Source organism: Collinsella sp. AF20-14LB (genome assembly GCF_003459505.1).
In the GTDB taxonomy this organism is placed as follows: domain Bacteria; phylum Actinomycetota; class Coriobacteriia; order Coriobacteriales; family Coriobacteriaceae; genus Collinsella.
Genome location: NZ_QRWD01000005.1, coordinates 375 through 48,591, shown reverse-complemented (window position 1 = coordinate 48,591; position 48,217 = coordinate 375). Strand labels below are relative to the sequence as shown.

Here is a 48,217-nt window from a genome sequence, read left to right as displayed (position 1 = left end):
GCCCAGAGGCGATGCCTCTGAGCTGCGAACATTTGGTGGGCGTTAGAAGATTTGAACTTCTGACCTCTTCCGTGTCAGGGAAGCGCTCTCCCCCTGAGCTAAACGCCCAAATGGAGCGGACAACGGGGCTCGAACCCGCGACCCCAACCTTGGCAAGGTTGTGCTCTACCAACTGAGCCATGTCCGCCTGCGAGGATTTAATATACGGGATGATCCACCCAAATGCAAGAACTTTTTTTGAAAAGTTTTGCGACGCCCTCGCGAACCTCGCGAAGACATCAGCCGCCGCGGAAGGCGCAGGCAAACGCAAGCTCGCCGCAAGAGACCCCTACATCTCACCGAGCATGATCCAGGCAGAGCTGTCCTGCGCGAGCTTACCGTCTGCAAGCGGTGATGAGGCGAGCAGGACCCTGCCCGCAGGCAGCTCCACGAGCGCTGCACCGAAATTCGTCACACACGCCCAGCCGTTGTCGCGGCGATAGGCGATGACGCCGCCCTCAGCGCCCTCGGCACCATCCGCAAGGCCGGTGCGCCCGTCAAGATCGAGCCACGCGAGATCGTTGGCGCACCCGCGCAGCTTGCGCCGCAGCCAGAGGGCGTCACGATAGAGCGCAAGCATCGATGTCGGGTCCGCTTCTTCCCTATCGGCAGCGTAATCGGAAAACCATGCAGGCTGCGGCAGATGGGGCGCCGCATCGGCGTCCGCCGGTGAAAACCCAAACGATCCGCCCTGCGCGGGATCGTCCGCCGCCACCCACGGCAGGGGCACACGGCAGCCGTCGCGCCCCTTCTCGCGCTTCGGTCCGTGCGTATTGGTCGCAGTAGGATCTTCGAGTACAGCCCACGGAATGTCAGCCACCTCAAAAAGGCCGAGCTCCTCACCCTGATACACGTATGCCGAGCCCGGAAGCGCCAGCTCGAGCAAAAGGGCCGCCCGCGCGCGGCGCTCGCCGAGTTCACGTTCCTCGTCATAAGACGACCCGTCGCGTAAGAGCCAGTCGAGCGCAATCTGGTGGTAGCGCGTCGCCTTGATCTGCGGCAGGGCATAGCGCGTCGCCACGCGCGGCACGTCGTGGTTGGAGAGCACCCAGGTCGAGGCGGAATCGGATTCTATAGCTGCCTTCAAGCCCTCCTCGATTGCAGCGTGCATGTCATCATAGGTCCAAGTGGCCTTGGCAAACTCAAAGTTGAATGTCTGGCCAAGCTCGCTGGGACGCGCGTAGAGATACTGGCGCTCGGGCAGCACCCACGCCTCGGCAACGGCGCTGCGTGGCGGATCATAGCGGTCGAACACGCGGCGCCACTCGCGATAGATCTCGTGGACCTCGTTGCGGTCCCACAGCGGATGGGTGCCGTCCTCAACCATGTCATCGCCCTCGGCGAGATGCCACCGGTCGAGGTCATCGCGGTCGAGATCCTTGGCGAGACCGTGCGCCACATCAATGCGAAAGCCATCGACGCCTCGATCGCTCCAAAACGCCAGGACGTCACAAAAGAACGCGTGAACCTCGGGGCACGACCAGTCAAAGTCCGGCTGCTCGGGCGTAAACATGTGCAGATACCACTGACCGTCCGCGACGCGCGTCCAGGCGGGGCCGCCAAAGTTGGCATTCCAATTGGTGGGAGGCAGCTCGCCGTGCTCGCCGCGACCATCGCGGAAGATATAACGGGCGCGCTCGGGCGATCCGGGGCCGGCGGCAAGAGCGGCTTTGAACCAGGGGTGCTGGTTGGACGAATGGTTGGGCACGATGTCGACGATGACCTTGATGCCGTGCGCGTGAGCCGCAGCGATCATGTCATCGAAGTCGTCAAGCGAGCCGAGACGTGGGTCGACATCGCAGTAGTCCGCCACATCATAGCCGCCATCAACAAGAGGCGATGGGTAAAACGGGCTCAGCCAGATGGCCTCGATACCCAGCCGCTCAAGATAGTCCATCTGCTGGGTAATGCCCGCGATATCGCCCAGACCCGAACCAGTCGAATCCTTAAACGAGCGCGGGTAGATTTGATAAATCGCGGCATCGGACATCCATGGGCGCGAAGAGGACTTTTCTGTAGCCATGGGATGAGTCTCCCTTGCAACGAGGTTTTGCGAGATGCCCACGATGATACGCCCAAAGCGGACATTCGCGGCAAACAACGCCACAGCCACGCCCCAAACGCTCGCTCCCTCTCGGGTTCGAGCCCAAGCGATGGGTACGAAAAAGCCCGGCTACCGTAGTAGTCGGGCTGCTGCGTTTGGAGCGGACAACGGGGCTCGAACCCGCGACCCCAACCTTGGCAAGGTTGTGCTCTACCAACTGAGCCATGTCCGCATATGTAAAATAAAACGGGCGCCGGAGCGCCCGGATGTTGCTTGGAGGCGAAGCCCGGATTCGAACCGGGGGTAAAGGCTTTGCAGGCCTCTGCCTTACCACTTGGCCACTTCGCCGAAAAAGGACCGCCTAAACGGTCCGGAAATGCAATGGAGCGGACAACGGGGCTCGAACCCGCGACCCCAACCTTGGCAAGGTTGTGCTCTACCAACTGAGCCATGTCCGCTTGCGGGTTATTAATTTACGCGAGTTGTCCAAAAGACGCAAGTACTTTTTTCAAAAAAGTTATTCGCCACATGCTCTTGGCAGATAAACATGCCAAAACGATTTACTAGGCGCACGATTCCAACGTTCCGCTAAACAGCTTTACCATCCGAACGCGCGTACCGGCACCATCAGTACGACGGGCAACCTCCACGTTGTCGACCAACATGCGCATGAGCTTGATTCCACGCCCGCGTTCCTCAGTCGTAACCGGTTCACTCGACCCGTCGATCGAATAGCCCGCCCCACGGTCGACAACCTCAATCACGACACGATCGCCATAGGCCTGAACCGTCAGGATGCATCCGATACCACCCGCATGGTCATACGCGTTGCCCAGCGCCTCGCCCGATGCCAATGCGACGTCATAGCGCTCATCACGCCTCAGGGGAAGCGATTCGAGTAGCTCGGCAATACGATGACGATAGTATGGAAGGTTCTCGATACCCTGGCGCACCTCGACACTCTTGCTCCAGCGAGGCAATTCCCCCACCGGAATGGCAGGAATCGACTCCCGAGCGAAGCCCGCAACATGGAGGATGTCGACAAGTCGGGCAATCTCCAAAAAGCGAATGACCTCATCGGAGGCGTTAACGAGCGAAAGCAGGCCCTCTCGCCTCATGAGCTCTCTGGCGCGTGTAAGCAAAAACGCCAAACCCGTCGAATCGATAAAGCCCACGGCCTGGCAATTGATGACAACGCGGCGCACGCCCCGGTCGATCAAATTATCCAACCGTCGGCGCAGCGCGGGCACCGAGGCGATGTCGACATCACCCGGTGGCGTCAAAACCGCTATGTCATTCCACTCATTCATACGACCATGGTTCCCCAAAAGAGCTCGCTCGATGCACACATATCTACAACCGCGTAGGTTTCGCCCCTCAAGCGTCGCAGCCTACGATCGGCCCCGTAAAAACTCAAGGGAAACCAACGCGATATCATCGTCCAGCGCCGACTCGGTAAAGCGGTCAAGCTCGCTCAAGACCTTACCGCAGATTCCCGATACGCCCTCACCCGAAACAGAGAGCAAAAGATCGCGAAGGCGTTGCTCGCCAAAGAAAGCACCAGAGCGATCGCGCGCTTCGATCGTTCCGTCGGTATACATAAAGAGCATGTCACCAGGAGCGAACGTAAAGACGCCCGTCTCGTACACCATGCTCTCAAAGGCACCGATCACGCCCGATTGACACCCAAGGAGCTCCACTTCTCCCCCGCAGGTCTCGCCGCCACCAAGCGGCGTCGACGACGGCCGAATGACCATAGTGGGAGGATGTCCCGCAGAGCAATAGGTAGCGCGACCCGCCTTAAGATCGATCTTGGCGATAAACGCCGTCACAAACGTCTCGACTCTCGAAAAGCCCATGAGCATGCTATTGAGCGAGCGAGCCATGCGGGCAGGCCCCGCACCCTCCCAGGCATAGGCCGTCAGCGCCGTCTTGACGAGCGCCGACATCGACGCCGCCTCGATTCCCTTGCCGGACACATCTCCCAAAATCATAACGGCGCAATCGTCGGGAAGACGAACAAGCGTATAGAAGTCACCGCCGACCAGCGCCGAATTCGTTGCCGATAGGTACACCGAATCGGCGGCGATTCCCGGAACGTCACCAAGCGAATTTCTCATGCCGATCTGAAGCGTCTGAGCGATATGACGCTCCTCGCGCTTTTGAGACTCACCCTCATAGATCAGCTCAAAATCGTGAGCCAAATGCACCATGTAGTCGTATTCAAGGTCGTCGATTGGTTCCTGGCTGCCATCACGGAGCAGCAAGGCGCGCGTTGTCGGCCCCTTTGCGACATCAGCGTGAACGATCGCATCGTTGTTTCGCTTGTCATCCGCCTCCGAGCGATAGCGCCCCGCCTCGATACCGGAGTCGACATACAGTCCCTGACACGGCAGGCCGTGGGCTCTCAGCCATGCACCCATAGGCGTGGATTCATCCACGCGCGTTAGGCGCACGTGCTTGAGATCGTCAGCGCTCGTCCCGCCCAGCACCGACGTCTCGAACCCATCGGAAGCTGATCCCAGGCGCGCTGCCGGCGTCGTGACAGAAAAGAAGAGCGACTCCGGATCGCCCGGCAACGCTACGCGACTGCCGCCCTCAAAATCGATGACATAGGCTTCGAGGCCCGCATCATACTCCACGGGGCAAAAATGACAGTTGAGCACGGCGCAAATTTCCGACGATACCGCGCGCGAAGCGACGACGGGATCATCAAGATAGGTAAAAAGCTCATCGCGCAGCACGTTGAGCGAACGACCAAGTTCTGCCGTGCGGCGCGAACGTAAGCTCGACGCCATGCCGACCATCTGAATAGACAGGTAATCGCAGATGACCTCGAGCACGTTAAGGTCATAGGCAAGTGGCGCCTGTGGACGTTTCCAACCGACCTCCAACACACCGAGCACCTGCGTGCCGTAAAACACGGGAAGACAGATCTCACTGCGATACGGAGGCATATCCTGCACGCGCAGCAAGTGTTTGGAACGATTGTCCAAATCAATGAACATACCCGAAGCAACCCGGTCGCCCTCAAGGTCCTGCTGGATCGACAGACGACAGGCACGCGACTCACGAAGCACGTAGGTCGGAATGCCCGCGCCGTACGGCATAAATTCGGGAAGGTAGCTATCATGCAGCTCCTTGGAAACACCGCGGAGCTTAAAACCGCCGCTCTCAGAAAAATAAATCGCAGCTCCAGAGGCATCGAGCGTTCCGACGAGCTGATTCAAAACGGTATCGAGCAAGCTGGGGAGCTCATCGGAGCCCACGGTACTCATAATGACCGAAAGGGTGCCCGAAAGGCGTTTATTCGCCACCCTAAGCTCCGATAGCGCACGTTTGAGCTGACGATCGTGGGAATACTGCTCTTCGATGCTGTGAAGCGCCACCAGGACGCGCGGCGCGCGGCGTCCAAAGATACGCGGAGGCGTAACGGAACCTGCGCGAACCAAGACGGGAATAAAGGACCCGTCGCTCAGCTTGAGCATCAGCTCGCTCTCGCAGCCATCGGTCTCAAACGGCAGACGATGTTCGGTCGCGCGCTCAAAGGCAGACGAGTACAGAACGTCCTTGACATCACCGTTGATGACGTCAGCGCGCTCCTCGCACATCAGATCGAGCAAACGATTATTCACATGCAGGATGGTTCCATCGAGCTCACAAATGATGACAGCATCGCTCGTGATCTCGACCAGTTGGGCAACGTCTGCCCACTCGTTGCGCTCAAGCGTTTCCATCGTGGACCTCACCGTCTATCGGTAACAAAAAAGCCTCCGAAGAGGCTTCTCAAATGCGATGGTGTCGGAGGCGGGACTTGAACCCGCATGACCAAAAAGCGGTCACTAGCACCTCAAGCTAGCGCGTCTGCCAATTCCGCCACTCCGACATGCTATGTTGTTGATTCGCAGTTCGTTTTGTTGGACCCGCGCGTTCAACGAGGAAGATAATAACCTATGATTCGAGAACTGTGCAAGCACTTTTTTCAAAAAAGTTTACGAATTTGTAAATGCGCAGGTAGACTGACCTGTTCGGGCAGGAATGAGGTTGCTTTCCAACGCGTCCTCGGGCATGCGGCATTATTTTGATCCGCGCTTCGCGCTACAAAATAATGCCGCCCCCTGCGGAATGCGTTGGAAAGCAACCTCATTCCGGCCCTAGGGGCACATGCTTCATGCACAGTTCTCAAACATATTCTGGGGCTGATAAGAATTTAGTGGCTCGGCTTTGCCGAGCCCTTATATAAGGAGGCCGGAGCCAAAGCTCCGGCCTCGCTCAATTTCTTATTAGATTAAGTGAGCGATCAAGGAATCGCGCTCCCCTCTGCAACGGCAACGTAGGGCCCGTGCTGGACTTAGTTTTCAGAACATTCCGCAGACCAGGAAACCCCCTTATCCGCAGCTCCGAAGGAGCAGGATAAGGGGGTTTCCATGGTCGAGGACGTTCTGAAAACTAAGTCCAGCACGGGCCCGGACGAAAACAACCGACTACAGGTCGATGTGCGATTCCTTGATCGGGAACGGCTCGGCGAAGTGGCAGGCGCAGCAATGGCCCGGTGCGACTTCCTTAAACTCGGGAAGCTTCTCGGAGCAGATGCCCTGCGCGATCGGGCAGCGGGTGTGGAAACGGCAGCCGGTCGGCGGATCCAGCGGCGACGGCGGATCGCCGGCGAGGATGATACGCTTGCGGGTCTTCTGGATATCCGGATCGGGCACCGGCACGGCAGACAGCAGCGACTGCGTGTACGGGTGGTGAGGCTCGCTATAGAGCGTCTTCCAGTCCGAAACCTCGACCATCTTGCCCAGATACATAACGGCAACGCGATCGGAGATGTGTTGCACGACGGACAGGTCGTGGGCGATAAACAGATACGCCGTACCAAACTTGTCCTGAAGTTCCTTGAGCAGGTTCAGAACCTGGGCCTGAATGGAAACATCCAGAGCGGAAACGGGCTCGTCGCAGATGATCAGCTTGGGCTTCAAAGCGAAGGCGCGGGCGATGCCGACACGCTGACGCTGACCGCCCGAGAACTCGTGCGGATAGCGGTTGATGTGCTCGGGGTTCAGTCCAACGACGTCGAGAAGCTCGCGAACACGCTCGATACGCTCCTCCTTGGTGCCCACGCCGTGAATAGTCATGGGCTCGGAGACGATCTCGCCGATGGTCATACGGGGGTTCAGCGAAGCATAGGGGTCCTGGAAGATGAACTGCATCTCGCGACGCATGTCCTTGATCTCATGCTTGCTCATCTCGGCAACATCTTTGCCCTGGAAGAACACCTTGCCGGCAGTCGGCTGGGTCAGGCGCATAATCGTGCGGCCCGTGGTGGACTTACCGCAACCAGACTCGCCAACCAGACCAAAGGTCTCGCCAGGATAAATCTCAAACGAGATGTCGTTCACAGCAGAGACGACGCGCTTGGAAAAGCGCTTGGCGAACATGCCGGACTCGGCGGGGAATTCCTTAGAGAGGTGCTCGACCTTCAGCAGCGGAGTGCGCTCGTTCTTATCTGCCATTTACGCCTCGCCTCCCTTCTCGGAATCCTTGCGCGTACGGGACGTCGCAGGAGCATTCTTGAGGAACTCGGGGTCACCGGAGTAGTGGCACGCAGAGTAATGGCCAGACTCGGTAACAACGCGCTCGGGGCGCTGCTTGCGGCACTTGTCCGTCGCATAGGGGCAACGAGGAGAGAAGACGCAGCCCTCAGGCAAGTTCATGAGCGAAGGCGGGTTGCCGTGAATCGGCGTAAGAGGCTTCTTCTCCTCGATGGCCTGCTCCGGGATGGAGCGGATAAGGCCCCAGGTGTAGGGATGACGGCTCTCGTAGAAGATCTCTTCGGCAGTACCGAACTCGACGGGACGGCCGGCGTACATAACCATGATCTTATCGGCCATATCGGCGACAACGCCAAGGTCGTGGGTGATCATGATAATGGCGTTGCCGTTCTTCTCCTGCATTTCCTGCATCAGCTCAATAATCTGAGCCTGGATGGTAACGTCCAGAGCAGTCGTGGGCTCATCGGCAATCAGGATATCGGGATCGCAGGCAAGCGCCATGGCAATCATGACGCGCTGACGCATGCCACCAGAGAACTGGTGCGGATACTCGTTGACGCGCTTCTCGGGCTCGGGAATGCCAACGAGGTCCAAAAGCTCGGTGGCGCGCTTGAGCGCCTCCTGCTTGGAGTAGCCACGGTGCAGACGAAGTCCCTCGCCCACCTGCTTGCCGATCTTATAGACCGGGTTCAGGGAGGTCATAGGATCCTGGAAGATCATCGCGATATCGTTGCCGCGAATATGCTGCATTTCTTCCTCGGTCATCTCGAGGATCGAACGACCGCGGTAGCGAACGTCGCCGCCCTCAATCTTTCCCGGAGGCATCGAGATGAGGCCCATGATGGTCATGGCGGTCACGGACTTACCAGAGCCGGACTCACCGACGACGCCCAGGGTCTCACCGCGATCGAGCGTGTAGGACACACCGTCGACGGCGCGAACGACGCCATCCTCGGTGTGGAAATACATCTTAAGGTCATCGACCTCGAGCAGATGCTGGCCCTCGGGAACCGGCTGGTCCTTCAGGTCCACATAGTTCTTGTTCTTCTTCATCCTTATGCGTCCTTCATCTTGACGTCGAGGGCGTCGCGCAGACCGTCACCCAACAGGGTGAAGGCGAGCACCGTCGAGAGAATTGCCAGACCGGGCATGATCATCATCCAGGGAGCAGTCAGAAGATACTGCTGACCGTCCTGAATCATAGAGCCCCACGAAGGCGTAGGCGGAATAACACCCATACCGAGGAAGGACAGGGCAGACTCGGTCAGAATAGCGCCACCAATGTTCATGGTCGCATAGACCACGATAGAAGCAACGGAGTTCGGGAAGATATGGCGCATAACGATACGCGCATCGGATGCACCCATAGCGCGAGCGGCGTCAACATAGTCGTTCTCTTTGACCGTCAGGATCGCGGATCGGAAGACGCGCGCAATCGAAGGCCAGCCGAGAATGCCGATGGCGATAAAGACATTCTGAAGACCACGACCGATAACGGCAATCATGGCAACAACGAACAGCACGTACGGGAACGCCAGGAAGATGTCCGCACAGCGCATGATGATCGTATCCCAGATGCCGCCATAGAAACCGGCCAGGGCGCCCATGACCAGACCGATCACCGTGGAGATGGCGGTGGCCATAATACCGACGGAAAGCGAAACGCGCGCGCCGTAGATAACACGGACGAGAATGTCACGACCAAGAGAGTCGGTGCCAAACGGGTGCTCGGCACACGGAGCCAGCAGCGAAGTCTCGGCCATGGTGGTCGAGTCAGAAGCCGTAGGAGAGCCGAGCCAGGGCTTAGCCCACAGATCGGCGGTCAGGGCGACCACAACAACGATGATGATCCAGCAGACACCGATAACGGCGAGCTTGTTCTTACGAAGACGCTTAAAAGCGTCGCCCCACAGCGTGCGGGACTTGGCGGGAGCAGATGCGGCCTTGGTGGCGGTAGCCTGCTCCTGAGACTGAGAATCAGTTTCCTGCATGAGACGTACCTCCCTTAGGCCTTATCCGACGGACCGCCAAGGCGGATGCGCGGGTCGAGGAATGCATAGCTAATGTCGACGAGCAGGTTGATCACCATAACGACGACAACAATGAGCGTAACGCCGCCCATAACGATGGGCCAGTCGCGCATACTAATGGCGCGGTAGACCTCGAAGCCGATGCCGGGCCAGTTAAAGACCGTCTCGGTCAGGATGGCGCCCGAAAGCATGCCGCCGAAGTCGACACCAATATAGGTAACGACGGGGATGAGTGCATTCTTAAGCGCATGCTTGATAATGATCGCGCGATTGGAGAGACCCTTGGCCTTTGCCGTACGGATGTAATCCTGGTTCATGACGTCAAGCAGCTGCGAGCGCATAATGCGGGCGGCATAAGCGGTCGAAACCGAAGCCAGCGTAATGGTCGGAAGCACATAGTGCATCCAATCCTGATACTGAGAGCTGGAACCGCCGGCACCCGAGATCGGCATGGAGAATGCACCGCCCGTGGCGTCCTTGAGAATGACGCCAAAGAACAGCTGCAGCAACATACCGAGCCAGAAGGCCGGGACGGCAACGAGAATCGACGTGGTGAGCGTTACCAAAATATCCCAGAAGGAATAACGCTTAACCGCCGAAATGATACCCGCACCGATACCCATGATTGCCTCGAGCACGATGGCGCACGCGGCAAGTTTGACCGTATACGGATACTTCTGGGCAAAGATTTCCGTAACCGGCAGCTTGCGCTGGTACGAATTGCCCAGATCGCCATGAAGCAGGCCGTTCATGTAATACAAGTAACGGTCCACGAGCGACGTTTGAACGGGGTCGCCGTTCTCGTCAAGGATCGCGTTGCCGTCCTCGTCCGTCTGGACCAGGTGATAGCGCACGCGAAGCTGAAGCTCCACCTCGGGGGACAGAGCCTTGTCTCCACCGATCAGCTTGATCGGATCTCCCGGCACGATATTCTGGAGGGCGAACAGAATCAGCGTAACGCCCAAAAACACCGGGATGAACTGAAGCACACGTTTAACGATGTACTTACCCATACCACTCCCCTATCTAGGGATTAACCTAAATGGGATGCCGATCGCCAGACCGGCATCCCAAAATTACCATCAGCCAGTTTACCCCAGGTTAGGGAGAACTGTATGTTTCCCATGAGGTCTACGTAAATACTTGACCCTCACGGAAGCTGCAAAACCCTTAGGCGAGCTCGGCGGTACCCAGATCGGCGTGCTTCTGCGGATCAACATAGAGATGCTTGACGCGGTCAGAGCCAGCGATGGTGTGCGTGTAGAACATCACCGGGATAACCGGGCAGTCAGCAGCGACCATGGCGTCGGCCTCCCGCATCTTGGCGATGCGCTCCTCGTCATCAACCGTGGTGCGGGCCTCGTCGACCTTGGCATCGAACTCGGGGTTGCTGTAACCGGAGCGGTTGTCGCCACCGAGGGAGTCGGAGTGGAACAGCGGGTACAGGAAGTTGTCCATGATCGGGTAATCGGCGATCCAGCCCAGACGGCCGAACTGATAGTTGAAGTTCTGATACTGCTCGAGCAGGGCAGACCACTCAGGGGTATCGGAGACAGCGGTAACGCCAACCTTGGCGAGGTCGCCGATGATGGACTCCATGGTCTCCTTGTGACCACCGTCCTGGTTGTAGGAAAGGGTCACGCTAATGCCACGATCGCCGTTAGCGCCAGCGGGAGCGACCTTGTCGAGGTACTCGTTAGCCTTGTCGACGTCATAGGCGCAGAACTCCCATGCGCCCTCCTTGTAGCCGGCGATTCCCGGAGGAACAATACCGTCGGCGGGGGTACGGGTACCCTTGAAGATGGTCTTGCAGATGGCCTCACGGTTGATGGCCAGGGAGATGCCCTTGCGCAGGTCGGCGTTATTGAACGGCTCGGCCGTGGTGTTGCAGGTCAGATAGTACGTGGAAGGCTCGGCACCGAGCAGCATATGCTCGCCGTCACCCATGGTGTAGCCGTCCTTGGACTCGCCACGGTCCTTCTTGGCGGCGTCGATCTGAGCAACGGGAACGTCGCAGACATCGAGGTTACCGGCCTGGAACTCCTTGTAAGCGGTCTCCATGTCCTTGATGACCTGGAAGTGGATGCCATCGATCTTGGCCTTGTCGCCATAGTAATCGTCAAACTTCTTGAGGTTGATCTCCTGGCCATCCTCCCACTTACCGTCCATCATGAACGGGCCGTTACCGACCGGGGCAAGGTAGAAGCTCTTGACGTCGGACTCGGCGCACTCGGGAACCGGGGACAGAGCCGGGTGAGAGGCGACGAAGGGGAAGTCGGCGTAAGCGGAAGACAGCTTGACGACGAGGGTCTCATCGTCGGGGCAAGTAACACCGCTGAGCTCGGTAGCGTTGCCGGCAAGCAGATCGTCATAGCCCTCAACCATGGAAAGGTGATAGGAGACCTCGGAAGGACCATACTCGGTGGCGATGGCCGACTTGGTGTTGACTAGACGCTCCCAACCGAGCTTGAAGGACTTGGAGGTAACGTCGTCACCGTTGTGGAACTTAGCCTTCTTGATCTTGAAGGTGAACTCGGTGGCGTCGTCGTTAGCCTCAAAGGACTCGCAAGCCAGCGGAACGATCTCGCCCTTCTCGGGGTTGTACTCCGTCAGAGCGTCGAAGAGCTGGTACTCGACCTGAGTGCCCTGATCCTCCTGGACATTGTAGGGGTCGATGCAGACCGGGTTGTTGATGTAGAAGTTCAGCGTCGAACCGGAGTCAGATCCGGAAGCGTCGCCGCCCTTCTTGCCGCATGCGGCAAGAAAAGCCATGGAGCTCGCAGCGAGGGTGCCGCCAACAAAGGCGCGACGACCCATAACGGGCTGGTGGAACATAGAATCAGCCATGCCATCCTCCTTATGAGATAGGACAAAGTGAATTCGGCCGGGCAACGTCGAGACAGCCCAATCGAACCATTCAAACGCGGTCCGCCGTTATGGCTGGTTATGCAATGCGGGCCAACGTTTTGCAATACAGTAGCGCATTTTATGCACAATTTGGCGCTGATTCCGGTTAACGGTCGAGAATTTCTTTAGTTAGGCGAAGTATGTGGGGATATTTTGACTCTGTTACAGATATGTAAACAAAAAGGGTCCCGCACTTGCGAAACCCTTTTCAAGTCTTTATGCGGCTCGTGCTTAGTAGCCCACGATGCCCTGCGGGAAGAAGAACATGCACAGAACGACACACACAGCAAAAACGACGGCCATAATTACCGTCAGGCGATCGAGGTTCTGCTCCATGACGCCCGTGGCAGAGCTGGAGTTATACAGCGAGCTAGCGATCATATCCGAAACGCCGGTACCCTTACCGGAGTGCATCAGGACGAGAATCGTCAGCGCCACGGCAGAGATAGCCCAAACGATAAACAGAAGAATCTGGAACGGACCCATAGATAAGCTCCTTAATAGAACAATTTAAACTCCAGTACTGTACCACAATCCCTTGTCCTCCCCTACCTGCCACTCGGGGACGGGGTAGAAATGGCAGAAATATCAAAAAAAGGGGGTTGCCCGAATTTGGGCAACCCCCTCGCATGAAAACGCTTGGAGTTTTCACTTAGGCCTCGGTGGCGAGCACGCGGCCCGTCATCTCGGCGGAAGGCTCCAGACCAGCCATGGTGAGCATAGTCGGGGCGATATCTGAGAGACGACCGTCCTCGATACCGGTGAGCTGTGCCTTCTCATCAACGATGATAAACGGCACGCGGTTGGTGGTGTGAGCCGTAAACGGATGCTTGGAACCGTCGGAAGCAACGTCAAACATGTGATCGGCGTTGCCGTGGTCGGCGGTAATCAGCGCAAAGCCGCCCTTAGCGAGAATCGCCGGGACAACCTTGGACAGGGCATCGTCAACAGCCTCGACGGCCTTAACGGCGGCGTCGAAGACACCGGTGTGACCAACCATGTCGCAGTTCGCGAAGTTCACGATGTAGAAATCAGCGCGATCCTCGTTGATGGCGGCGACGAGCTTCTCGGTAACCTCGGGAGCGCTCATCTCGGGCTGCAGATCGTAGGTAGCAACCTTGGGGGAAGCGACGAGCACGCGCTCCTCACCCTCCTTGGGCTCCTCGATGCCGCCGTTGAGGAAGAACGTCACGTGGGCGTACTTCTCGGTCTCGGCGGTGTGCAGCTGCTTCAGGCCATTGGCGGCGATAACGTCGGCCAGGACGTTCTCGGGGAACGTCTTGGGGAAGGCGACCTCGACGTCAAACGTCGGATCGTACTCGGTTATCGTCACAAAGTGCGAAAGCTTGATCTGCTCGCGTTCAAAGCCGTCGAACTCCTTGTCCGTGAACGCGCGGGTCATCTGACGGGCGCGGTCGGGACGGAAGTTGAAGAAGATGGCCGCGTCGCCCTCGTGGATGCCCTCGTTGTGGGCAGCGAAGGGCTCGACGAACTCGTCGCCGCGCGGATCCTTCTCGTAGTAGGCCTTGATACCGGCCACGGGGTCTGTATCGGCATCGGACGCGTTGACCATGACGTCGTAGGCGCGCTGGATGCGCTCCCAACGGTTGTCGCGGTCCATGGCCCAATAACGACCCGAGACGGTGGCAACGCGAGCGTCGCAACCAGTCTCCTCAGAAATCTTGGCCAGGAAGGCGCAGAACTCGCTCATGTAGCCGGCACCGGACTGCGGGTCAACGTCGCGGCCATCCATGAAGGCGTGGACGCGAACGGTCTTGACGCCATGCTGGGCAGCCATCTTGACCAGAGCCTCGACGTGGTTCATGTGAGAGTGAACACCGCCAGGGCTCATAAGGCCCATAAGGTGAAGGGTCTTGCCCTCGACCTTGACATCGTCCATGGCCTTGACGAAAACCTCGTTCTTGGCGATGGAGCCGTCCTTGATAGCATTGTTGATGCGCGACAGCTCCTGGAACACAACGCGGCCGGCACCGATGTTAAGGTGACCCACCTCGGAATTGCCCATCTGGCCGTCGGGAAGGCCCACGTCCTCGCCCGAAGCGCCGAGCGTGGTGTGGGGATACTTCTCGTACAGGCTATCAAGGAAGGGCGTCTTGGCAGCGGCGACGGCGTTCTCGCCATCGGCCGGTGCCAGGCCGCAGCCATCCATGATGATCAGGAGTGCAGGAAGATGACGCTGTGCCATATGTCCTACTCGCCTGCCTTGACGACCATAGAGGCGAAGTCGGCAGCCTTGAGCGAAGCGCCGCCCACGAGGGCGCCGTCAACGTCGGGCTTGGCGACGAGCTCGGCGATGTTGCCGGGCTTAGCGGAACCGCCGTAGAGAACGCGGATGCCGTTGGCGAGCTCCTCGCCGAACATCTCCTTGAGGGTCTCACGGATAGCGCCGCAGACCTCCTGAGCGTCCTCGGCGGTAGCGGTCTTGCCGGTGCCGATGGCCCAGATGGGCTCGTAGGCGACGACGACCTGCTTGGGGCAGGTGATCTCAAGACCAGCAAGGCCAGCCTTGACCTGGTTCACGACGTGCTCGACATAGGTACCGGCCTCGCGGACCTCGAGGGACTCGCCGCAGCAGAAGACGGGGACAAGACCGGCGGCAACGAGGGCCTTGGCCTTCTTGTTCTGGTCCTCGTCGGTCTCGTGGAAGTAGTCGCGACGCTCGGAGTGACCGATGATGCAGTAGGTGCAGCCAGCGGACTTGAGCATGTCGCAAGAGGACTCACCGGTGAAGGCACCCTTGGCCTCCCAGTACACGTTCTGTGCACCGAGGGCGATGGGGGCAGCCTGAATACGGTCATGAACCGTGGTGATATCGATGGTCGGAGGGCACACGAGCACCTCGACGCCAGCCGGAACCTCGGGCAGAGCCTGAGCCAGCTCGTCGGCGAGCTTGGCGGCCTCGGCGACGTCGTTGTTCATCTTCCAGTTACCAGCGATAAGAAGGGTGCGATTAGGCATCGAGAAGCGCCTCCACTCCGGGCAGGGCCTTACCCTCGACGAGCTCCATGGAAGCGCCACCACCGGTGGAGATCCAGCTCATCTTGTCGGCCAGGTTGAACTTGTTGACAGCTGCGACGGAGTCGCCACCGCCGATGATCGAGGTGCAGTCGGCCTCGGCGACAGCCTCGGCGATAGCCTGGGTGCCGTGAGCGAAGTTGTCGAACTCGAAGACGCCCATGGGGCCGTTCCAGAACACGGTCTTGGCACCCTTGACGGCCTCGGCGTAAAGCTCCTCGGTCTTGGGGCCGATGTCCATGCCCTCACGATCGTCGGGGATAGCGTCGGAAGCGACAACCTCGGGGACAGCGTCCTCGCCAAAGTGATCGGCAACGCGGTTGTCGATGGGGAGCAGGATCTTGACGCCCTTCTCCTCGGCCTTCTTGAGCATCTCGCCGGCGCGCTCGACCCAGTCCTCTTCCTTGAGGGACTGACCGACGGTCAGACCCTGAGCCAGGAAGAAGGTGTAGGCCATGCCGCCACCGATGATCAGGGTATCAGCGGAGTCGATGAGGTGATCGAGAACGCCGATCTTGGAGGAAACCTTGGAACCGCCGACGATAGCGACGAAGGGGCGCTCGGGCTCGGCGAAGATGCCGGTCAGCGTGTCGACCTCCTTCTCGAGCAGGAAGCCGGCGACGGCAGGCAGGTAAGCGGCGGGGCCCACGACGGAACCCTGGGCGCGGTGAGCGGTGCCGAAGGCATCGAGAACGAAGACGTCACCATAGGAAGCGAGCTTCTTGGCGATCTCGGGATCGTTCTTCTTCTCACGCTTGTCAAAACGGACGTTCTCGAGAACGAGGACCTTGCCCGGCTCGACGGCGGCAACAGCCTCAGCAGCCTTCTCGCCGTAGGTGTCGGCGACAAAGGCAACATCGAGACCAGAGAGCTCAGCGAGCTTCTTGGCGACGGGCTCGAGGGACAGCTCGGACTGGAAGCCGGTGCCATCGGGACGGCCGAGGTGGCTCATGAGGATGACGCGAGCGTTGTGCTCAACGAGGTAGTTGATGGTGGGCAGGGCAGCCTTGATGCGGGTGGTATCGCCAACGACGCCATCCTTGATAGGCACGTTGAAGTCAACGCGGACGAGAACGCGCTTGCCGTCGACATCGATGTCGCGGACGGTCTTCTTGGTAAAGGCCATGTTTGCTTCTACCTTTCGTACGTGTCTGCCTCCCATTACGGCAGACGATTTCCTATAAAAAGGGCGCGACCCTAGGGTGTAAGCCCTATGAGGCCGCGCCCTTCTTTAGACGCTCAACGAGCTATTCGCTAAAAGCTAAATTAAGCAACGAACTTCTCGAAGTACTTGATGGTGCGGACCATCTGAGAGGTGTAGGAGTTCTCGTTGTCGTACCAAGAGGTGACCTGAACGAGGGTCTGGCCGTTGCCGAGGTCAGAGCACATGGTCTGAGTGGCGTCGAAGATGGAGCCGTGGGTCTCGCCGATGATGTCGGTGGAGACGATGTCGTCCTCGTTGTAACCGAAGGTCTCGGAGATGGTGGAAGCGTAGGCCTTCATAGCGGCGTTGACCTCGTCGACGGTGACCTTCTTGTCAACGACAGCGTAGAGGTTGGTGATGGAGCCGGTCGGCGTCGGGACGCGCTGGGCGGCACCGATGAGCTTACCGTTGAGCTCGGGGAGAACCAGGCCGATAGCCTTGGCAGCACCGGTGGTGTTGGGGACGATGTTGACGGCGCAGGCGCGGCTACGACGCTTGTTGCCCTTGCGCTGCGGGCCGTCGAGCGGCATCTGGTCGCCGGTCCAGGCGTGAATGGTGGTCATGATGCCGGACACGATGGGAGCGAAGTCGTTCAGACCCTTGGCCATCGGGGCGAGGCAGTTGGTGGTGCAGGAAGCAGCGGAGATGATGTTGTCCTCAGCGGTCAGCGTCTCGTGGTTGACGTTGTACACGATGGTGGGCAGATCGCTGCCGGCCGGAGCGGAGATGACGACCTTCTTGGCGCCAGCGTTGATGTGGGCCTGAGCCTTAGCCTTGCTGGTGTAGAAGCCGGTGCACTCGAGAACGACGTCGACGTCGAGGTCGCCCCAAGGCAGGTTGTTGGCGTCGGCCTCCTTGTAGATCTTGATCTCCTTGCCGTCAACGGTGATGGAATCCTCGCCAGCAACGACCTCGTGATCGCGAGCGTAGTTGCCCTGCGTGGAGTCGTACTTCAGCAGGTAAGCGAGCATATCGGGAGAGGTGAGGTCGTTGATAGCGACGATCTCGGAGCCCTCATGACCGAACATCTGACGGAAAGCCAGACGACCGATGCGACCGAAGCCGTTAATAGCAACCTTTACTGCCATTGTGTCTCCTTTCGTAAGGCCCCCGCAAGCTACAGCGCCCGCCGTTGAGGCCCACAAACTAACCACTCGCCTAATATACCTTTTTTTTGACTTGAATTTCACGAGAATGCTCGAAATTGAAAATCAAATTTACGTTAAAACGTTTTAAAGAATAAAATAGCAGCTAAATCCGTATATAAGTCGATACTTTAAACTACCCGTTTGCTTCAATGAGCTTTTCAAGCCTCAAAACTCGATGGTAGAGGGCCGACTTCGACAAGGGAGGGTCAGCCATCTCCCCTAAATCACGCAGCGACAGATCGGGATAGCGCTCGCGCAGGTCGCAAAAGACCGCCAAGGCATCCGGAAGCGCATCGCGAAGGCCGCGCTGCTCGAGCTCATCGATAAGCGCAAGCTGATGTTGGGCAGCACCGGCGCTTCTGGTCTGGTTGGCGAGCTCGGCGTTCACGCGACGGTTCACATCGTTCTTAACCAACTTGACCGCGCGCGCCTCCTCAATCTCGGCAACGCTGCGCTTGGCACCAATCAGCTTTAATAAATGCTCGATTTCCTCGGCGCTCTTAATGTACACGGCATATGACCCCCGCCGCGCATTAACACGAGCATGGACCCCAATCTGCCCCAACAGGTCGCAAAGCCCCTTGGCATATTGCTCGCCCTGCACCGCGATCTCCAAATGAAAATCGCCGCGTGGATCGGCCACGAAGCCGCCCGCGATGAGCGCGCCGCGGATGTAGGCAAGCCTGCAGCAGGGACGGGCAACGATGTGTCGGGGAACACCAGCAACGAGCCCTCCCCTGCGGTCTAGAATACCCAGCAGCACCAGAGCCTTGTCCAGGTCGGGTTGATCGGGCAGGGTAATGAGATAGTTACGGACCTTATGCAAGACCGATTTACGAACGGTGAATTCCGTTTTGAGCTTAAGGATGCGATGCGTCAGCGTGATCATCGTGCGCGCGACGGCTCCCGTCTCGGTCGCGACCGTCAAACGATACCGCCCGGAGCCGGCCAACGAAAGCGTACCGCTCACACGCGTCAGGGCGGCAAGCGTCGACAAATCGCAGTATTCACATTCGGGTTCGCAGCGCGCAAGCTCGTCGCGCACCTCAGCGGTAAACGACATGCAGGCCTATGCCTTCGTGTTGGCGCGCGACAGGTCGCGGTGGGAGATGCTCACGTGATACTGGGCGCCTTCCAGGTAACGGGCCGTGGCCTCGGCAATGGCGACGCTACGGTGCTGTCCGCCCGTGCAGCCGATGGCGATAGAAAGCTGCGGCTTACCCTCCGCGATATAGCCCGGCATCACCGTATCGAGCAGCTGCGTCCAGGCCTTCCAGAACTCCTGGGTCTTGGGATGGTCCAGAACAAAGTCGGAGACTTTCTTATCGAGACCGGTCATGGTACGCATCTCGGGATCGTAAAACGGATTGGGCAGGAAGCGAACGTCGATCATAATGTCCGCCTCGACGGGCATACCGTGCTTAAAGCCAAACGAGAACACGTGAACGTCCATGAGCTGCTGGTCGGACAACTCGGAGAACGCCATGCGCAATTTGTTGCGCAGGGCAGAGGTGCGCAGGCGGCTCGTGTCGATAATCATATCGGCTCGATCGCGCACGCCCCGCAGCTGAAGGCGCTCGCGCTGAATGGCATCGGCCGTAGTCTCCCCCGGCTTGGCAATGGGATGACGGCGGCGATTTTCGCTGTAGCGACGAATCAGCACCTCGTCAGAAGCCTCCAGGAACACGATGTCGCAGCTCATCTCGCGCTCTTCGAGCGCGGCGACCGCATCGAGCAACTCGTCAAACAGTCCCTGGCTACGCAAATCGCAGGTGACGGCGAGATGCCTGCCCACGCCCGTATTGATGCCGACGAGCTCGGCAAGCTGGGCGATGAGACGCGGAGGTAGGTTATCAATGCAAAAATAGCCCATGTCCTCGAACACGTGCATGGCCTGTGTGCGGCCCGATCCGGACATTCCGGTGATGATGACGATATCGGGGATGCGCTCCGAGCGCTCCGCCGCATCCATGGCATCTCCCTTTTGCATGTGCTGCCTCCCAAAAACAAGCGCGGGACCCAGCAACCCGGATCCCGCGCGGTCAATTGCCTATATTGAGTATACCGCCCCGAGCGGATACGAGGCCTGTCTTACGCCTCAAGCGCAGCCTTGAACCAACTCGTAATACTCGTGGGGTGCGTGATGGCGGTGCCGACGACAACGGCCCAGGCGCCAGCATCGATCGCAGCGCGAGCCTCCTCGGGCGTGTGCACGCGGCCCTCGCAGATGATGGGAAGACCGGGGAATTCCTCGGTCGCCTGACGCAGGAGTGGCAGGTCGGGGCCATCGGCCATGGTGCAGTCGATGGCGGCGACGCCGTGAGAAAGCGTGGTGGATACCAGGTCAAAGCCCATATCAACCGCACGGCGAATGTCCTCGATGGTGGCACAATCCGCCATCAGGAGCACGCCCTCCTCGTGCAGCGGGCGGAAGGTATCCTCGACGGTCTTGCCATCGGGACGCGGACGATCGGTGGCGTCGATCGCCACGATATCGGCACCGGCAGCAACGCAGGCGCGAGCGTGACGCAGCGTCGGCGTGATGTAAACGCCCTCGTGTCCATCCTTCCACAGGCCGATGACGGGAACCTCACAGCGACCCTTAATAGCGGCAATGTCGGCAAGGCCCTGACAGCGAATGGCGGCGGCGCCGCCAAGCTCGCAAGCGCGAGACATTTGAGCCATGGTCTCGGGCGTACGAAGCGGCTCGCCCATATACGCCTGAACGCTCACGACGAGCTTGCCCTTCAGGGATTGAATCAAAGGATCGACGGTCATAAGGCTGCAACCTTTCTCAGAACAGCCTCCCGAGGCGTGTTGTCTCGGGAGGCTCCTACAGCAGATACGTTTACTTCAACGAGGCAAGAAGATGCTCAGCGGCACCGATGAGCGGAGCATCGCCCTCCAGAGAACCGATGAGGATCGGCGTGTCCTGAAGCGGATCGAGCGCCTGGCTGGCATAGCCCTCGTGCACCGAATCCTTCCACGTCTGCGAACGCCAATCGGGACCTTGGTGAATCACGCCGCCCGAAAGCACGATGACCTCAGGGTCCAGGATGTTAGCGAGCGAGCCCAAGCTGGCACCCAGCGCAAAGCCGGCATCATGGATGACCTCGGTCGCCTTTGCGTCGCCTGCACGGCACAGGTCGTTCACATCGCGACCGACCGAAGGACGGCTGGGGTCGACGCGGCCAAAGCGCTCATCGTACATACGACCAATGGAAGTGCCCGAAGCAACCGACTCCAGATGGCCGGAACGCCCGCAGGCGCAGGGAATGCCGGCGGCAGCCGAACACTCGATGTGGCCCATATGGCCAGCAGCACCATGGAAGCCCTGCATCACGCGGCCGTTCTCGACATATGCTCCGCCGATGCCCGTACCGATGCCAAGACACAAGACGGAGAACTTGCCCTTGCCGACGCCCCAGTGGGCCTCGCCCAGAGCATGAGCCTGCACGTCGCCTACAACGGCAACGGGAAGACCGAGGTCCTCGCGCAGACGCGGCCCCAACTGAACGCCGGACCAACCGGGCATAATCTCGTTGGCATACGCGATGGCGCCCGTCTTGGGATCGACGACGCCGGCGGCACCGATACCGACGCCAAGGACCTCGACATCGGGATTCGCCTCGAGAGCAGCCTTGATGGACGCCTCGATACGCTGGAAGACGGCCTCGCCGCCCTCCTGGGCCTCGGTAGGAACCTCGGCCTCAAAAACGGGATGGGGCACGCTGCCGTCAGCCGGGTACTCCATGATGGCAGTCGCGATCTTAGTTCCGCCGATATCGACAGAGCAGACGTACTTGTTCTCCATGTCGCTCTCCTTAGGAGATAAATAACAACTACAGGAAATGAAGGCGGTGTTATCGCCGCAACTTGGTAAAGGTTTCCCAGGTGCCCGAGGTTGGGGTGAAAGTGGTCGGGCGTTGACCTAATGGGTCACGCCCGACCACTTGAGCCCCAAAATCGGGTGCCTGGGGAAGCTTTACAGGAGACCGTTGTCCTGAAGGACCTTGCGAATCGCCTCGACGTTCTCGCCAGTCATGGCCTTCACCGGGCGCGGCATGGTCGGGCTGTCAAAGATACCCATGAGGTTCATAGCGGTCTTGAAGGCGCCGACGCCACCGGCATAGCCCTGAACGCCCGAGGTGACATCCCAGACGTGCGAAATCTCATTGAGGCGATCCTGCTCGGCCTTGACGGTAGCCCAGTCACCAGCCTGGGCGGCCTTCCACTGACGCACGTAGCCCTCGGGCTCAACGTTGGCGAGACCCGGAACGGAACCGTCGGCGCCACCAAGGTAAGCGCCGTCGACAACAACCTCGTGACCGGTGAGGATGCTCATCGGATGGCCGTTCTTCTCGTTCTCCTGAACGAGGTAGCGGAACGAGATGTCATCACCCGAGGAATCCTTGACGCCGGCCAGAACGCCCTCGGCGCCGAGCTTGGCAAGGAGCTTCCAGGGGAGCTTGGTGTGGACGCACACGGGAATGTCATAGGCAAAGATGGGCAGGTCGAGCTCCTCGTGCAGGATGCGGAAGTGCTCCTCGACCTCGGTCATGCCCTGCAGGGCATAGAACGGGCAGGTGGCGACGAGGGCATCGGCGCCCAGCTCCTGGGCGACCTTGCCGTGCTCGATCATGCGCTCGGTCTCGGTATCGATGATGCCGACCAGAACGGGAACGCGGTGGTCGACGATACGAACGGCCTCGGCGATAATCTGGCGACGGCGCTCGTCGGTGGAGAAGACGACCTCGCCCGAGGATCCCAAGAAGAACAGGCCATCGACGCCGGCATCGATCATGCGGTTGATGCTGCGCTCAAAGGAGGCAACGTCGAGCTGGTGATCTTCGGTATCGGGAACAACGACGGGAGGGATAACGCCGGTGAATTTCTGAGTTGCCACAAGAATCTCCTTAGCTGTCTGGCGGGCGGCCCTATGCCACCCACTCTTGTTGGCAGTGTCCAGGCCGTCTAGGCCAAAGAACACGGGTAGAACGTTTGGTTAAAAAAGTCGACGACTTCGTTTTCGAACGCATTGATGCGCTCGTGAGCGTATTTTGCATAGATGATATGCCTCCGGTCACACTCAAGACCGTTGAATACGGCAAACTGATCCTTGGGATCGCTCACGGTATCCATAAGCGATGTGCCCATGAGCACCGATTCGCGCACCCGAGACGACAGCGCCTCGAGGCCGCCAGGAAGCGGATTGGCAACCGCCGTGCAGACGAGGCCCCGCTCGTCCAGAGCAGAAACCGCCAGCGCGACTCCGCCGCCAAGACCCTCGCCCCATGCAAAGATGCGGTCGGGGTCCATGCCATCAAGATTGCGCGCCACCTTCGCCAGCGCGCAACCCCAACGGACGCGCTCGACAAAAGCGGGCGAAGAAATCCCCCGCCGCAGGTCGTCCGCACCAGCAACATCGTCATCCAGCGCGAGGACGGCATACCCCATGGCGGCAAATCTCGTCATGTGATGCCAGCCGCGCACAGGCCGATCGATGTCGTGGAACATCAGGCACAGCGGCACGCGCTCAGATACTCGGGCACGACCGACAGGCTCGATCAAACGAGCGTGAATCGCATCGTCACCGAGCTCAAAGGAGGCCTCCGAGTAACGGGCGCAGGGGTTAACAAAGTCAATCGCCGTAATGGCCAGGCCTTGAATCTCAAGATTCGAAGCGCATGTCTCTAAATCAGAAACATCTGCTTGGACATCACCGCGCCAGTCCCGATATTCTGCGAGCCTTGACGAAACCGTCCCAGAAATCCCCGCAAGCTCGGGGACAATCAGCTCATCGATATTGCTCTCGCACTTAGACATGAGCCTCCCCTCCCTTGCAGAAAAACGGAATGATCAGATCGTCAAAATCCTGAATCTCCTCGTGGCCAAAGCCTTCAAAGAACTCATGACGCTTTTCACAGGTCAGGTTGTTGTAGACTGCAAACTGCGTCGCCGGAGGACAGACGATATCGGCTGTGCCCGTGCCAAACAGCACGGGGCATTTGACCATGGGGGCAAAGTTCTTGGAATCGAAGTACGCCAGCTTGGCATAGGCTTCGTCGATACGAGTCGAGTCCTCGTCAAACCAGCGAGACCAATAGCGCAGGCCCTCGTAGGCAATGTCGTCGGCATCCAGATCCCAAACAAGGCGGAAATCCGACAGGAAGGGATAGAGGATGGCGGTACGATTGATAAGCTCGCTATTAAGCGCGCAGGTCGCAATGCCCAAACCGCCGCCCTGTGATGCGCCGTTCACAAATACGCGGGAAAAATCGATGCCCTCGAGCTCGCGAACAATACGGCACAGAATGCGGATATCCTGGTGCAAGCGGACATAGTAGAGGTTGGCCGGGTCGCCATCGATACCGGCGACGATATGGCCCGCGACCGTTGTGCCTTCAAATCCACCAATATCCTCGGAGGGGCCACCCTGGCCGGGGCAGTCGAGGGCAATGAGCGCCATGCCCATGCCCGCAAACGACGCCTGCTCGAACCAGCTGCGGCTTGCACCCGGATAGCCGTGGAACTGTAACACCAGCGGCACGGGCTCGTCCGAGACGGGTTTAAGGTACTTGGCATGCAGGCGAGCGCCACACATGCCGGTATACCAGAGGTCGAAAAACTGGCAGGTCACGGCATCTGTGACCGATGACGTCTCGATCGCATAGTCAAGCCCGACCGCGTCGGCCTCGGCCATGCGATCCTTCCAAAAGAGATCGAAATCTGATGGACGGGGCATGGCGCCTCGATATTCACCAAATTGATGTTGTAGCTCCTGAGCACTTGGCATGGCTCGTGAACCCAACCTTTCGAAATCGCAACGGAGGTGCGCCCGGCAAGGGAACCGGGCGCACGGGAGGGAAAGCGAACCTACTCGCCGAGCTTGGGATGAAGCAGCGACGGCGCAGCGCCGAGCAGCATCTTGGTGTAGGGGTCCTGAGGGTGCTGGAAGACCTGCTTGGCCTCGCCCTGCTCGACGATCTTGCCGCCATTCATAACGATGATGTCGTCAGAGATATAGCGGACCGTCTGGATGTCATGGCTGATGAACACCATGGCCAGGCCGAGCTCCTTCTTAAGGTCGGTCAGCAGGTTCAGAATCTGCGCGCGGACAGAAACGTCCAGAGCCGAGGTGGGCTCGTCGGCGATGATGGCATCGGGGTTCAGCGACAGAGCACGGGCAATTGCGACGCGCTGGCGCTGGCCGCCCGAAAGCTGGCCGGGAAGAACCTCGGCGGCGGAGCTGGGCAGACCGGTGAGCTCCAAGAGCTCCTTGACGCGCTTCTCCTGCTCGGCCTCGGTACCCAGGTTGTGGACGCGCATGGGGTCGAGCAGCTGCTCGCGAACGACCATGCGGGGGTTGAGCGCCGTGGCCGGGTTCTGGAACACGACCGAGATGACGCGACCCATGTGGCGACGGTCCTCGGCGGTACGCTTGGTTACGTCCTTGCCCTTAAAGTAGACCTTGCCGCTCGTGGGGGCCTGCAGGCCGCACATGACGTTGGCGGTGGTGGACTTACCGCAACCGGACTCGCCGACGATGCCGATCGTCTGACCGGGCATGAGCCTAATCGTTACACCCTGGACGGCGTGAACCAGGTTGGGGTGCAGAATCGAGCCGGTACGGGTCCTAAAGGTGACGTGGACGTCATCAAGGAAGATGATCGGCTCGACGCCGTTGACTGCGGTCTCGCTCATCTACATCACCTCCGCGTGAGGGGTCAAACCATTTGCCTTGAGCACCTCGTCGGGGAGCTCGGAATAGAAGTGCTCGGTGCCGGGCACGCGCTTGAAGACCGGACGGGTGTCCAGGCCAATGCGCGGATGGCTCGAGCGGGGCGCGAAGCGATCGCCCTTGGGGAAATCGCGCGGGCTCGGAACGGCGCCGGGCACCTGGTGCAGACGGCCCGAACCGCTCTCGATGGACAGAACGGAGCCCAGAAGACCGCGGGTGTACTCGTGGATCGGGTTAGTGAGCAGCTCCTTGGTGGGCGCCTGCTCGATAACCTGACCGGCGTACATAACCGTGATGTTATGGGCGACCTCGGCGACCAGCGCCAAGTCATGCGAGACGAAGATCATGGCAAAGCCGAGCTTGGCCTGAAGGTCGTTGAGCAGCTTGATGACCTGCTTCTGGACGGTAACGTCCAGAGCGGTCGTGGGCTCGTCGCAGATGACCAGCTTGGGGTCGCGGGTAAGGGCCATGGCGATCAGGACACGCTGACGCTGGCCACCGGAAAGCTCATGCGGGTAGCTCTCGAGCGTACGCTTGGGGTCGAGGCCCACGAGCTCCAGGAGTTCCTCGGCGCTGCGGGTGCCGCCGCGCTTGGTGAGCTGCTTCATCTGGGCAGAGATGAGCATGGAGGGGTTGAGCGAGGACAGGGCGTCCTGATAGACCATAGCGATATCGGTACCGCGCAGGCCGAACCACTCCTTCTTGCTCATCTTGAGCAGGTCGCGGCCCTCCCAGAGGACCTGGCCGGAAAGGTGCTCGTCATCGTCGGTCAGGCCCATGATGGCCAGCGTGGTGATGGACTTACCGCAACCGGACTCGCCCACCAGGCCCATGGTCTGACCAGGACGGACGTCAAAGTTGACATGGTCGACGACGTTGATATCGCCGTGATGCTCAAACTGAATGCAGAAGTCACGGACCGAGAGAATCGGTTCGACAGACTCGTCGGGCACATGGCGATCGTCACGCTTGAGCTCGACATCGCGCAGGGCGCCAAGGCGAGCGGAGAGGGACTGGGCCTGCTCCTTGTAGGCGCGAACGGGGTCGGAGACCAGCAGGTCGGCCTCGCGACGCTTGGAGGAATCGGTCGGATCCAGGGCGGCGGAGGGAGCAGCGGCCATGGCGTCGGTAATGCCCTCGGAGAGGATGTTGAGCGCCAGGCAGGTGATCATGATGGCCAGGCCCGGGAACAGCGCCTGCCACCAACGGCCGGCGAGCACGCCGCCGCGGGCGTCGGCGAGGATGTTGCCCCAGGTAGCGGTGGGCTCCTGGATACCAGCGCCGATGAAGGTCAGCGAGGCCTCGAAGATGATGGCGTCGGCGACCAGGGTAACGGTGAAGACCATGATCGGGGCGATGCAGTTACGCAGAACATGCTTGATCAAAATCCACGGAGCCTTGGCGCCGGAAACGATGACCGCGCGGACATAGTCCTCGCCGTACTCGGACACGATGTTGGCGCGCACGATACGGGCAATCTGCGGAGTGTACATAAAGCCGATGGCGAAGATGATCGACGGCACGGAGTTGCCCAGGATGGAGACGAAGACGGCCGCGAGGGCGATGCCCGGGATGGACATGATGATGTCCAGGATACGCATGATCGTCTCGGAAACGGCCTTGCGCGAAACCGCCGCAAGGGCGCCCACGACCGAGCCGCAGACCAGAGCCATGGCAGTGGCGCCAAAGCCGATAATCAGCGAGTAACGACCACCGTAGAGCATGCGCGACAGAATGTCGCGACCCTTATCGTCGGTACCGAAGATAAATCCGTTGCCGGGAGCCTGGCGAGCCGTAAAAATCTCGACCGGGCTATAGGGGGCAAGAAGGGGCGCCAGAATCGCAGTCAGGGCGACCAGCACCAACACGACGGCGGCAATCTTAGAAGACAGCGTCATCTTCTTCCAGCCACCGAGCTTGAGCCCCTTGGAGGCAGCCTTCTCGAGCTGCTCGGTTTGCTTCTCTCGAATCTTTACCATAATCTACACCGTCCTGATGCGCGGGTTGATGAGCAGGTAGAGCATGTCAACCACGATGTTGATGATGATGAAGGCAAGAGCAACGACGATAACGACGCCCTGAACCAGGTTCGCCTCGTTGCCCTGAACGCCCTGCAGAATCGCGGTGCCCATGCCGGGGAGGTTGAAGATAACCTCGATGACGACGGCGCCGCCCATGAGGTAACCGATCTTAAGACCGAGGGTGGTGACCGGGGTGATCAGCGCATTGCGAAGAACGTTGATGCCGACGACGACCTTCTCGGGAACGCCGGCGCCGCGAGCCATACGGACATAATCCTTATCGAGCTCCTCGACCATGGCGGTACGCACGATACGAGTCATCTGGCCCGTCAGCGGAAATGCCAAGGCGATAGCGGGCATGATCATACGTCCCAGATAGCCAGCCGGATTCGTGGTGAAGTGAGGCAGAGCACCCGATGCCGGAAGCACCTTAAGGTAGGAAGAGAACAGCAGGATCAACAGAACGGCAAGCCAGAACGACGGGGTTGCCAAGCCGGCGATGGAAAAGACGCGGATCACTTGGTCCGGCCATTTGTCGCGATACAGCGCCGCGATGACGCCGAGTAAAAACGAAACGACCGCACCGATGGCAAGGCCGATGAAGGTCAGCTGCATCGTGACGGGCAGGGCCGTGGAGATGCGCTTGGCAACGGAGTTGCGAGCAGCACCATAGGTGCCCATGTCGCCATGGATCAAATCGCCCATATAGCGCACGTAGCGCACGGGCCAGGGGTCGTCCAGACCATACTTCTCATGGTACTCGGCAACCGCCTCGGGCGAGGCACCGTCACCCAACGCCGTGTAGGCGGGGTCGGTCTTGGAGAACGACATAAGGAAGAACACCAGGACGGTGACGCCCAATGCCATGATCGGCAGCGCCACAAGACGCCTTCCAATCAAACGTAGCAAGTTGTTCACGTTCTCTCCCCTTTCTTTTGTCGGTAGGACCAACTGGTATATGAGTACGGATACTCATTACAAGACCCGAGCGACATCGTTGCCGCCCGGGTCTTTGTTTCAACTATGAGGATACGGTCCCAACGACCGACATCCTGCATACAGACTCAAGCGAGTCTTACGCCTTGACGGTCGCAACGCCCCTGAAGGACATGCTCGTCGTACCAATGCCCTTGAAGCCATCGAGGGCCTCTCCGTTGGGCGCAGTGGACGGATCGTCCCAGGAAGCGGAGACGGTCTTGACGTGGACAACAGGGTACAGAACGGCATTGTCGGCTATGATGTCGAAGCACTCGTTCCACTTCTTCTGCTGCTCGTCGCCCTCGGCGGCAAGAGCCTCGTCCATGAGACCGTGGAGCTTCTGCCACTCAGCGGACTCCTTCCACGGGCAACGGGTCTGCATCCAGACGTTGTCGCCGTACCACCAGTTGAGCAGCAGGTCGGGGTCGGCACCGAAGCAGGAAGGATCGCCAGGGGCAAGGAGGATATCGTAGGCCTCGCCGCCGTCGATGGCAGCGTAGGTGGCCGGCGAGGTATCGGTCTGGATGGTCACATCGAAGCCGAGGGCGTCGAGGTCGTTCTTGACCTGGGCGGCCATGCCCTTAATCTGCTCGTTGTCGGTGGTGCGCAGGGTGATGGCACCCGGGGTGATGCCAGACTCCTCGATGAGCTTCTTAGCCTTCTTGGCGTCGGTCTTGTACACCGTGGAAGCCTCATGATAGTTGGTGAAGCTCTTGGGCAGGTAGCAGCTGGCAGCGGTGGCAAGGCCGGCGAAGGTGTTGCTGACCATCTTCTCGGTGTCGAGCGCATACATGACAGCCTGACGGACCTTGACGTTGTTCCAAGGCTCCTTGGCGACGTTGAACATGATGAAGCGGGTGCCGAAACCCTGAACGTTATCGATCTTGCAGCCGGCGCTCTCGAGCTGGTCGACGGCGTCAGCGGTAACGAGCTCCATAACGAGCGTGGAGCCCTCCTGCTGAGCGGTAACGCGAGCGGTGGGGTCGGTCAGGATGCTGTACTGGATCTTCTTATCCTCGGCAGCATACTCACCGTTGTACTCGGGGTTGGGAACCAGGGTGATCTCGGTATCGGAGATAGAGTCGTACATCCAGGGGCCGGAGCCGATCGGCTGCTTGGCGCGATCCTCCTCGGTCTGGGTGGCCGGGGTAACGCGGACGATGGCCAGACGATCCTTGAGCAGGGAGAAGTTGGGGACCTTGGTCTTGACCGTCACGGTGCTGGCGTCCTTGGCCTCGATGGACTCGAAGGGCTGGAAGAACGGAGCATAGGTAGCGGAAGCGGCGCAAGCGGTGTAGGAGGCAACGACATCGTCAGCGGTGACCTCGGTGCCATCGGAAAACTTGGCGCCCTTGCGGATGGTGACCTCGAAAGTGGTGTCGTCCACAGACTTGGGATCGTCGGTGGCGAGCTCGTTGAAGGTGCTGTAGTCGTGGTAATCGATGCCGTAGAGGCCCTCGACGACGTGCCAGTTAGCACCCAGGCCCACAGCGGAGCCGGTGCTGGCGGGATCGAAGCTGGACGGAGCGTAAGCGGAACCAGCGGTGATCACGCCGCCGCCACGGTTGGCGGAATCGGTGGAACCGGAAGCGGAACCCTCGTCGTTGGAGCTGCCACCGCAGCCGGTGAGACCAAGCCCTGCGACAGCAGCGACGCTGCCGGTGAGGCCGAGGAACGAACGCCTGGACATACCCTTGTTGATGATGGCCATGTCTTCTCCTATCAATAGAGAATCTTACCCGGGAGCACCTAGACGTGCCCCCGCGCAACTTGCGGACGATATATACCTTACCTACCGACGAACCCAACTGAGGTGCCGCGCTCGGCGACCGATACATACATACGCTTGAACGGTATTTACTACCGTTCACCGAATTCATTGACAAACGATTCGCCAGACAGTATGTATCGACGAGGTGAGATATCAGTCTTCGTCAACCCGCAGGATAGCAGGGTTGTTCACCATGGCTAGTCAAACGTTTTAGCGTTAATTAAACCCGAAATCGGCTGGTAATCGCCGTGAAATACATGATTGAAAATCACGCAATCATGTATATCAGTTGTTTAGAGGCGTGTTTAGTTTTCGGATTGCTTTGCCGCCGCCTCGGCGCGCTCGGCATTCCATGCAACGAGCGCCTCGTGAACCGCTTTGGCGACATCGGCAGGAATGCCTCGAACTTCCGCGATCTCTTGCTCGCTCGCCGCGCGCAAACGCTTCATCGAGCCAAAATGGCGCATAAGGGCACGTTTTCTGGTGGGTCCCACGCCTGGAACGTCATCGAGTACCGAAACCGTCATGGCTTTATCGCGCAATTCGCGATGGAACGTGATGGCAAAACGGTGCGATTCATCGCGCACCTGTTTAATTAGATAGAGCGACGCGGACCCGGTCGGCAGCACGACTGGAGTCTCGTCCCAAGGCACGAAAACCTCCTCATCGGCCTTTGCCAAGCCACAAACTGGTATATCGAGCCCAAGAGCCTCAAGTTGCTTGATCGCAGCGGTCAATTGCGGCTTACCGCCATCGACAACGAGCAAATCGGGGCGCGAGCCAAAGCGCTCGTCGGCCATGCGCTCGGGAGCATAACGTCGTCCCAAAACCTCGGACATCGACACGAAGTCGTTTGCCTCGTCCAATTCGGCCTGAATTTTAAAACGACGATACTGACTCTTGTCGGCGCGCCCGTTGGTAAACACCACCATCGAGGCGACCGTAAAGGTGCCATGCAGCGTCGAGATATCGAAGCACTCGATACGCAACGGCGGCGATGGCAGCGCCAACGCGCTTTCGAGCTCCAGGAGCGCTTGATTGGTGCGGTCGTCAGCGTACCCCGTTCGCATCATGTAGCGCATGAGGGCATGGCGCGCATTTTTGGATGCCATATCGAGCAGACGGTGCTTTTCGCCACGCTGCGGCCTATGGAGATGGCAGGAACGCTCACGCTTGCCCGCAAGCCACTCCCCCAGCGCCTCCGCATCCTCAAGCTCGACGGAAAGGTTGACCTCAGCTGGAATATCAGCCGTCTCGTCGTAATAGCGCTTAAGAAAGCCCGACTGGAGCTCTTCCTCGTCAACATCAAGACCCTTGTCGAGAATGAACTCGCAGGTGCGAACTGTTCGGCCCTCGCGAACGACGAAGACGCAAGCGGCGGAGATGGTCTCCTCGCGATAGAAACCGATGACATCGATATCGACACTGGAGGGAAAAACGACTTGCTGACGATCGTCCAGACCCCTGATGACCTCCAAACGACGTTTGACGCGTGCCGCGCGCTCAAAGTCGAGCGCCTCAGCGGCATCCGTCATCTCGGAGGTCAGCTCATCGACGACATCCTTGCGATGGCCCGACAAAAAGCGCTCGACACGCTTGACGCTCTTGGCATAGTCTGCCGGGGAAATCGCGCCGACACACGCACCCGGGCCGCGCCCGACATGGTAGTCAAAGCAGGGGCGCCCGTTTTGCGCGCAAATCATATTGACGATGTCTTCCTCGCCCTTGTGGGACTCGACGATACGGCGACAACGACGCCACTCCGCACAGGATGCGGAGCAGATGGGGATAACCTTGCGCAGCGTATCTATCGTCTCACGTGCCGCGCGGCTATCGGTATAAGGTCCAAAATAGCGCGTTCCCGGCTTATGACGCTCACGCGTGTATTTGATAGCGGGATACAGGTCGCCCTTTGTAATGGCGATAAAGGGGTAGCTCTTGTCATCCTTGAGGTCGACGTTAAAGTACGGATGGTACTGACCAATCAAATTGCGCTCGAGCACCAACGCCTCGTGCTCGGTCTCCACCACGATATAGTCAAAGCTCGCCACCAGCTGCATCATCAGCGGGATCTTCTGGCGCTCGTCCTGCAGCGTCACGTACTGACGCATACGGGCGCGCAGGTTTTTCGCCTTGCCCACGTAGATGACATCGCCCTTGGCGTCTTTCCAAAGGTAGCAGCCGGGCTGCGTGGGAACGCGCGAAACCTGCTCGGCAAGCGTTGGAATGTTGTCGTGACCGGCCACGCGCACCTACTTGCGACGAATCAGCGCCGAGACCTCGGGCATCTTAAGGACGACGGCAAGGCCAAAGGTAACAGCAAGCGAGACGACACCCGCAACGCAAACGTAGCCAAGAGTAATCAGAATCGAGCCGCCAAGTGCCCCGACAAAGTGCTCAAGCGCCCACATGACGCCGGCGCCTGCGGCAGCACCCAGGCCACCGAGCAAAAGGCCAAAGAAACCGCCATGCAGGATAGATTTAACCTGAAGACCACGCAGACGACGACGCAGCCACCACAGCGAGCAACCGACCAAGATCACGTAGTCGACGACATACGAAAGCGCGATTGCCGGCATACCGAAGCCCAGCACAACGCCAAACAGCAGAACCGAGCCGGCCTGGCCGATGGCGGAATACAGACAATAGCGGCTATAGGGCTTCATGTCGAGCAAGGCAGAGAAGCTCTTCTGCATCAGCACGACCACGCCGTAGAGCGGCAGGGAAAGTGCCAGGTAGATAAGGAACTCCGACACCAGCGCCACACCGGACTCATCGAACTTGCCAGCGCAGTAGATCATGTTGAGCGGACGCGCGAAGACAATCAGGTACAGCGCGAATGGAATCAGGAAGAACAGCATCTGGGCGACGCCACGCGAAATGCCCGTGCGGACGCTGTCGTAATCCTTCTCCTGTGCGTCGTGAGAGAGCTCGGTATAGAGCGCCGTCGAAAGCGAGGCGGCAATCAGCGCGTAGGGCAGCGTGTACCACAGGCGCGCATAGGCGATGACGGAAGGACCAGTCTCGGGCTGGACCACCAGCGCAGCAGCGTTGGTGATAGAAGTCGAGACAAACATGCACACCGTGGCGAGCAGCGTCGGGATACCGAGCGCAATCGTCTGGCGCAGTGCGGGGTCCTTAAAGTCGATATGGATATGGGGATGCACGCCGTGCTTGCCAAGCGCGGGGATCTGACATGCCATCTGAACAAAGACACCGAGGGTCGTACCGGCCGCAATCAAGATGATGCCGGCACGTTCGCCAAACTGTGCGGACACGGGCGCAAAGCCCATAAAGCTCGCAATGACGATCACATTGTTGAGGACCGGGGCAAACGTCGACCAGAAGTAGTCGCGGTGTGCGTTGAGGACGCCCGAAAACACCGAGCCCAAACCATAAAACAGAATCTGGATGGCAAAGAAACGGAACATGAACGCAGCGGTATCCATGCTGCCGCCGTCACCCGAAAGGAACGATTGCGTCCAGATAAAGCCCGGGGCGAACACGGTCCCCAGCAACGAAATGCCACCCAGCACCAATAGCAGAATACCGAGCAGGTTGCCCACGTACTCGTTAGAGGCCTCGCGACCCTGCTCACGCCTCACGCCCATGTACACGGGCAAAAACGCCGTCACGAGCATGCCGCCCATCACGAGTTCGTAGAGCATATTGGGCAGGTTGTTGGCAACCTGATAGGAAGACGAGAGCAGCGACATGCCGATAGCGGCCGCCATTGCCCACGTGCGGATAAAACCGGTGACGCGAGACACGATGGTCAGGATGGTCATAAGCCCGGCGGAACGACCAACCGTGGAGTAGTCCGACGAGCCCATGTCGTCAGTGTCGTCTCGCGACGAAGAAGCTTCGGATGAGGGTGTCTGAGGCGCAGATTCTTTTGCAAAATGAGCTCCGCACTTCAATTCTTCCTGCGGCATCGCTCAGTCCTCTCTCGTAATCGGGGCGACCGTCGCCCCGCAAAATGCAATTAAATCATCGGGTGCAAGCTCAAGCTGATAACCACGCTTGCCTCCCGAAATAAAAATGGTATCCCAAAGGACACATGTCTCATCAATGAGCGTCCGGTAGCGTTTTTTCATACCGACCGGACTGCAGCCGCCGCGAACGTAGCCAGTCGCCGCAAGCAAATCCTTCACATGCATCATGGCCAAGGACTTCTCCCCCGCGGCACGCGCGGCGGACTTTAGATCGAGCTCGTCGGCAACAGGGATGCAGCACACGACGTGGTCGTTGGACGGCGTCACGCAGACCAAGGTCTTAAATCCTTGTCCGGGCTCCTCGCCAAGCTGCTCCGAAATCGCGACCCCCAGGCCCGCCGACTCATCACCATCGTCTTCGTACGTATGTAGAACATAGGAAATGCCGGCGCTTTCCAGCTCGCGCATCGCATTGGTTTTTGGCGTCTTTACAGCCTTTGCCATGGCATATCCTTTCCCTCGCATTCGGACGCAAGGATTAAGTATATGTCCAATTCGGCTGCATACGTCACTTCGACACAGCAAGCGCCATCGAATCACAAGGAGTCGATGGCGCCCATAAACTGAATCGCCTATTTATTGAGCATCAAGTTGAGCCTGACGCTCCCGGTCACGCCTGAGCAACGGCGCCAAAAACTTGCCCGTATAACTCTGCGGACAGTCCGCAACCTGCTCCGGTGTGCCCGAAACCACGACGGTTCCGCCGCCGTTACCGCCCTCGGGGCCCATATCGATCAGGCGGTCGGCAACCTTGATGACATCAAGGTTGTGTTCAATCACCAGCACCGTGTTGCCCGCATCGACCAAGCGCTGCAGCACATCGAGCAGCTGGCGGACGTCCTCAAAATGAAGGCCGGTCGTCGGCTCATCCAAAATATAGAACGTCTTGCCCGTCTGGCGTCGATGAAGCTCCTTGGCGAGCTTCACACGCTGCGCCTCGCCGCCCGAGAGCGTCGTAGCGGGCTGGCCCAGGCTCACGTAGCCCAAGCCTACATCGTACAGCGTCTGGAGCTTGCGCTTAATCTGCGGGATATTCCCAAAGAAGGCCAGTGCCTCGGTGACGCTCATGTCGAGCACGTCCGAGATGGTCTTACCACGGTAGGTGACCTCAAGCGTCTCGCGGTTATAGCGTTTGCCGCCGCAGACCTCACAGGGGACATAGATATCGGGAAGGAAGTGCATCTCGATCTTAATTTGTCCGTCGCCCTTGCACGCCTCACAGCGCCCGCCACTCACGTTGAAGGAGAAACGTCCCGGCGAGTAGCCGCGTGCCTTCGACTCCGGTGTGCTCGCAAACAGCGCGCGCAGATCATCCCACAGGCCAATGTACGTAGCGGGATTGGAACGCGGTGTACGGCCGATCGGCGACTGGTCAATGTCGATCACCTTATCGATGCACTCGATACCCTCGAGCTTTTTGTACGGACCCACAGGGCGCGTCGAACGGTGAATGGCATTCGTAAGGGCAGGTGCGATGGTGTCGGTAACCAGGGAGCTCTTACCCGATCCCGACACGCCGGTAACGACCGTAAGCGTACCAAACTCGATCTTGGCGGTAACGTTTTTGAGGTTGTTGGCGCGGGCGCCCGTGATCTTAAGGCAGCCGCGACCGGGCTTGCGGCGTTCATCGGGAACCCGAATCATTCGCTTGCCGGTCAGGTAGGCACCCGTCATCGAATCGGGGCACGCCATGATATCGGCAGGCGTTCCCGCGGCGACCACGTGTCCGCCGTTCACGCCCGCACCGGGGCCCATGTCGATCACATAGTCGGCAGCACGAATCGTATCCTCATCATGCTCGACGACGATGACGGTATTGCCGATATCGCGTAGGCGCTCAAGCGTCTTGATCAGGCGCTCGTTATCACGCTGATGGAGGCCAATCGATGGCTCGTCCAAAATGTACAGGACACCCATGAGGCCGGCGCCGATCTGCGTTGCCAGGCGAATGCGCTGGGCCTCGCCTCCGGAAAGCGTCGCCGAGGCACGATCGAGGGTCAGATAGTCGAGTCCGACATCGACCAGAAAACGCAAGCGCTCCAGGATTTCCTTGACGATGCGCCCGCCGATAAACTGTTGGCGCTCGGTGAGTTCCAAGCCCTCAAAAAACTCGAGCGACTCGCGGCACGATAGGCAACAGACCTCGTAAATGGACTTACCGCCTACGGTAACAGCGAGCATCTCGGGGCGCAAACGAGCGCCGTGGCAGCTCGAGCACGGCTCCTCGCGGATGTACTTCTCCAAGCGCGCCTTGGTGTTCTCGTTCGTCGTCTCGGTATAGCGCTCGTACAGGATATTGCGCACGCCCGAGAACTTGGTGTCCCACTGGCTGCGGCGCCCATCGAGCTTTTGATAGTCGACCGAAATCTTCTGGTCGCCCATGCCGTCTAAAAACGCGCGACGCACCCGCGGAGGCAGATCCTCCCACGGCGTATCGACGCTCACCTTAAAGTGTTTGCAGACCGCAGCGAAAATCTGCGGATAGTAGTTAGAGTTGCCAAACAGGCTGCCAAAGACCCCGTCGGCGATCGACTTCGAGGGGTCTTCGATTAGGGCCTCGGCATCGACCGTCTTCTTAAAGCCCAGGCCATCGCACTCTGGGCACGCGCCATAGGGCGCGTTGAACGAGAAATCACGCGGCTGCAGGTCATCGATGGAGTGCCCATGCTCCGGGCACGCTAACGCCAGCGAATACTCCAGCAACTCGCCTTCGGTCCCCTCGGGAGCGTCGCGGTCGGGCAGCAAGTATACGTTCACATTGCCGTGCGCCAGCGCGGTCGCCTGCTCAACAGACTCGGCGATACGGCCCAGAGAGTTCTCACGGATCACGATGCGGTCGACCACGACCTCGATATCGTGCTTGAACTTCTTGTCCAGATCGATCTGATCGTCGAGCGAGCGCACTTCACCGTCGACACGCACGCGGCTAAAGCCCTCGGCGCGAAGATCCTCAAACAGTTTGGTGTACTCGCCTTTTCGCCCGCGCACCACCGGTGCCAGCACAAACGCGCGGCGGCCCTCCCCCGCCGTCAAGACCTTGTCGGCAACCTGGTCGGTCGTCTGGCGCTCAATGACACGGCCGCATTCGGGACAGTGCGGGGTGCCCACACGGGCGAACAGCAGGCGCAGATAGTCATAAATCTCGGTTACGGTGCCAACCGTCGAGCGAGGGTTTTTAGACGTCGTCTTTTGGTCGATCGACACCGCCGGCGAAAGGCCGTCGATTGAATCCAAGTCGGGTTTGTCCATCTGTCCCAAGAACTGGCGCGCATAGCTCGAAAGACTCTCGACGTATCGACGCTGGCCCTCGGCATAGATAGTGTCAAATGCCAGCGAACTCTTGCCCGAGCCAGAAAGACCGGTAATGACCACGAGTTGGTCACGCGGAATGGAAACATCGATATCACGGAGGTTGTGCTCACGGGCGCCGCGAATAACGATAGAAGAATCAGACATGGAAGCTCCTTGCCTCCTATTGCATCGAATCATACTGCCGATGAGTTTAGCGCACTCGACGCGCACAGATGTTCGTAATACAAGATTCGCAGACCTTTAGCTTTGCGTATCGGGCGCTTTGTTTCTCGAAATGCCGTGGAAAGGTTACAGTAATCTAATACTGAACTTAATTTGTTGTACCAGAGGAACGTCCATGACCGAAGATATCCCCCTTGAAATCACTTCGAGCGACATGGCCAATCTGCCCATATTCATCGCCGTCCTTATCGTGGCCGCCGTCGTCGTGCGCGTGTATTTTTCAATCAAACGCAACGAAAAGCCACCCATTGCCCGCGTCTTTTGGTGCGCGACGCTCCTCATCCCGCTCGGCGTGGTAGCTGCATGGGTTACGAATCAATTGCTCGTAAATGAGGGCAGCTCCCTATGGGTCCTTTCTTATTCGGCGCTCGGTGCTGCCGCCGTCATGCTTCTTGTCGAGCCCTTGGTTTCGGGACTTATCGACCAAACCGACCTTGCGACGGGAACGGTTGCCTGTATTTGCCGTGACATCCTTGTCATCGCCGCTGTTTCAGCGCTCTCGTTCGTTTCACTCGAAATTGCCTGCAACGAAACGTTCTATCGCATTCCCGCCAACTCATTCGGGTTTTCCGTCGGGCTGCTCGCGACGGTTCTGCTCTCCCTTTATTTGCTGGGACAGCGTCATGGAGGCGTCATGGCTCTCGTGCCCGTCGTCTGCTGCTTCCTTGGCATTGCCGAGCACTTCGTCATAACGTTTAAAGGCGAAGCCATCCTGCCAAGCGATATCTTGGCCCTTGGCACCGCAATGGAAGTGAGCGAGGGATACGAGTTTACCTTTACCGCCGGAATCGTAACCTCTCTCGCCCTGCTGGAGATTTCCCTGGGGCTTCTTTCGCTCATCCGACCGCGAAAGCTCCGTACGCCCACCCATGTCTTCCCCGCTATCGCCACTAACCTCTGTGCTTTTCTGCTAGTGACCGTTGTGGGGCTCTCAGGCTTTTCCAACATCGACTTGGAGCAGGCGCTGGATTTTGGATTTGACCGTTGGCAGCCCATCACCACGTATGCGTCTCAGGGTTTTATCACTTCGTTCACCGAAATGGTCAACGAGTTGCCCATTGAGAAGCCCGAAGACTATACGCCCGATGAGGCGCAGAGCATCGAGCAGGAGCTCGCCGCCGCCTACGACAGCACATATGGCTCGAGCGAGCAGCGCGCGGCGGCCGTTGCCCAGTTCAATGAAATCAAGCCGACGATTGTTGCCGTCATGAATGAGAGTTTTAGCGACCTTTCGTGCTTTGAGCAGCTCCAGGCGGCCGGGTACACCGGCCCCGCATTCTACAACTCGCTTCCCGACACACTTGTTCGCGGCACCATGCTCGCTTCGGTCGCCGGTGGCGGAACGGCGAACTCCGAATTCGAATTTTTGACCGGAGCGACAACGGCCTTTGTCGGATTAGGCAAGATCCCCTATCAGCTGTATCAGATGAATGGCGTAAACAGCCTGGCAAAGGACCTTAAAGAGCTTGGGTATACCACTACCGCTATGCACCCGCAAAACCCCGTCAACTACCATCGAGATAAAATCTATCAGCAGCTGGGCTTTGGAGACTTTCTTTCAATCGGCGATTTCGAAGGTGCGCCCTATTACCATGCCGGCGTATGCGACTACGCCACCTACGACAAGATACTCGACCTGCTTAGAACCGACGAAGCGCCGCAGTTCATCTTTGACGTCACGATGCAAAATCACGGCGGCTACGACTATGGCACCGTTCCCGCCGAAGAGCTGACAAACTATTGGGTCGAGGGAGCCAGCGAAGGCGCCAACAGCGCGCTCAACACCTATCTCACCTGCATCAACGCATCCGACCGGGACCTCGAGTACTTTATCAACGAGCTCCGCAACATCGGCAGACCGGTTGTTCTTGTCTTTTTTGGCGACCATCAGCCGAGCGCCGCAACGACTCTCAACGACGAGCTGTACCCTCAGGAAGATACGGCAAGCCACGCTTTCCGTATCTATCAGTCGACATATCTCGTCTGGGCTAACTATGAGATCGCCGGCAATACCGAGCTCAACGTCTACGACACCGTCGGGGCAAACGAGATTGCAGCCATTACCCTTAATAAGATCGGCGCCCCGCTCACCAATTACCAAAAGGCCCTGCTTGCGACAAGGTCAGATGTGCCCACCATCAATGTCGCCGGCTATCTCGGTGCCGACGGGCTGCGCTACGACTTGGAATCGGAAGACAGCCCCTACGCCTCGACGATCGACAAGCTGCAGCGCATGCAATACCTCGAGTTCGCCAGCATAGTTCAGTAAGCCCGCCCATTCGCTTGGGCCCATCGTATTGCAAGCACGCTCGGCCCAAACGCATCGCAAATGACTCCCGCTCGCAAACGAGGGTACAATGACGCTCGTGTCACATCGCGGGGCCCCGGCCCCAGCATATACAAAGGAGTCATACATGGGTTGCGAACACGCACAGGCCGCCGGCGGACAAACGTCGCCGTCGCAATTTGAGGAGAACACGCTGTCCGAGGTCAAGCGCGTCATCGCCGTGCTTTCCGGCAAGGGCGGTGTCGGCAAGTCATTTGTCACCGGTGCCATCGCCACCGAGCTTGCCCGTCACGGCCACAAGGTCGGCGTCCTCGATGCCGACATCACCGGTCCCTCTATCCCCAAGATGTTCGGTATGAGCGGACGCCACGTCCATGCCCTTGGCAACCTTATGCTGCCCGAAATCTCCGAGCACGGCGTCAAGGTCATGAGCTCCAACCTGCTGCTCCAAAACGAGACCGACCCCGTCCTTTGGCGCGGTCCGGTCATCGCAGGCGCCATTAGGCAGTTCTGGAGCGAGACCTCGTGGGGCCCCATCGACTACCTGCTGGTCGACATGCCTCCGGGAACAGGCGACGTCGCGCTCACCGTCTTCCAGTCGCTGCCGGTCGACGGCATCGTCATCGTCACGAGCCCGCAGGATCTGGTCTCGATGATCGTCGCCAAGGCGGTCAACATGGCCGAGAAGATGAACGTCCCCATTCTGGGCATTGTCGAGAACATGAGCTATATTGAGTGCCCCGACTGCGGCAAGAAAATCGAGGTCTTTGGCAAGAGCAAGCTCCCCGAGGTCGCAGAGCGCTATAACCTCGACATCTTGGGCCAGCTTCCCATTAATCCGGCACTCGCCGAGGCCTGCGATAAGGGCGAGGTCGAGACCGCGCTGCCCGATGGCATGTTGCCCAAGGCAGTCTCTGCCGTCGAGGCTATTACCCCGCACGAGACCGACGAGGCCTAAGTGAACGCGAGCGCCCTCTATGACGTCTTGGTAATCGGCGGCGGGGCTTCAGGCCTCGCCGCCGCCATTACGGCCGCACGCGCTGGCAAAAGCGTCTGCATCGTTGAGCGCGATGTCGCCTGCGGCCTCAAGCTCCTTGCGACCGGTAACGGCCGTTGCAACCTCTCCAACGAATCGATTGATCCTCAGCGGTATAACCACCCCGCATTCGTCGAATCCGTCATGGGCCCCCAGCCCGAACAAGAGCTTATGGGTTTCTTCTCCTCGCTGGGCATCATGACGACCTCCGAGGAGGGCCGGCTGTATCCGCGCTCCCTTCGTGCCGAATCGGTGCGCGATGCGCTTCTCAACGCTTGTAATCGTCTGGGTATCACCTTGGTATGTGGAGCAAACGTTGCCTCGGCATTCAAAGCCCCCGAGGGCTGGGCACTCCAAATAGACCGTCCCGCGCGAGCACTCAAGACAAAGAAGCACGACGACCGAAAATCGGAGCTCCGCTCGCTTCGGAAAGCGCTCGCCGATGTCCCTCGCAAGAACGAGGCCCTGCAGGCACATGCCGTAATTATCGCTACGGGCGGCAACCCCACCGGTATCGCCGATACGTTTCGCCTCCCCCTCACTTCGCTGCACCCCATCCTCTGCCCCGTATCGGCAACGGTCGTTGGCAATCGGGCGGCACTCAAGACGTTGGATGGCCTGCGCGTCCGTGCCCGCTTGACGCTCGCCCACAATCATAATGAGCTCTGGCACGAAGACGGTGAAGTGCTGTTTCGAACCTTCGGTATCTCAGGCGTCGCTGTCTTCAACCTCTCTCGTCGTATCCAGCACGGCGATACGATCCTGCTCGACGTTTTCCCCGACCTCTCCAAAGACGAGTTGCTCGATATGCTCAACCGGCGCGTTGAGCTGCTCGGCGGCTTTTCGCCCCGCGATCCCCGTTGGCTCGACGGCATGCTCGCCCCGCAACTCTCCCGCGTCGTCTGCACAACGTTCGAGCAGTGCCATCCAGGCTCCAACGATGTCATCCACCTGGTCTCGATCCTCAAACACTTTAAGTTGCTCGTCGAGGGAACAGCCGAGGAGCGCTCAGCACAGGTCACGCGTGGTGGCATATCTGTCGAGAGCATCTCAACACCCAGCCTACGCGCGCGCAGCGTTGTCGACGCCCCGCTTTACGTCTGCGGTGAAGCGCTCGACATCGACGCCGATTGCGGAGGCTTTAACCTTGCGTGGGCCTGGATCTCGGGCATTCGCGCTGCAAGCAGCCTGTAGCCGCGCAGTCTATAATCAAAAACGCATTCGGGCCGTCTGGGATACCGGACGGCCTCTTTCTTGCCTCTAAGGAGACCTCGATGATTGAAATCACCCAAGTCAACGCGTCGCTCGATGAAGCCGGCGATGAAAATGCCTGTCTCATTGTTGGCAAGCGAGTCGCCAAGTGCGTCCTACGTTGCAAGGACTCCGAGATCAAGTCCATCGAGCTCCACCGCAAGTCAATCGACGCTCGCAAAAAACGAGACGTCCATTTTATCCTGAGCTTTCGTGTTGAGCTGACTAGTCCCCACCTCGAGCGAGAAGCGATCGACAGCGTTGCCGAGCGTGACCGCTCGCGCGTACGCGCGATAGAAGACGATGAGCCTTCATTCCCCTCCCCCGCCTCCGACGCACCTCAAGAACGCCCTGTCGTTGTCGGCGCCGGATGCGCCGGCCTTTTCGCTGCGCTTACGCTCGCCGAAGCAGGTCTTAAGCCCTTGCTCATCGAGCGCGGCGACCCGGCATTTCGCCGCTCGCGGGCGATCGACCTCTTTCTAAAGGAGCGCATCCTCGACCCCGAGAGCAATATCCAGTTTGGCCTGGGCGGCGCGGGGACCTTCTCGGACGGCAAGCTCAATACGGGAACCAAAAATCCCGCCCATCGCCTTATCCTCGAAACCTTCGTCGAGGCGAGTGCGCCCCGCGATATTCTGTGGGATGCCAAGCCGCACATTGGCTCCGACATCCTCCCCACCGTCGTCACCAACATTTCCCAGCGTATCGAGCAACTCGGCGGAACCGTCCGCTATCGAACAAAGCTCGTCAATATTCGAACCGATGGATCTGGCGCCATCACCGGCATCGATGTCCAAACGCCCCAAGAAACCACAAGCGAGGCAATCGCCACAAAACACCTCATTCTCGCCTGCGGCCATTCCGCCCGCGACGTATTCGAGCTTCTCAAGGAACATAACGTTGCCCTCGCGCAAAAGACCTTTGCCATGGGCGTGCGCATCGAGCATCCACAGCGCGACATCGACCGTGCCCAATATGGCCCTTCGGCGGGGCACCCGGCACTCGGAGCAGCCCCCTACAAGCTTGTCGCCCATCTTCCCAACGGCCGCAGCGTGTTCTCGTTTTGTATGTGCCCCGGCGGGCAGGTTGTCGCTGCCTCTTCCGAGCAGGGCCACTTGTGCGTCAACGGCGCCAGTCTCAATGCCCGCGACGGACACAACGCAAATGCCGCCCTGCTCGTTAACGTCACGCCAGAGGACCTTCCCGACGATGACCCGCTCGCCGGCATCGAGCTCCAGCGTGCCTGCGAGGCGGCCGCCTATCGCCTGGGCGGTTCCAACTGGAACGCACCGGCACAGCTCGTCGGAGATTTCCTCGCAGGACGCGCCAGCAAGGCGCCCGGAAAGGTAAAGCCCACCTATCCGCTCGGTGTGACCTGGACGGCAATTGACGAAGCCCTGCCGCAGCATATCGTCGAGTCGCTCCGCCTGGGACTTCCCCTACTCGGAAAAAAGCTACGAGGCTACGACCGCCCCGATGCCGTTCTTACCGGCGTGGAGACTCGTTCGAGCTCACCGGTCACTGTCACCCGAGACCGAACGTGTCATGCCGTGTCGACCCCGGGCCTCTACCCTTGTGGTGAGGGAGCTGGATATGCCGGCGGCATCATGAGCGCGGCCACCGACGGCATCCGTTGTGCCGAATCCCTGATTGCAGACCTCTAACGCACGAATTCCAGTGCGCAAAAGACACAGGCCCCGAGCTCCACAGGGAACTCGGGGCCTGTTCGCTATTTCTTAAACCGTGCACCCTGGCGTTTTCTGCCCGATGCGAACGTGGAACCCTTGCGGGCCTGCGAACGTAAGCGCTCGATCGTCTCGTCCTCAGACGCACCCTCAAGCATCGCCCGAATCTGAACGACGGCATCGCGCAGGCGCGCCGCCTCCTCAAAGTCCATGGCGGCAGAAGCGTTGCGCATATCCTCCTCCATGGTCTCGACGATCCGCACGAGCTCATCGTGCGGCAACTCCTTGAACTGCTCAGCAAGCGTCTGCTCGGACGATACCGTCTCCGGCGCAGCACCCTCGCCGTTTTCATCGGGCGTATAGAACGCGCCATGCCCCAACGAATCGCCCTTCGAACGCCCCTTAGAGCCAACGGTTTTCTCCGCCTCGGCAATAAAGCTCGAGATGTCATTGATGGCCTTGCGAACCGTCTTGGGCACGATGCCGTGCTCTTCGTTATAGGCCATCTGGATCTCGCGTCGACGCTGCGTCTCCTCAATCGCCTCTCTCATCGAATCGGTCACGACGTCCGCGTACATGATGACTTCGCCATCGGCGTTACGGGCCGCGCGGCCAATCGTCTGAATCAGCGAACGGCGGTTGCGCAAGAAGCCTTCCTTATCGGCATCGAGAATTGCCACCAGTGAGACCTCGGGAAGATCCAAGCCCTCGCGAAGCAGGTTGATGCCAACGAGAACATCGATCTTGCCCTCGCGCAGCGTTCGCAGGATCTCGACACGGTCCATTGTCGCCGTATCAGAATGCATGTAATTGACCTTAATGCCGGCATCAAGCAGATGGTCGGTCAGGTCCTCGGCCATGCGCTTGGTGAGCGTGGTCACCAGCACGCGCTCCTTGCGGGCAACGCGCTCGCGAATCTCGTCCTCAAGATCGTCAATCTGCCCACGAACCGGACGCACATCGATCTTGGGGTCGAGCAGACCGGTCGGACGAATAATCTGCTCCACGTCGTTTTGGCTCACCCGCAGCTCGTAGTCGCCCGGCGTGGCCGAAACATAGATAAACTGGGGTATCCTCGCCTCAAACTCATCGAAGCGAAGCGGACGGTTATCGAGCGCCGACGGAAGACGAAAACCATGCTCAACAAGCGTAACTTTGCGCGAACGGTCACCTTCGTGCATGCCGCGAATCTGCGGCACCGTCACATGGCTCTCGTCGATGATGCAGAGCATGTCCTTGGGAAAGTAATCGATCAGGGTAAACGGCGGCTCGCCCGGCTTACGTCCATCCAGATGACGCGAGTAGTTCTCGATGCCGTTGCAAAAGCCCATCGTCTCGAGCATTTCGAGATCATAATCGGTACGTTGCTGCAGGCGCTGTGCCTCGAGCAACTTGTCGGTCGCCTTGAGCTCCGCCACACGCTTCTCGCATTCTTCGCTGATCGATTTCAGGGCCGCCTTGACCTTAGGTTTCTCGGTCACGTAGTGGGAGGCCGGCCACACGGGAATAGCTTCATACTCACGTAGCATTTCGCCGGTGACCTCATCGATCTCGGCAATCAGCTCGACCTCGTCGCCAAAGAACTCAAAGCGCAACGGGTGCTCCGCATAGGGCGGATACACATCGACGACATCGCCACGTACGCGGAACGTACCACGCGCCAGGTCATAGTCATTACGGTCGTATTGAATGTCGATGAGCGCATGGATAAAGTCATCGCGCTCGAGCGGCACCTTCTTGTCGACGTTCGGCGCCAGGCCCGCATAGTCCTCGGGAGAGCCGATACCGTAGATGCACGAGACCGATGCGACGACGATCACATCGCGTCGAGAAAGCAGCGATGCCGTCGCCTGATGGCGCAGCATCTCGACCTCTTCGTTAATCGAGGAGTCTTTCTCGATATATGTATCGCTTTGCGGTACATACGCCTCGGGCTGATAGTAGTCGTAGTACGAGACAAAGTAGACCACAGCGTTGTTGGGAAAGAACTCTTTGAGCTCGCTCGCAAGCTGAGCGGCGAGCGTTTTATTGGGAGCCATGACCAGCGTCGGCTTCCCCAGGGCCTCAATAGTCTTAGCCATCGTGAAAGTCTTGCCCGAACCGGTCACGCCCAGCAAAACCTGATAGCGATCTCCGTCCCTCACACCCTGCACAAGCGACTCAATAGCCTTAGGCTGAGAACCTGCAGGCTCATAGGGAGACACGACCTCAAACGGCACCTCAGAGCCCTCAACGCCAAAACGTTTGAGCTCTCCGCCAACACGCTCAACTTCAAAATCCGCCATGGATACTCCTAACTCATATATCTGCAGTATACGCAGGCGGCAGACATAGTCCTATACGAACCGATCGGGGTAGAGGGTCTTGTAGCGAACCCAGGCATTATTGACGCGAATCAGATACGCCTGCGTCTCGGGAAAGGTGATTGCATTGTGCAGCGACGTACTTTGCTGCGCCCATCCGTCGACATTGCCCATGCCGGCGTTATAGGCGGCAATAGCGCTATCCGTCGACCCGTTGAAATACGTTAAGAGATACGAGAGGTACGCACAGCCAAACTCGATATTCGTAGCCGGATCGTTAAGGTTGTCAGCCGAATACTCCCCACCGTCGACAAGACCCTTGGCGATCATATCCTGGGCAGTCTCGGGCATCAGCTGCATCAATCCCTGAGCACCCTGATTCGACTCAGCCTCGGGATCCCAATTCGATTCCGACTTAATGACAGCGCACACCAGATACGGATCCAGATTATGCGAAATACTCGATTGCTTTACATACGCCTCGTAGTCAATTGGATACAAAGGCTTAAAGAAGGCGGCAGGAGCATACGAGTAGACGAGCGAAATAAGGCCGAAGGCAAAAACGGCAGCCAGCGGTATAAGGCGATACCACGCAAAGAAACGTGTCTTAGGCATCGGCATCCTCCTTATTCGCAGTGTCTATAAACCCATGGCATGCAAGCCATGAGTCAAGCTGCTCAAAGAGCGAATTATCACCTGCGGTATTATCAATCACCGTTGTAGCGAGATTGCACAGCTCAGACTCATCGGGCTGGCAAGCAGAACGGGCATCGAAATCAGATAGCTCCATGCCACGCTGAATAGCACGCTTGCGACGAACTGACAAAGGGGCGCTGATGACCAGAATTTCATCAGCCAAGCCAAATGCATCCTCAAAACCAGTCGGGGCAGAAACCTCGACCACCGCAAAGGGGTAACGGGGAGACGAAACCGTACAACAAACCGGATCGAGAATCCTAAGCGAAAGCTGTTCAATGAGAACGGGATGCACAAGGCCATTGAGCCGTGCGACCGAATCAGGAGAAGCGAAAGCTCGAGAAGCGAGGATGCTGCGGCGAATGCCGCCTTCCTCATCCAAAATGTCCCAACCGAATTCATCCGCGAGAGCATTGACAATATCAGAGCCCGGTACATACAGCGATTTTGCAAGCTCATCCAGATCGATAAGCATAGCGCCACGAGATTCGAAATAGCGGCAGGCAGTCGACTTACCCGAAGCAATATTGCCCAAGACAAATACGGTAAACATCAAGTCCTCCCTAACGCCAATGGGAGTTATTATCGCGCAAATACAAAAGAAGGACTCAAAATACAGCCAAACAGTAAGACAAGCTAAAAGAAGGCGAGTTCTTGTATTACAGCTCTTTATAAAACGCAAAAAAGGGGGAGGCCGCGATGCCTCCCCCTTCTCCATTTCCTCTGACGGCTCGGTGCCGTCCACCGGTCAGCGGCGCCCTGGCCTCCCACGGGCTGGCCCCGCAGTACTCTCGGCGCGATGGGGCTTAGCTTCCGGGTTCGGAACGGGACCGGGCGTGCCCCCCATGCTCTGGCCGCTGACCGGTGGGCGGCGCCCACCGTTACGGTGTCCTGGGTCTCATCTACGTGCCCTGGGGGCCGCATGGCGCATAGGAAAGAGTCGACTCGGGGGCATCCTC

At 59.0% G+C, this 48,217-nt stretch carries 35 protein-coding genes, 6 tRNA genes and 1 rRNA gene; 4 read left to right on the top strand and 38 right to left on the bottom strand.

All coding sequences use genetic code 11. The features are described from left to right. Positions 1 to 33: 33 nt before the first annotated feature. From DWX63_RS03645 to uvrA, 34 genes are all read right to left on the bottom strand, one after another. Positions 34 to 108, bottom strand: a tRNA-Val gene (locus DWX63_RS03645). A gap of 3 nt (positions 109 to 111) precedes the next feature. Continuing rightward, positions 112 to 187: transfer RNA gene (locus DWX63_RS03640), tRNA-Gly, on the bottom strand. Between the two features lie 141 nt (positions 188 to 328). Continuing rightward, complete coding sequence (locus DWX63_RS03635; RefSeq protein WP_233514452.1) at positions 329 to 2,062, bottom strand: glycoside hydrolase family 13 protein; 1,734 nt, start codon at positions 2,060 to 2,062, stop codon at positions 329 to 331. Between the two features lie 177 nt (positions 2,063 to 2,239). Next, positions 2,240 to 2,315 (bottom strand) — tRNA-Gly (locus tag DWX63_RS03630). 42 nt (positions 2,316 to 2,357) lie between these two features. Next, positions 2,358 to 2,431: transfer RNA gene (locus DWX63_RS03625), tRNA-Cys, on the bottom strand. 34 nt (positions 2,432 to 2,465) lie between these two features. After that, positions 2,466 to 2,541, bottom strand: a tRNA-Gly gene (locus tag DWX63_RS03620). 105 nt (positions 2,542 to 2,646) lie between these two features. Beyond that, positions 2,647 to 3,393, bottom strand: coding sequence for an anti-sigma factor antagonist (locus DWX63_RS03615; protein WP_117635453.1), 747 nt, complete (start codon positions 3,391 to 3,393; stop codon positions 2,647 to 2,649). Between the two features lie 81 nt (positions 3,394 to 3,474). After that, positions 3,475 to 5,820: a SpoIIE family protein phosphatase gene (locus DWX63_RS03610; protein ID WP_117842842.1), complete on the bottom strand. Its 2,346-nt coding sequence runs from the start codon at positions 5,818 to 5,820 to the stop codon at positions 3,475 to 3,477. 59 nt (positions 5,821 to 5,879) lie between these two features. Further along, positions 5,880 to 5,969, bottom strand: a tRNA-Leu gene (locus DWX63_RS03605). A gap of 598 nt (positions 5,970 to 6,567) precedes the next feature. Beyond that, entirely contained in the window at positions 6,568 to 7,596 is a 1,029-nt protein-coding gene (locus DWX63_RS03600; RefSeq protein WP_117655655.1) for an ABC transporter ATP-binding protein, read from the bottom strand. Beyond that, the gene (locus tag DWX63_RS03595) at positions 7,597 to 8,688 is read right to left on the bottom strand and encodes an ABC transporter ATP-binding protein (protein WP_117842841.1); all 1,092 of its coding nucleotides are present in this window, start codon (positions 8,686 to 8,688) and stop codon (positions 7,597 to 7,599) included. Positions 8,689 to 8,690: 2 nt separating this feature from the next. Further along, entirely contained in the window at positions 8,691 to 9,626 is a 936-nt protein-coding gene (locus DWX63_RS03590) for an ABC transporter permease (RefSeq protein ID WP_117640785.1), read from the bottom strand. Between the two features lie 14 nt (positions 9,627 to 9,640). Further along, positions 9,641 to 10,678, bottom strand: a complete 1,038-nt coding sequence (locus DWX63_RS03585) for an ABC transporter permease (protein WP_117758574.1) — start codon at positions 10,676 to 10,678, stop codon at positions 9,641 to 9,643. A 157-nt stretch (positions 10,679 to 10,835) separates the two neighbouring features. Then, positions 10,836 to 12,512: an ABC transporter substrate-binding protein gene (locus DWX63_RS03580; RefSeq protein ID WP_117842840.1), complete on the bottom strand. Its 1,677-nt coding sequence runs from the start codon at positions 12,510 to 12,512 to the stop codon at positions 10,836 to 10,838. A 291-nt stretch (positions 12,513 to 12,803) separates the two neighbouring features. Continuing rightward, the gene (secG, locus tag DWX63_RS03575; protein ID WP_117842839.1) at positions 12,804 to 13,058 is read right to left on the bottom strand and encodes a preprotein translocase subunit SecG; all 255 of its coding nucleotides are present in this window, start codon (positions 13,056 to 13,058) and stop codon (positions 12,804 to 12,806) included. Positions 13,059 to 13,224: 166 nt separating this feature from the next. Beyond that, positions 13,225 to 14,778 (bottom strand): 2,3-bisphosphoglycerate-independent phosphoglycerate mutase, encoded by a 1,554-nt coding sequence (gene gpmI / locus DWX63_RS03570; RefSeq protein WP_117842838.1) that lies wholly within the window; start codon positions 14,776 to 14,778, stop codon positions 13,225 to 13,227. Positions 14,779 to 14,783: 5 nt separating this feature from the next. Next, complete coding sequence (gene tpiA, locus DWX63_RS03565) at positions 14,784 to 15,551, bottom strand: triose-phosphate isomerase (protein WP_022094882.1); 768 nt, start codon at positions 15,549 to 15,551, stop codon at positions 14,784 to 14,786. Further along, positions 15,544 to 16,734: a phosphoglycerate kinase gene (gene pgk, locus DWX63_RS03560; protein WP_117842837.1), complete on the bottom strand. Its 1,191-nt coding sequence runs from the start codon at positions 16,732 to 16,734 to the stop codon at positions 15,544 to 15,546. The genes tpiA and pgk overlap by 8 nt, the downstream gene beginning before the upstream one ends. 140 nt (positions 16,735 to 16,874) lie before the next feature. Further along, on the bottom strand, positions 16,875 to 17,900 hold the full coding sequence (gene gap, locus DWX63_RS03555; RefSeq protein ID WP_099431436.1) for a type I glyceraldehyde-3-phosphate dehydrogenase: 1,026 nt from the start codon (positions 17,898 to 17,900) through the stop codon (positions 16,875 to 16,877). Between the two features lie 193 nt (positions 17,901 to 18,093). Next, on the bottom strand, positions 18,094 to 19,023 hold the full coding sequence (whiA, locus tag DWX63_RS03550) for a DNA-binding protein WhiA (protein ID WP_117759549.1): 930 nt from the start codon (positions 19,021 to 19,023) through the stop codon (positions 18,094 to 18,096). Between the two features lie 6 nt (positions 19,024 to 19,029). Then, on the bottom strand, positions 19,030 to 19,950 hold the full coding sequence (gene rapZ / locus DWX63_RS03545; protein WP_117638000.1) for an RNase adapter RapZ: 921 nt from the start codon (positions 19,948 to 19,950) through the stop codon (positions 19,030 to 19,032). 101 nt (positions 19,951 to 20,051) lie between these two features. Next, positions 20,052 to 20,738, bottom strand: coding sequence for an N-acetylmannosamine-6-phosphate 2-epimerase (locus DWX63_RS03540; protein ID WP_022094877.1), 687 nt, complete (start codon positions 20,736 to 20,738; stop codon positions 20,052 to 20,054). Between the two features lie 70 nt (positions 20,739 to 20,808). Then, a complete protein-coding gene (locus DWX63_RS03535; protein WP_022094876.1) occupies positions 20,809 to 21,774 on the bottom strand; it encodes an ROK family protein in 966 nt (321 codons plus the stop codon). 171 nt (positions 21,775 to 21,945) lie between these two features. After that, complete coding sequence (locus DWX63_RS03530; protein WP_117842836.1) at positions 21,946 to 22,866, bottom strand: dihydrodipicolinate synthase family protein; 921 nt, start codon at positions 22,864 to 22,866, stop codon at positions 21,946 to 21,948. A gap of 68 nt (positions 22,867 to 22,934) precedes the next feature. Further along, positions 22,935 to 23,786 (bottom strand): acetylxylan esterase, encoded by an 852-nt coding sequence (locus DWX63_RS03525; protein WP_117842835.1) that lies wholly within the window; start codon positions 23,784 to 23,786, stop codon positions 22,935 to 22,937. Continuing rightward, positions 23,779 to 24,756 carry an acetylxylan esterase gene (locus tag DWX63_RS03520; RefSeq protein WP_117842834.1) on the bottom strand — a complete coding sequence of 326 codons (978 nt, stop codon included), beginning with the start codon at positions 24,754 to 24,756 and terminating at the stop codon, positions 23,779 to 23,781. Before DWX63_RS03520 ends, DWX63_RS03525 begins: the two co-directional genes overlap by 8 nt. Before the next feature lie 80 nt (positions 24,757 to 24,836). Then, positions 24,837 to 25,664 carry an ABC transporter ATP-binding protein gene (locus DWX63_RS03515; RefSeq protein ID WP_089573612.1) on the bottom strand — a complete coding sequence of 276 codons (828 nt, stop codon included), beginning with the start codon at positions 25,662 to 25,664 and terminating at the stop codon, positions 24,837 to 24,839. Next, positions 25,665 to 27,680: a dipeptide/oligopeptide/nickel ABC transporter permease/ATP-binding protein gene (locus DWX63_RS03510; RefSeq protein WP_117842833.1), complete on the bottom strand. Its 2,016-nt coding sequence runs from the start codon at positions 27,678 to 27,680 to the stop codon at positions 25,665 to 25,667. Positions 27,681 to 27,683: 3 nt separating this feature from the next. After that, on the bottom strand, positions 27,684 to 28,640 hold the full coding sequence (locus tag DWX63_RS03505) for an ABC transporter permease (RefSeq protein WP_055251823.1): 957 nt from the start codon (positions 28,638 to 28,640) through the stop codon (positions 27,684 to 27,686). 157 nt (positions 28,641 to 28,797) lie between these two features. Further along, positions 28,798 to 30,411 (bottom strand): ABC transporter substrate-binding protein, encoded by a 1,614-nt coding sequence (locus DWX63_RS03500; protein ID WP_117638004.1) that lies wholly within the window; start codon positions 30,409 to 30,411, stop codon positions 28,798 to 28,800. 365 nt (positions 30,412 to 30,776) lie between these two features. After that, the gene (gene uvrC, locus DWX63_RS03495) at positions 30,777 to 32,717 is read right to left on the bottom strand and encodes an excinuclease ABC subunit UvrC (protein ID WP_370445869.1); all 1,941 of its coding nucleotides are present in this window, start codon (positions 32,715 to 32,717) and stop codon (positions 30,777 to 30,779) included. Positions 32,718 to 32,723: 6 nt separating this feature from the next. Next, on the bottom strand, positions 32,724 to 34,304 hold the full coding sequence (murJ, locus tag DWX63_RS03490) for a murein biosynthesis integral membrane protein MurJ (RefSeq protein ID WP_117564878.1): 1,581 nt from the start codon (positions 34,302 to 34,304) through the stop codon (positions 32,724 to 32,726). Positions 34,305 to 34,409: 105 nt separating this feature from the next. Further along, entirely contained in the window at positions 34,410 to 34,910 is a 501-nt protein-coding gene (ybaK, locus tag DWX63_RS03485; protein ID WP_089573609.1) for a Cys-tRNA(Pro) deacylase, read from the bottom strand. 132 nt (positions 34,911 to 35,042) lie between these two features. After that, entirely contained in the window at positions 35,043 to 37,922 is a 2,880-nt protein-coding gene (gene uvrA, locus DWX63_RS03480; protein ID WP_117842831.1) for an excinuclease ABC subunit UvrA, read from the bottom strand. Positions 37,923 to 38,115: 193 nt separating this feature from the next. On the opposite strand from uvrA, the gene DWX63_RS03475 reads away from it, so the two are divergent. From DWX63_RS03475 to DWX63_RS03460, 4 genes are all read left to right on the top strand, one after another. Further along, positions 38,116 to 40,269, top strand: a complete 2,154-nt coding sequence (locus DWX63_RS03475; RefSeq protein WP_158559604.1) for an LTA synthase family protein — start codon at positions 38,116 to 38,118, stop codon at positions 40,267 to 40,269. A 145-nt stretch (positions 40,270 to 40,414) separates the two neighbouring features. Continuing rightward, on the top strand, positions 40,415 to 41,245 hold the full coding sequence (locus tag DWX63_RS03470; RefSeq protein WP_022094864.1) for an Mrp/NBP35 family ATP-binding protein: 831 nt from the start codon (positions 40,415 to 40,417) through the stop codon (positions 41,243 to 41,245). Beyond that, a complete protein-coding gene (locus tag DWX63_RS03465; protein ID WP_117842829.1) occupies positions 41,246 to 42,517 on the top strand; it encodes an NAD(P)/FAD-dependent oxidoreductase in 1,272 nt (423 codons plus the stop codon). A gap of 80 nt (positions 42,518 to 42,597) precedes the next feature. Next, positions 42,598 to 44,238 (top strand): NAD(P)/FAD-dependent oxidoreductase, encoded by a 1,641-nt coding sequence (locus DWX63_RS03460; protein WP_117842828.1) that lies wholly within the window; start codon positions 42,598 to 42,600, stop codon positions 44,236 to 44,238. 65 nt (positions 44,239 to 44,303) lie between these two features. Here DWX63_RS03460 and uvrB read toward each other — a convergent pair whose 3' ends face one another. From uvrB to rrf, 4 genes are all read right to left on the bottom strand, one after another. Then, on the bottom strand, positions 44,304 to 46,544 hold the full coding sequence (uvrB, locus tag DWX63_RS03455; RefSeq protein WP_117842827.1) for an excinuclease ABC subunit UvrB: 2,241 nt from the start codon (positions 46,542 to 46,544) through the stop codon (positions 44,304 to 44,306). A gap of 51 nt (positions 46,545 to 46,595) precedes the next feature. Further along, entirely contained in the window at positions 46,596 to 47,177 is a 582-nt protein-coding gene (locus DWX63_RS03450) for a lytic transglycosylase domain-containing protein (protein ID WP_117759573.1), read from the bottom strand. Continuing rightward, positions 47,170 to 47,811, bottom strand: a complete 642-nt coding sequence (gene coaE, locus DWX63_RS03445) for a dephospho-CoA kinase (RefSeq protein ID WP_117842826.1) — start codon at positions 47,809 to 47,811, stop codon at positions 47,170 to 47,172. The genes DWX63_RS03450 and coaE overlap by 8 nt, the downstream gene beginning before the upstream one ends. 193 nt (positions 47,812 to 48,004) lie before the next feature. Next, positions 48,005 to 48,120 (bottom strand): 5S ribosomal RNA (rrf, locus tag DWX63_RS03440). Positions 48,121 to 48,217 lie beyond the last annotated feature (97 nt).

Bases quoted from the DNA above. Each gene is read 5' to 3' on its own strand.
- DWX63_RS03635 (WP_233514452.1), bottom strand. From the start codon at position 2,062: ATGGCTACAGAAAAGTCCTCTTCGCGCCCATGGATGTCCGATGCCGCG.
- DWX63_RS03615 (WP_117635453.1), bottom strand. From the start codon at position 3,393: ATGAATGAGTGGAATGACATAGCGGTTTTGACGCCACCGGGTGATGTC.
- DWX63_RS03610 (WP_117842842.1), bottom strand. From the start codon at position 5,820: ATGGAAACGCTTGAGCGCAACGAGTGGGCAGACGTTGCCCAACTGGTC.
- DWX63_RS03600 (WP_117655655.1), bottom strand. From the start codon at position 7,596: ATGGCAGATAAGAACGAGCGCACTCCGCTGCTGAAGGTCGAGCACCTC.
- DWX63_RS03595 (WP_117842841.1), bottom strand. From the start codon at position 8,688: ATGAAGAAGAACAAGAACTATGTGGACCTGAAGGACCAGCCGGTTCCC.
- DWX63_RS03590 (WP_117640785.1), bottom strand. From the start codon at position 9,626: ATGCAGGAAACTGATTCTCAGTCTCAGGAGCAGGCTACCGCCACCAAG.
- DWX63_RS03585 (WP_117758574.1), bottom strand. From the start codon at position 10,678: ATGGGTAAGTACATCGTTAAACGTGTGCTTCAGTTCATCCCGGTGTTT.
- DWX63_RS03580 (WP_117842840.1), bottom strand. From the start codon at position 12,512: ATGGCTGATTCTATGTTCCACCAGCCCGTTATGGGTCGTCGCGCCTTT.
- secG (WP_117842839.1), bottom strand. From the start codon at position 13,058: ATGGGTCCGTTCCAGATTCTTCTGTTTATCGTTTGGGCTATCTCTGCC.
- gpmI (WP_117842838.1), bottom strand. From the start codon at position 14,778: ATGGCACAGCGTCATCTTCCTGCACTCCTGATCATCATGGATGGCTGC.
- tpiA (WP_022094882.1), bottom strand. From the start codon at position 15,551: ATGCCTAATCGCACCCTTCTTATCGCTGGTAACTGGAAGATGAACAAC.
- pgk (WP_117842837.1), bottom strand. From the start codon at position 16,734: ATGGCCTTTACCAAGAAGACCGTCCGCGACATCGATGTCGACGGCAAG.
- gap (WP_099431436.1), bottom strand. From the start codon at position 17,900: ATGGCAGTAAAGGTTGCTATTAACGGCTTCGGTCGCATCGGTCGTCTG.
- whiA (WP_117759549.1), bottom strand. From the start codon at position 19,023: ATGTCGTTTACCGCTGAGGTGCGCGACGAGCTTGCGCGCTGCGAACCC.
- rapZ (WP_117638000.1), bottom strand. From the start codon at position 19,950: ATGCAAAAGGGAGATGCCATGGATGCGGCGGAGCGCTCGGAGCGCATC.
- DWX63_RS03540 (WP_022094877.1), bottom strand. From the start codon at position 20,738: ATGACCGTCGATCCTTTGATTCAATCCCTGAAGGGCAAGCTCGTCGTG.
- DWX63_RS03535 (WP_022094876.1), bottom strand. From the start codon at position 21,774: ATGGAGAACAAGTACGTCTGCTCTGTCGATATCGGCGGAACTAAGATC.
- DWX63_RS03525 (WP_117842835.1), bottom strand. From the start codon at position 23,786: ATGTCTAAGTGCGAGAGCAATATCGATGAGCTGATTGTCCCCGAGCTT.
- DWX63_RS03520 (WP_117842834.1), bottom strand. From the start codon at position 24,756: ATGCCAAGTGCTCAGGAGCTACAACATCAATTTGGTGAATATCGAGGC.
- DWX63_RS03515 (WP_089573612.1), bottom strand. From the start codon at position 25,664: ATGAGCGAGACCGCAGTCAACGGCGTCGAGCCGATCATCTTCCTTGAT.
- DWX63_RS03510 (WP_117842833.1), bottom strand. From the start codon at position 27,680: ATGGTAAAGATTCGAGAGAAGCAAACCGAGCAGCTCGAGAAGGCTGCC.
- DWX63_RS03500 (WP_117638004.1), bottom strand. From the start codon at position 30,411: ATGGCCATCATCAACAAGGGTATGTCCAGGCGTTCGTTCCTCGGCCTC.
- murJ (WP_117564878.1), bottom strand. From the start codon at position 34,304: ATGGGCTCGTCGGACTACTCCACGGTTGGTCGTTCCGCCGGGCTTATG.
- ybaK (WP_089573609.1), bottom strand. From the start codon at position 34,910: ATGGCAAAGGCTGTAAAGACGCCAAAAACCAATGCGATGCGCGAGCTG.
- uvrA (WP_117842831.1), bottom strand. From the start codon at position 37,922: ATGTCTGATTCTTCTATCGTTATTCGCGGCGCCCGTGAGCACAACCTC.
- DWX63_RS03475 (WP_158559604.1), top strand. From the start codon at position 38,116: ATGACCGAAGATATCCCCCTTGAAATCACTTCGAGCGACATGGCCAAT.
- DWX63_RS03470 (WP_022094864.1), top strand. From the start codon at position 40,415: ATGGGTTGCGAACACGCACAGGCCGCCGGCGGACAAACGTCGCCGTCG.
- DWX63_RS03460 (WP_117842828.1), top strand. From the start codon at position 42,598: ATGATTGAAATCACCCAAGTCAACGCGTCGCTCGATGAAGCCGGCGAT.
- uvrB (WP_117842827.1), bottom strand. From the start codon at position 46,544: ATGGCGGATTTTGAAGTTGAGCGTGTTGGCGGAGAGCTCAAACGTTTT.
- DWX63_RS03450 (WP_117759573.1), bottom strand. From the start codon at position 47,177: ATGCCTAAGACACGTTTCTTTGCGTGGTATCGCCTTATACCGCTGGCT.
- coaE (WP_117842826.1), bottom strand. From the start codon at position 47,811: ATGTTTACCGTATTTGTCTTGGGCAATATTGCTTCGGGTAAGTCGACT.